The sequence below is a fragment of the Janthinobacterium sp. 67 genome, assembly GCF_002797895.1.
Lineage (GTDB): Bacteria > Pseudomonadota > Gammaproteobacteria > Burkholderiales > Burkholderiaceae_D > Janthinobacterium.
The window spans coordinates 5146930-5204600 of record NZ_PGES01000001.1; the positions used below are offsets into that span (position 1 = coordinate 5146930).

The window sequence follows — 57671 nt, forward strand, 5'->3', positions numbered from 1 at the left end:
GGCGCAGCCTGGGCTTTTTCCTGTTTGATCCGATGACGGTGATCCTGTGGGCTTTCGTGGTGCTCAGCTTGCTGATCTGGGGACGGGGCACGTTTTGCGGCTGGCTGTGTCCGTTCGGCGCCTTGCAGGAATTCACAGGCAAGCTGGGCCAGTGGCTGCGCTTGCCTCAGTGGAAGATCAAGTCGCGCCTCGACGGGCGCTTGAAATGGATCAAGTATGGCTTGCTGGCGGCCATCCTTGCCAGCAGCATGTTGTCCAGCCAGATCACGGACAAGCTGGTCGAGCTGGAACCATTTAAAACGGCCATCACCCTGAACTTTGTGCGGGCCTGGCCGTTTGTTGCATATGCCGTGGGCTTGCTGCTGCTCAGCAGTGTTTCCTATAAATTCTTTTGCCGCTATCTGTGCCCATTCGGTGCGGCGCTGGCGCTGCTGGGGCGGTTGCGCCTGTTGGACTGGATTCCGCGCCGCAATGAATGCGGCACGCCGTGCCAGACTTGCCGCCACCGTTGCGAACATCACGCCATCGCGCCGAGCGGGAAAGTCGATTATGGCGAATGTTTCCAGTGCATGGATTGCGTGGTGATTTACGCCAGCGATGAAAAATGCGCGCCCTTGATGCTGGAAATCAAGCGTGCCCGCACCATTCCCATTGTCCGGGCCACGGCAGAGGAGAGCAGCGATGCAGCGTAGAACGTTTATTTCCGCAGCGATAGGCAGCGTGGCCGGCATGGCGGGCTTGTCTTTGCCGGGCAGCATGGCGCGCGGCACGGCCACGGCCTCCGGCGTGCGCCTTTATCAAGGCGCCGCCCTGGCGTTTGGCACGACGATCGCCGTTACCGTGTTGCACCACGATCAGCGCCAGGCTGAGCTGGCCATCGAAGATGCCTTGCATGCCGCCAGGAATATCGACCGCCTGATGAGCATTTACAGTCCCGCCAGCCAAGTCTTCCAGCTGAACCGTGACGGCCGCCTGGCTCGGCCGGACTCCCATCTGCTGGCCGTGCTGGCGCAGGCGCAAGCCTTGTCGCAATGGAGTGATGGGGCGTTCGATATCACTGTGCAACCCCTGTGGCAGCTGTTTCGCGCGGCGGCGGATCAGCACAGCTTGCCTGCGGAAACATGGCGGCGCGCGGCGCAGGCAAAGGTGGGCTGGCGGCAACTGGTGTGGGACAGGCGCGAAGTGCGTTTCCTGCAAGCGGGCATGGCGCTGACCTTGAATGGCCTGGCGCAAGGTTATGCGGCCGACATGGCGCTGGCGGCCGTGCAGGCACGCGGCATACGGCACGCGCTGCTCGACACGGGTGAATTCGTTGCGCGCGGCCAGCGTTCCGTGCGCCGGCCGTGGACCCTGGGCATCCAGGACCCGCGCGACGCAGAAATCCTGGCGGCTACCTTGAAAGTGGAAGGGCGCAGCGTGGCCACGTCGGGCGATTACGAATGCACGTTCACGCCCGACTTCGTGCATCATCATATCTTCGACCCTGCGAAGGGCGATTCGCCGCGCGAACTGGCCAGTGTGACGGTGCTGGCGCCCACGGGCATGCTGGCCGATGGCTTGTCGACAACCTTCATGGTGACGGGCGCGGCGCGCGCGCATGCGATGGCCGCGCAAATGCAGGGCGTCGACCTGATGACCATCGACAAGCAGGGCCGGCGTCAGATGTCGCCCGGCTTTTCCCGTCTGCTCTAGGCTATTTCAGATGCGGCACTTTGCGATAGATCGTGTTGCGCGATACGCCCAGGGCACGTGCCGTGGCCGAGACGTTGCCGCCGTGGGCATCGAGCGACTTGAGGATGACGCTCTGTTCCATCTCTTCCAGGTTGGCGCCGGCCGCGATCATGCGGTCCGTGCTGGCGCTGGCGGCAGTCGCTTGCGTCATTTCAATATCGTCGAGAAAATCATCGGGCATGTGGCGCAAACAGATTTCGTGCTCGTCGCCTGCCATCACGATGGCCGTGCGCAAGAGATTGGTCAGCTGACGGAAGTTGCCTGGCCATTTATGTTGGTGGAACATGCGCAGGATGTCGGGCGCCACTGTGTAGCGCGTGTCGGGTGCCTCCGTCGCGAGGATTTTTTTCACGACTGTGTCCAGGTCCGTGCGCTCGCGCAGCGGCGGCAGTTTGACCACCAGGCCATTCAGGCGGTAATACAAGTCTTCGCGGAACAGTCCCTTGGCCATGCGTTCGCGCAAGTTGTGATTCGTGGCGCAAATGAGTTCCACATTGACGGTGATCGATTTGCTGCTGCCCAGCGGCGTGACCATGCGTTCCTGCAGCACGCGCAACAGCCGCGCCTGCAAGCCAAAAGGCATGTCGCCGATTTCATCGAGGAACAGGGTGCCGCCATTCGCCTGCAAAATCTTGCCGATCGCTCCCTTCTTGCGTGCGCCCGTAAATGCCCCGTCTTCATAGCCGAACAGTTCGGATTCGATCAGGGTTTCCGGAATCGACGCACAGTTGACGGCGATAAACGGTCCCATGGCCCGTGGAGAATCGTTATGGATGGCTTGCGCCAGCAATTCCTTGCCCGTGCCCGTTTCGCCCATGACGAGGATGGGGATATCGCGTCCCAATACCTTGTTGACTTTTTCGATCACCAGTTCCAGTTGCGGGTCGCCCGTGCGCAGGTAGCGCAGGCCTGACAGGCGGCGCGCCGCGTTGGCCGCATGGCTGGCCGGCGCGGGAACCTGGGCCGGGGCGGCGTTGATGTCGCTATGGTCGGTACTGGCAGTAAAGCCGTGCTGGAAGACGCTATTGGATAAACGCAACTGCGCGCGCCCATATACGCGCACGCCGCTGTGCATGCACAGGTTCAGCAAGCCGGGCGAGGCCGTGCGGTAATGGTCGTACAGGGCCGACACGGGCAAGCCGAACAGGGAGCTGAACGTGTGCGATTGCAGCGCGGCAAATGACAAGCCGAGCTGAAACAATCCATTCTTGTTGGCCGATAAGAACCGCCCACCCGGCGTGAACGAGGCGATGCCTTCCATCAAGGTGCCGATGAATTCGGGACGCGCGTGGAAGTGCACGGTGATGGCGTCTTCGAAGGTGGCGGAAAACAGCTGATTTTCGATCATCAAGGCCGACATGCGGACTAGGGCCATCGTATGCTTGTGGAAACTTCGCTGGTCGCTCGAGACATCGAGCACGCCGATGACATTGCCCCGGTGGTCCGTAATGGGCGCCGCGGAGCACGTGAGGAAATGATTGGCAGCCAGGTAATGCTGGTCCGCATGGACCAAAGTCGGTACTTTTTCCGTGATGGCCGTGCCGATGGCATTCGTGCCGCGGCTTTGTTCCGACCATGCCACACCCGGCTGCAGGGCCACACGGTTGGCTTTCTCCAGGAAATCATCATCGCCCAGCGAATGCACGATGACGCCGTTGGCATCCGTCAAGATCACCATATTGTGGGTGTTGACGATTTGCTGGTACAGGGTTTCCATGGCCGGCAGCGCGTGCGTGTGCAGCAAGCGGTTTTGCTCGATCAGCAAGGACAGGTCGGATTTGCCGGCCGGCGTAAAGTCGGGCGTGGCCGTGGGCGACAGGCCAAAAGCGACTGAGCGCTGATGGGAAGTTTCGATGATGACGGGAACGTTGTCCTGTCCTGCTGGTGTGGTGTTCGCGTCCGCGATGGACGAAAACGGTGCGCTACGGTAAGTAGCTGACGGTTGATACATGATCTCGTTGCCTCCGTTGGGCCCTGTACTGCGGCGCTCTTTTGAATATCGAGAGTGTTCCATAATGTAGCACCTGTCACAGATGGGAGCAAAGCAAAGCGAACCGGGCTATCCCCAGTGTTGCTGCCAGGCCCAGAGTTGCTCTCATCAATGGACAGTGCCTATGTCTGCATAAGCAAGTGCGGTGCCAGGGAGCGTTTCGCAGGGCGGAAAAATAGCCCTTGCAGGGCGCGCGGGGCAGGGCTATAATTCGCCCCCTCGCTGAACGACGCATGCAAATGCAGAGTAAAGCAGGGTGAAAAAAGAAGGTTGACGAAATGCTGAAAACGCTTCATACTCTTCCTTCTTCGCAGCTGACAAACACAACGCTTTGTCGATAGCGCGAAAGCAGTAACCGAATACAGTTCTTTAACAATTAACAGTCGATAAGTGTGGGCATTTGATGTAAGTGCAGCGTTGCGTAAGCAGCGTAAAACTTAAAATATCAAATGTTCACAAGAAATAATGAAATAGGATACTTCTTCGGAAGTAGCCTGTCAGTTTTTTGAGTGAGCGACCCGTCAGCAATGACGGTGCCGGTAAAACGGCAAAGTAACAGAGATTAAACTGAAGAGTTTGATCCTGGCTCAGATTGAACGCTGGCGGCATGCCTTACACATGCAAGTCGAACGGCAGCACGGAGCTTGCTCTGGTGGCGAGTGGCGAACGGGTGAGTAATATATCGGAACGTACCCTGGAGTGGGGGATAACGTAGCGAAAGTTACGCTAATACCGCATACGATCTAAGGATGAAAGTGGGGGATCGCAAGACCTCATGCTCGTGGAGCGGCCGATATCTGATTAGCTAGTTGGTAGGGTAAAAGCCTACCAAGGCATCGATCAGTAGCTGGTCTGAGAGGACGACCAGCCACACTGGAACTGAGACACGGTCCAGACTCCTACGGGAGGCAGCAGTGGGGAATTTTGGACAATGGGCGAAAGCCTGATCCAGCAATGCCGCGTGAGTGAAGAAGGCCTTCGGGTTGTAAAGCTCTTTTGTCAGGGAAGAAACGGTGAGAGCTAATATCTCTTGCTAATGACGGTACCTGAAGAATAAGCACCGGCTAACTACGTGCCAGCAGCCGCGGTAATACGTAGGGTGCAAGCGTTAATCGGAATTACTGGGCGTAAAGCGTGCGCAGGCGGTTTTGTAAGTCTGATGTGAAATCCCCGGGCTCAACCTGGGAATTGCATTGGAGACTGCAAGGCTAGAATCTGGCAGAGGGGGGTAGAATTCCACGTGTAGCAGTGAAATGCGTAGATATGTGGAGGAACACCGATGGCGAAGGCAGCCCCCTGGGTCAAGATTGACGCTCATGCACGAAAGCGTGGGGAGCAAACAGGATTAGATACCCTGGTAGTCCACGCCCTAAACGATGTCTACTAGTTGTCGGGTCTTAATTGACTTGGTAACGCAGCTAACGCGTGAAGTAGACCGCCTGGGGAGTACGGTCGCAAGATTAAAACTCAAAGGAATTGACGGGGACCCGCACAAGCGGTGGATGATGTGGATTAATTCGATGCAACGCGAAAAACCTTACCTACCCTTGACATGGCTGGAATCCCCGAGAGATTGGGGAGTGCTCGAAAGAGAACCAGTACACAGGTGCTGCATGGCTGTCGTCAGCTCGTGTCGTGAGATGTTGGGTTAAGTCCCGCAACGAGCGCAACCCTTGTCATTAGTTGCTACGAAAGGGCACTCTAATGAGACTGCCGGTGACAAACCGGAGGAAGGTGGGGATGACGTCAAGTCCTCATGGCCCTTATGGGTAGGGCTTCACACGTCATACAATGGTACATACAGAGCGCCGCCAACCCGCGAGGGGGAGCTAATCGCAGAAAGTGTATCGTAGTCCGGATTGTAGTCTGCAACTCGACTGCATGAAGTTGGAATCGCTAGTAATCGCGGATCAGCATGTCGCGGTGAATACGTTCCCGGGTCTTGTACACACCGCCCGTCACACCATGGGAGCGGGTTTTACCAGAAGTAGGTAGCTTAACCGCAAGGAGGGCGCTTACCACGGTAGGATTCGTGACTGGGGTGAAGTCGTAACAAGGTAGCCGTATCGGAAGGTGCGGCTGGATCACCTCCTTTCTAGAGTTTGCACGAATCAGGTAACTGGTTCACGCATCAAATGTTCACACTTATCGGCTGTTAATATAAAGAACAGCATTTGGGGCTGTAGCTCAGCTGGTTAGAGCACCGTGTTGATAACGCGGGGGTCGTTGGTTCGAGTCCAACCAGCCCTACCAGAAAAACCTGGGGGTAAGGTGGACGCTAGTCCAAACAGCCCTACCAGTTTCTGTAGTCTGTATTACCCATAGGGGGATTAGCTCAGCTGGGAGAGCACCTGCTTTGCAAGCAGGGGGTCGTCGGTTCGATCCCGTCATCCTCCACCAAAAGTTCAAACGTAAGTTGATCACATCGGTGATTGAATTTAGGTTTGGTCTTTTCGAGACCAAGTGCTGTATGTTCTTTAACAATCTGGAAGAAGTAAAGATTATTTATTGATCAAGTCTATGCGTGCAGCAATGCATGAGGCGACTTGATGGGTAATGATTGTATGTATCAACAAACAAGCAACAACGTTGTACTTTCTTATCCCTGTAGCGCTCTTTGATTATTTAGGTAATCAGAGGCTAACGTTATAGGGACAAGCGAATAAGTGCACATGGTGGATGCCTTGGCGATTACAGGCGATGAAGGACGTAGTAGCTTGCGATAAGCTGCGGGGAGTGAGCAAACACACTTTGATCCGCAGATTTCCGAATGGGGCAACCCACCCTTTTAGGGTATTGCAACCTGAATACATAGGGTTGCAAGGCGAACGCGGCGAACTGAAACATCTAAGTAGCTGCAGGAAAAGAAATCAACCGAGATTCCCAAAGTAGCGGCGAGCGAAATGGGAGGAGCCTGTACGTGATAGTCGGACCGATAACAGAATCCTCTGGAAAGTGGAGCCATAGCGGGTGATAGCCCCGTATGTGAAATCGGACCGGTGGTACTAAGCGTACGACAAGTAGGGCGGGACACGTGACATCCTGTCTGAATATGGGGGGACCATCCTCCAAGGCTAAATACTCGTAATCGACCGATAGTGAACCAGTACCGTGAGGGAAAGGCGAAAAGAACCCCGGAAGGGGAGTGAAATAGATCCTGAAACCGTGTGCATACAAACAGTAGGAGCGGACTTGTTCCGTGACTGCGTACCTTTTGTATAATGGGTCAGCGACTTACATTCAGTGGCAAGGTTAACCAGATAGGGAAGCCGTAGAGAAATCGAGTCCGAATAGGGCGATCAGTCGCTGGGTGTAGACCCGAAACCAAGTGATCTACTCATGGCCAGGATGAAGGTGCGGTAACACGCCCTGGAGGTCCGAACCCACTAATGTTGAAAAATTAGGGGATGAGCTGTGGGTAGGGGTGAAAGGCTAAACAAACTTGGAAATAGCTGGTTCTCTCCGAAAACTATTTAGGTAGTGCCTCAAGTATCACCATCGGGGGTAGAGCACTGTTATGGCTAGGGGGTCATTGCGACTTACCAAACCATTGCAAACTCCGAATACCGATGAGTGCGAGCTTGGGAGACAGACGTCGGGTGCTAACGTCCGGCGTCAAGAGGGAAACAACCCAGACCGCCAGCTAAGGTCCCAAAGATTGGCTAAGTGGAAAACGAAGTGGGAAGGCTAAAACAGTCAGGATGTTGGCTTAGAAGCAGCCATCATTTAAAGAAAGCGTAATAGCTCACTGATCGAGTCGTCCTGCGCGGAAGATGTAACGGGGCTAAGCCAGTCACCGAAGCTGCGGATATCTAGCAATAGATATGGTAGGAGAGCGTTCTGTAAGCCTGCGAAGGTGTCTTGTAAAGGATGCTGGAGGTATCAGAAGTGCGAATGCTGACATGAGTAGCGATAATGGGGGTGAAAAGCCTCCACGCCGTAAGCCCAAGGTTTCCTGTTCAACGTTCATCGGAGCAGGGTGAGTCGGCCCCTAAGGCGAGGCAGAGATGCGTAGCTGATGGGAAGCAGGTTAATATTCCTGCACCGTCGTATGATGCGATGGGGGGACGGATCGCGGAAGGTTGTCTGACTGTTGGAATAGTCAGTTTCTGTCTCATAGAAGGCGCTTAGGCAAATCCGGGCGCGCAATTCAAGGGGATGGGACGAGTGAATTTATTCACGAAGCAATCGGAAGTGGTTCCAAGAAAAGCCTCTAAGCTTCAGTCATACGAGACCGTACCGCAAACCGACACAGGTGGGCGAGATGAGTATTCTAAGGCGCTTGAGAGAACTCGGGAGAAGGAACTCGGCAAATTGGTACCGTAACTTCGGGAAAAGGTACGCCCCGGTAGCTTGATTGGTTTACTCCATGAGGGCGAAAGGGTTGCAATAAACTGGTGGCTGCGACTGTTTAATAAAAACACAGCACTCTGCAAACACGAAAGTGGACGTATAGGGTGTGACGCCTGCCCGGTGCTGGAAGATTAAATGATGGGGTGCAAGCTCTTGATTGAAGTCCCAGTAAACGGCGGCCGTAACTATAACGGTCCTAAGGTAGCGAAATTCCTTGTCGGGTAAGTTCCGACCTGCACGAATGGCGTAACGATGGCCACACTGTCTCCTCCCGAGACTCAGCGAAGTTGAAATGTTTGTGATGATGCAATCTACCCGCGGCTAGACGGAAAGACCCCATGAACCTTTACTGTAGCTTTGCATTGGACTTTGAACCAATCTGTGTAGGATAGGTGGGAGGCTTTGAAGCGGGGACGCTAGTTCTCGTGGAGCCAACCTTGAAATACCACCCTGGTTTGTTTGAGGTTCTAACCTTGGTCCGTTATCCGGATCGGGGACAGTGCATGGTAGGCAGTTTGACTGGGGCGGTCTCCTCCTAAAGTGTAACGGAGGAGTTCGAAGGTACGCTAGATACGGTCGGACATCGTGTTGATAGTGCAATGGCATAAGCGTGCTTAACTGCGAGACTGACAAGTCGAGCAGGTACGAAAGTAGGACATAGTGATCCGGTGGTTCTGTATGGAAGGGCCATCGCTCAACGGATAAAAGGTACTCTGGGGATAACAGGCTGATTCCTCCCAAGAGTTCATATCGACGGGGGAGTTTGGCACCTCGATGTCGGCTCATCACATCCTGGGGCTGTAGCCGGTCCCAAGGGTATGGCTGTTCGCCATTTAAAGTGGTACGTGAGCTGGGTTTAAAACGTCGTGAGACAGTTTGGTCCCTATCTGCCGTGGGCGTTGGAAATTTGAAGGGGGCTGCTCCTAGTACGAGAGGACCGGAGTGGACGAACCTCTGGTGTACCGGTTGTCACGCCAGTGGCATTGCCGGGTAGCTAAGTTCGGAAGAGATAACCGCTGAAAGCATCTAAGCGGGAAACTTGCCTTGAGATGAGATTTCCCAGAGCCTTGAGCTCTTTGAAGGGTCGTTCGAGACCAGGACGTTGATAGGCTGGGTGTGGAAGTGCAGTAATGCATTAAGCTAACCAGTACTAATTGCCCGTACGGCTTGTCCCTATAACCTTAGCAGGTACAGAGGATAAGACGGTACAACGTTGCGTGTGTGTTGATACTACCAGTCATTACCCCGATCTTTGCTTCTTCCCGATTCAGGCTTTGTCGCTCCATCGAGGACAAACGCCAGTACAAGTTATGCCTGATGACCATAGCAAGTTGGTCCCACCCCTTCCCATCCCGAACAGGACCGTGAAACAACTTTGCGCCGATGATAGTGCTGCAACCAGTGTGAAAGTAGGTTATCGTCAGGCTTGTTATTTGGAGAAACAGCCCCCGGCTGTTCCTCCTAGAAAAAAACCCGTCAAGCAATTGGCGGGTTTTTTTTCGTCTGCAGGTTTGTTGACGCCGGTGGTGTTGTCGGATTACGGCCTGCGGCCTAATCCGACCTACGCTCATGTAAAGTCCAGTAGGTCGGATTAGCGTAGCGTAATCCGACAACATTGTTGGCATCGCGGGATCAGCTACCGCGGTAAGTGGAATACGACCATGGCGACACCACCAGCGGCACGTGGTAATTCTCATCCGTATGCGCAATGCCAAATGAAAGCGTTACCAGGTCGATGAAGCGGGGCGAGGGCAGTTCCACGCCTTGGGCGGCGAAATAGTCGCCTGCGTTGAACACCAGTTCATACTGGCCCGCTTTCATGCTGTCGCCTTCCAGCAAAGGCGTGCTGCAGCGGCCGTCGCTATTGGTCATATCCATCTTCAATAACACTTTGCCTTCCGGTGCGACCGAAAACAGGGCTACCTTGACGCCGGCTCCCGGCTTGCCGTGGGCGATATCGAGTACATGCGTGCTGAGTTTTCCCATTTGCTATCCTGTATATAGGGTGAGTGAATGTGCTTATCGTGCAAATCATATACCGGTGACTGCGCCGGGCTATATGATTGGGCATATAGCCAACATTGTCCTCCTATAGGCGCGCCTCCGCATGAACAATTACGAACATTATCCACGCGACTTGATCGGCTATGGCCGCACGCCACCCCACCCGCAATGGCCGGGCAAGGCCCGCATCGCCCTGCAATTCGTCCTCAATTATGAAGAGGGCGCGGAAAACAGCGTGCTGCATGGCGATCCCGCCTCGGAAACGTTTTTATCGGAAATGATCGGTGCGGCCGCTTTTCCCGCGCGCCACCTGAGCATGGAGTCGATTTACGAATACGGCTCGCGTGCCGGCCTATGGCGTTTGCTGCGCATGTTCGAGGAGCGGCGCCTGCCGCTGACGGTGTTTGGCGTATCGATGGCCTTGAAACGCAATCCGGAGGCGGTGGCCGCCTTCCAGCAACTGGGACATGAAATCGCCTGCCACGGCTTGCGCTGGATTTCCTATCAAAACATGGATGAAGCGACGGAACGCGAACACATGCGCGAAGCCGTGCAGATCATCCGCGAATTGACGGGGTCCGCGCCGCAAGGCTGGTACACGGGGCGCGATTCTCCGAATACGCGCAAACTGGTGGTCGAGCATGGCGGTTTCCGCTATGACGCCGATTATTATGGCGACGACTTGCCATTCTGGGAAAAGGTGGCATGCACGGATGCCGCCGGCATGCCGGCCGTGCAGCCGCAATTGATCGTACCCTATACCCTAGACACGAACGACATGCGCTTTGCCGCCATGCAGGGCTTTAATTCGGGCACGCAGTTTTTCGATTATCTGAAGGATGCCTTCGACGTGCTGTATGCAGAAGGTGATCCGGACGGCTTGAATCAACCCAAGATGTTGTCCGTGGGCTTGCATTGTCGCCTGGTCGGGCGCCCAGGACGGGCCGCGGCACTGGCGCGCTTTCTCGACTATGTGCAGGGCCATGAGCAGGTGTGGATCACGCGCCGCATCGATATCGCCGAACACTGGCATGCGACGCATCCATTCCAGGCCTGAGTTCTATTGAAATGGGATGATAAGTAAAATCAGTCTTTGCATATAGTTGTCCCATATGCCGGTGTTAATCTCCTATACTGGGACTATACCGAGGCCAGCATGTCAGAACCGATCCGTTTTTATTACCGTGGTGCCGTACAGGAAGTACGCGACGCCGCCCCTACGCAGACTGTGTTGCAGCACCTGCGCGAGGATTTGCATTGCACGGGCACCAAGGAAGGCTGCGCCGAAGGCGATTGCGGCGCCTGCACGGTGGTCATCGGCAGCCTGCTGGATGGCCAGGTCGAGATGAAGGCCGTCAACGCCTGCATCCAGCTCATCCCCACGCTCGATGGCAAGGCCCTGTTTTCCGTGGAAGACTTGCAACAGCCCGACGGCGCCCTGCACCCGGTGCAGCAGGCGATGGTCGAATGCCACGGTTCCCAGTGCGGTTTTTGCACACCCGGCTTTGTCATGTCCTTGTGGGGCATGTACCTGGAGAAAAACGGCGCGACGCCCACGCGCTGTGAAATCGACGATACCCTGTCCGGCAATCTGTGCCGCTGCACGGGTTACCGGCCCATCATCGATGCGGCCAGACGCATGACTGAATTACCGCACGTCACGTTTGATCGCGATACCCTGGCGCAGCAATTGCAGGCCCTGCAGCGCGGCAGCGTGACTACGTATGAACATGGCGGCCAGCACTTCCATGCGCCGCGCACTATTGACGAACTGGTGGCGCTGCGCGCGGAAAAGCCGCAAGCATGCTTGCTGGCCGGCTCCACCGACATTGGCCTGTGGGTGACCAAGCAACTGCGCGACCTGGGCGACATCATTTATCTCGGCAACGTGGCCGCACTGAAAACCATCGCCGTGGATGATGGCAAGCTGCACATTGGCGCCGGCGCCAGCCTCAACGATGCCTATGCGGCCCTGTGCCAGCATTATCCCGAAGAGCTGTCGGAACTGTGGCAGCGCTTTGCTTCCTTGCCGATCCGTAACGCGGGTACTTTGGGCGGCAATGTGGCCAATGGCTCGCCGATCGGCGATTCGATGCCATGGCTGATTGCGCTGGGCAGCGATATCGTGCTGCACGGTCCTGCCGGCCAGCGCAGCATGCCGCTGGAAGATTTTTATCTTGGATATCAAAAGAAGGATCTGCAGCCAGGCGAGTTCGTCGAAGCCGTGCGCGTGCCATTGCCCCGTGCCGACGTGCATTTCCGCACATATAAGCTAGCCAAGCGTTTCGACCAGGATATCTCTGCCGTGTGCGCCGCGTTCGCCTTCCAGCTCGACGGCGAGCGCATCATCGATGCGCGCATCGCCTTTGGCGGCATGGCGGCCACACCGCAGCGCGCCGCGCAAACGGAAGCGTTTTTGCGCGGACAGGCGTGGACGGAAGAGAACTTGCTCGTCGCCATGCGTCTGCTGGCCGACGATTACGCGCCGCTGTCGGACATGCGCGCGTCGAACACCTACCGCATGACGACGGCGCAAAACCTGTTGCGCCGCTTCTGGCTGGAAACACGCCCCGGTGCGCCGCTGCTGCGCACCGCCGTCAACGCCTACGCTTGCCGCGCCTGAAAGGACCAGCATGAACCATCCTGCCACGCCCGAACTGCAAGCGGCCGCCTGGGGCGCCGTGGGCAAGCCCAGTCCGCATGAGTCGGCGCAATTGCATGTGCTGGGGCAAGCCACGTACACGGACGATATCGCCGAATTGCAAGGCACCTTGCACGCAGCCTTGGGCCTGTCGCAAAAGCCCCACGCGCGCATCACGGCCATGGACCTGTCCGCCGTGCGCGCCGCCACGGGTGTTGTTGCCGTCTACACGGCACACGACATTCCTGGCACCAATGATTGCGGCCCCATCATCCATGACGACCCCATCCTGGCGGCGGAACTGGTGCAATACGTGGGCCAGCCCATCTTCATCGTGGTGGCCGATACGCATGACCATGCGCGCCGCGCCGCCCGCCTGGCGCAGGTGTCTTACGATGAATTACCCGCGATCATGACGCCGCAGGCGGCGAAGGCCGCGCAATCATATGTGCTGCCGCCGATGCGGCTGACACGCGGCAACTACCAGGCCGCGTTCGAGGGCGCGCCGCACGTGGTCAAGGGCCAGCTGTATGTGGGCGGACAGGAACAGTTTTATCTGGAAGGACAGATTTCCTACGCCATCCCGAAGGAAGCGCAGGGCATGCTGGTGCTGTGTTCGACCCAGCATCCGAGCGAGATGCAGCACGTGGTGGCGCATGCGCTGGGCGTGCACTCGCACAACATCACCGTCGAATGCCGGCGCATGGGCGGCGGTTTCGGCGGCAAGGAATCGCAGTCGGCCCTGTGGGCGGCGGCCGCATCGATTGCGGCGGCGAAATTGAAGCGTCCCGTCAAATTGCGCGCCGACCGCGACGACGACATGCTGGTGACGGGCAAGCGCCACTGTTTCTACTATGAGTACGAAGTAGGCTACGACGACGATGGCCGCATCCTTGCCGCCAAGGTCGACATGACCACGCGCGCCGGCTACTCGGCCGACCTGTCCGGCCCCGTCGCCACGCGCGCCGTCTGCCACTTCGACAACACCTATTACCTGTCCGACGTGGACATCCGCGCCGCCTGCGGCAAGACGAATACGCAGTCGAACACGGCTTTCCGGGGCTTTGGCGGGCCGCAGGGCGCCATTGCCATCGAGTACGTGATCGATGAAATTGCCCGCCATTTAAAACGCGATGCGCTCGATATCCGCCTGCTCAATTTCTATGGCCGCAACGATGCGGAAGGACGCAACGTCACGCCGTACGGGCAAAAAATCGTCGACAACGTGATCCACGAACTCGTCGCGGAACTGGAAGCGAGCAGCGATTATCGCGCGCGCCGCCGGGCAATCGATGCGTTCAACGAGGCCAGCCCCATCCTGAAGAAGGGCCTGGCGTTCACGCCGCTGAAATTCGGCATCGCCTTCAACGTCACGCATCTGAACCAGGCTGGTGCGCTAGTCCACGTGTACGTCGATGGCTCCGTGCTGGTCAACCATGGCGGCACGGAAATGGGGCAGGGCATCAATACCAAGGTCATGCAAGTGGTGGCGCATGAGCTTGGCCTGGACCTGGACAAAGTGCGCGCCACGGCCACCGATACGAGCAAGGTGGCGAACACGTCGGCCACGGCGGCGTCCACGGGCGCCGACCTGAACGGCAAGGCGGCGCAGGATGCGGCGCGCCAGATCCGTGAACGGCTGGCCGAGTACGCGGTCAAACTGTACGGCGGTGAGGCCGCTTCCGTGCGCTTCTTCGACAACCATATCCACGTCCATGGTCACGCCGTTGCGTTTGCCGAGCTGGTGCAAAAGGCGTATCTGGCCCGCGTGCAACTGTGGTCGGACGGTTTTTATGCCACGCCCGGGCTGTCGTGGGATGCGAAGACGATGACGGGCCATCCGTTTTCCTATTATGCGTACGGCGCGGCCGTGGCCGAAGTGGTGGTCGATACCCTGACGGGCGAATGGAAGCTGCTGCGCGCGGACGCCTTGTACGATGCGGGCCAATCGCTCAATCCTGCCATCGACCTGGGCCAGGTGGAAGGTGCATTTATCCAGGGCATGGGCTGGCTGACGACGGAGCAGTTGTGGTGGAATGCCGCAGGCAAGCTGATGACGCACGCGCCATCGACCTATAAAATTCCCGGCATTTCAGATTGTCCGGAAGATTTTCGCGTCCAGCTGTTCCAGAACCGTAACGTGGAAGACAGCATCCACCGTTCCAAGGCCGTGGGCGAGCCGCCGCTGCTGTTGCCGTTTTCCGTCTTCTTTGCCATCCGCGACGCCATTTCCAGCGTCGGTCATCACGCCGTGCAACCACCGCTGAATGCGCCTGCCACCAGCGAGGAAATCCTCAAGGCGGTGATGGCCGTGCAAGCGGCGCATGCCGGCGCATAGGGGCAGACGATGAGCGACTGGCTGACAGCAATCGAGAATGACACGCAGGCATCCGTGCTGGTGACGGTTGCGCTGGTGGAAGGTTCCGGACCGCGCGAGGCGGGTGCGAAGATGCGCGTCAGCCTCGATGGCCAAGTCGATACCATCGGTGGCGGCCACCTGGAGTTGCGCGCCGTGGAAATCGCCAAGACCATGCTGGCCACGGGTGATACCCATGCGCGGCTCGAGCGTTTCGCGCTGGGTCCCAGCCTGGGGCAATGCTGTGGCGGCGTCGTCCACCTGGCTTTTGAATACGTCGATGCCAGTTTGCAAGAATTGCTGGCCGCCTTGCGCGAACGCCGCCAGCACGACAGCTGGCGTTTGACGGCGCTCGATGGTGAACCCGCCTCGGCCCTGTTCGACGCCGCCGGTCGCTTGATCGCCGGCACTGGCGAACAGGCGCCTGACACGTTTTTGCGCGAGCGCACAACCCATGTCGCTCAGGATAGCAAAGGGCGGCGCTGGCTGGTCGACCCTTGCCTGGCGCCGCGCGCGCACCTGACCTTGTTCGGCGCCGGCCACGTGGGTGCCGCCATCGTGCGCGCGCTGGCCCACTTGCCCTGCAATATCACGTGGGTCGATGAGCGCGAGGACATGTTTCCTACGCAACTACCTGATAATGTCCGCATCGCCGCCACCGATACGCCCGAGGAATTTGTCGCCATGGCGCCGCCGGGCGGCAGTTTTCTCGTCATGACGCACAGCCATGCGCTCGATCAACGCTTGACGCAAGCCATCATGGAGCGCGAGGATGCTGGCTGGTTCGGCTTGATCGGTTCGCACACGAAACGCAAGCAGTTCGAGCACCGCCTGCGGGTGCGCGGCGTGCCGGATGAGCGCATTGCCGCCATGGTGTGTCCGATCGGCATGCCTGGCATCCGCAACAAGGCGCCGGCCGTGATCGCCGCGTCCGTTGCCTGTCAATTACTGATGGTGTGGGAAGAGGCGGCCGCTGCCGCCCTGGCCGCACCGCTGCGGCTGGTCTCTGCCAGCGCGCCGCTGCGGCGCCCAGCACGCGCCGCCATTCACCCCTTATAGAAAGAAGCCATGCCGATTGTTCCTGCCACATTGCAAGCTTACCGAGCCAGCTTGCTGCACTTCCACGCCGATCCCGCCTTCAGCGAGGAGGCGCATGCCTGGCATGCGGACGGCTTGCTGATCGTGGCCGATGGCAAGGTCGTGGCAGCCGGCGACTACGCTTCATTGCAGGCAACTCTGCCGCCCGGCACGCAGATCGTCGACTACCGCGGCAAGCTGATCGTGCCCGGTTTCATCGATACGCATCTGCACTTCCCGCAGACGGAAATGATCGCCTCGCCCGCACCCGGTTTGCTGCCGTGGCTGGAAACGTACACCTTTCCGACCGAGCGCGCGTTTGAGAATCCCGAGCATGCGCGCAACGTGGCTGAGTTTTTCCTCGATGAACTGCTGCGCTGCGGCACCACCACGGCCATGGTGTATGGCAGCGTGCATCCGCAATCGGTCGATGCCTTCTTTGGCGCCAGCGAGGCGCGCGGCATGCGCATGGTGGCGGGCAAGGTCATGATGGACCGCAATTGTCCCGAGTTCCTGCGCGACACGGCCGAGTCGGGTGCGCGCGACAGCGAGGCGCTGATCCAGCGCTGGCACAAGCACGGCCGCTCGCTGTACGCGATCACGCCCCGTTTCGTGCCCACGTCCACGAATGAACAGATGCACCTGGCGGGCGAGCTGGCCCGCGCCTATCCGGATACGTATTTGCAGACCCACGTATCGGAAAACGAGGATGAGTGCCGCTGGGTGCGCGCACTGCACCCGCAGGCGCGCAGTTACCTCGACGTGTACGACCAGTACGGCATGCTGCGCCCGCGCGCCATGTTCGGCCATTGCATCTGGCTCGACGAGCGCGACCGCGCGCGCATGGCGGAAACATCGTCGGCGGCCGCCATTTGTCCTACGTCCAACCTGTTCCTCGGTAGCGGCCTGTTCGATTTCGAGCGGGCCGATGCGGCGAAAGTGCTGCTGTCGCTGGCCACCGACGTGGGCGGCGGGACCTCGTTCTCAATGTTGCAAACAATGAACGAAGCCTATAAAGTAGCACGCTTGAAAGGCAGCTATCTGCCCGCCTTGCGCATGTTTTACCTGGCGACTCTGGGCGCCGCGCGCGCCATGCAGCTGGAAGGCACCCTGGGCAATTTCACGGCTGGCACGGAAGCGGATTTTATTGTGCTCGACAAGCAATCGACGCCGCTGCTCGAGCGCCGCACGGCCGGCTGTCAAAGCCTTGAGGAATTGCTGTTTGCCTTTGCGCTGCTGGGCGACGACCGCGCCGTGGCCGCCACCTATTCGGGCGGGCAATGCGTGCATGTGCGGGGGCAGGGCTGACCTACCCGTTGTTCAACACGAATTATCCTGAGCGAGAACGCGAATGCACAAGAAACTCACTGGCCTGGCGCTTGGCGCCGCGCTGGCATTGACCGGAACGGCGCAGGCCGCCAAGGCCGTGCCCACCCCGTCTTCCAACGAAGCGGCCACCGCGCGCCATTTTGCCGCCCTGCTTGCAGGTGCGCAGCCGAAGACAGCCGAGCTGAGCCTGTTCTTTTCCATGATGCCCAAGGGCGGCGACTTGCATCACCATTACTCGGGCGCCATTTACGCCGAGCAATTCCTCGACTGGGTCGACAAGGAAAACTATTGCGTCAACAAGACGACTTACCGCATCGAAAGCAACAAGGATGTCGTGGCGGCCGAGCGCGCCAAGCCGGCCGCGCAGCGTGGCTGCCTGTCGTCCACGGAAGTGTTTGCCGATGCGGGCTTGTATGCGGATTTGCTGCAGCGCTGGTCGACCAAGGATTTCTATAACCACGGCGCCATCCAGACGCCGCCGGACCGCACTTTTTTTGACACCTTCGGCTACTTCGGCCCTGTCGCGTCGAGCAATACGGCCGACGGCCTGAAAACCCTGAAGCAGCGCGCCATCGCGGAAAACCTCAGCTATATCGAGACGATTTTCGAATTGTCGCCATTCGTGCAAAACACGCAGTTCGACCAGCAGGTGCTGGCGCCGGGCTTGCAGCCGGCAGCGTTGCAAGCCGTGCTGGCCAACTGGTCGCAGAATCTGGAGCAGGATGCCAGCTTTCAGAAAAGCATCACCGCCTACAATGACAACGTCAACGCCAGCAGCGCCGGCATCGACGATGCGAACTTCACCATGCGCTACCAGGCATATGTGCTGCGCTTCTTGTCGCCATCGCAAGTGTTTTCCTCGATGGTGGCCGCGTTCAAGGCGGCGAGCGTGAATCCGCTGCTGGTGGGCGTGAACATCGTGGGCCAGGAAAGCGTGAATGTGTCCATGCGCGACTACAGCCTGCACATGGAAATGTTCAAGTTCCTCAAGGCCAAATATCCGAACGTCAAGATCGCCCTGCACGCCGGCGAGCTGGCGCTGGGCATGGTGCCGCCGGAAGGCATGGCATTCCATATCGCCGAAGCCGTCGATGTGGCGGGCGCCGACCGTATCGGCCACGGCATGGATATCGCGTACGAGCACAATGCGCTGGCGACCATGCAAAAGATGCGCGAGCGGGGTATCCCCGTGGAAGTGAATCTGACCAGCAACGATTACATACTCGGTATCAAGGGCCAGGCCCATCCGATCACCCTATATCGCAAGTACGGCGTGCCGTTCGTGATCTCGACGGACGATGCGGGCGTGTCACGCAATACCCTGTCGAATGAATACGTGCTGTTTGCCAGCCAGTACAAGACCGACTATGCGGAAATCAAAAAGCTGTCCTATAACAGCCTGCGCTATTCCTTCCTGGCGGAAGCGGACAAACAGCGTTTGCTCAAAGCGCTCGATGCCCGCTTCACACGTTTTGAGGCGCAAATTGCCGCGGCCGACCAGACTGGCAAGCGTAATAAACCGTAAGTTGCGCGACGTTCGCAACCGATATTCTCTGACGGCCGGATATTCCGGCCGTTTTCCATTTCTCCCCTCAAATCCCCGCAATATCGTTTTGTTAATTTTGTGGCGGCCATGCGACACAATTAACGGCAGATACACGACTTTATCCGATTTCGTGGATGAATCAATTTCAAGTACATATTGCTCATTTATAATCTCGCGCCATAAGCCCGGACGCTGTCAGCACGATATCAATCCAGCTAGTTACCCTATGCTATTTATATTTTAAATATATAAATATGTAAAAAAAATCGTATTTGTCATCCATTTTTCGATGATGCATAGTGGGATGAAGGTGATATTAAAAAGTCACAATTCATCTGAGCGATATCGTATGAAGATGGGTATTTGCAGTAAATAAAGGTGAGATGCAGAATGAAACAAACAGTCGCGCGCTTAAATGACGACATTCTTCTGTATTTTGCCGCCGTGTCACAGTCTTGAAATATTTAACAATTACACTCGCGGCTTGCCATGTTGGCCGGGTAAGCATGTGGGATGAATGACACAGGTGCTAGCGCCCTGGGTCGTACGGATCGGACGCAGTTTTTTCCGCCGTTATTGTCTGGATATGAATAGTTGTGATGTGTGGAACGGCGTTTTGTGATGGTCTTGTCAGGGCCGCAGCCAGTCCAGCCGGCGTAACAGTTGCAGCATCGTAAAGAGGAAATGTTGTGTTTGTGTTGCTGTGCGGCGCAGCCGGATGGTGGGCAATCCAGGATTTTCAAAAATAATAGTCTTTTCTGGGGTTAAAGATGATCAATCACAAGCGACTTCGGCTAACGCAAATCGCGTTAAGCCTGTCTATTGCACTGGCAGCGGCACCATCGTTCGCACAGAACACTACGTCTTCCATTGGCGGCCGTATCTCGGCTACTGACGGCAAGCCGGCAGCTGGCGCGCAAGTTAATATCGTTCACGTTGAGTCCGGTTCGGCCAGCAACGTGACCACTGATGCAGAAGGCCGTTATGTTGCACGCGGTCTGCGTGCCGGCGGTCCTTACACCATCACCATTACCAAGAATGGCGTCGTTGAAAAACGCGAAGGCGTGTATATCGCCCTGGCGGAAACGGCCAACGTTGACGCCACGCTGGGCGCCGACATGCAGGTGGTGAAAGTCAGCACCAATGCAGTTCGCAATCAGGTTTTCAACCGCAACAACATGGGCGCCGGCACCAATATCGGCCCGACCGAACTGGCTACCCAGGCATCGATCTCGCGCAGCCTGCAAGACTACGCCCGCGCTGACCCACGCCTGTCGCAAACCGACAAAGAGCGCGGTGAAATTTCCGTTGCCGGTCAAAACTCGCGCTACAACTCGATGACGATTGACGGCGTGGCCGTGAACGACACGTTCGGCCTGGAAGCATCCGGTACCGCGACCGGCAAGCAGCCAATTTCGATCGAAGCGATCCAGTCGGTGCAGGTTAACGTTGCCAACTATGACGTCACCCAAAAAGGCTACACCGGCGCGAACGTCAACGCGGTGACCAAATCGGGCACCAACAAGGTCAAGGGTAGCGTCTACTACGCTTTCCGTAACGACACCATGTCGGGCGACCGTTACAACAGCACCGACGACACTTACTACGCACCGCCAAAATCGAAAGACACCACCAAGGGTATTACCCTGGGCGGCCCGCTGATCGAAGACAAGCTGTTCCTGTTTGCTAACTACGAAAAAACCACCAGCTCGCGCGGCGCGCCAGCATTCGGTCCTGTCGGCAGTGCGCAAACCAATGTGGCAATTACCCAAGGCGCCATCGATAGCGCGATTGCTATTGCCAAGGACAAGTACGGTATCGCTGCCGGTACTTTGGCCGTTCCTGCGGGTTCCGAATTCACGGCGACGGAAAAGTTGCTCAAGCTGGACTGGAACCTGACCGACACCCAGCGCATGATGCTGCGTTACACCAAGACCGAACAGTCCGAGCCGATTTACACCGGTTTTAGCGGCACTGGCCTGTCGCTGAGCTCGTACTGGTATGACCAGAACAAGAGCCTGGAAACCCTGGTTGGTCAATGGACCGCCGAGTGGACCCCGACCTTCTCGACCGAAGTCAAAGTGTCGTCGCGCGACTACGACAGCGTACCGCGCAACAACGCTTATCTGCCGGCAATCGGCCTGCAGTTCAGCGGCGCGCTGCCAGCTGGCGCACCTTCGAGCCTGGCTACCGGCAACCGCTTCCTGAACTTCGGTACCGAACTGAGTCGTCAGCGTAACATTCTTGGCACCAAAACCAAGGATTTCTACGCAGCCGGTACCTGGTCGCTGGGCGACCATGAAGTCAAGTTCGGCACCGACTACAGCAAGAACGAGATCTATAATGCGTTCCTGCAAAACGTCAACGGTAACTACACCTTCGGCTGTATTAACAGCAGCGCCACATTTGCCTATTCGTTCGGCGCCATCAACTGCGGTACTGCCACGGCAGCGCAATTGCAGGCAGCCGTGCTGGAAAACTTCAGCCGTGGCCGTCCTAGCTCGTACACCTATCAGGTGCCACAAGCGGGCCGTACGCTGGACGATGCCGTGGCGATGTTCTCGCTGAAAAACATCGGCCTGTTCCTGCAAGATACCTGGGAAGTCAACAAGCAGCTGACGTTGACCGCCGGCCTGCGCATCGACGGTACCCGCATCGGCGAAAAGCCAATCTTCAATGCGCGTGCAGCACAGGCAACTGTCGCTCGTACCACGCCTAACGGTCGTCAGACCGGCGGTTTCGGTATCGATAACTCGCATACCATCGACGGCGAAAACCTGTATCAGCCACGTTTTGGCTTCAACTACAAGCTGGAATCGGCGCGTCCTACGCAAGTTCGCGGCGGCTTCGGCTTGTTCCAGGGGGCGGCGATGAGCGTCTGGCTGGGCAATCCTTACCAGAATACCGGCATGGCCACCCAGAACATTACCTGCGCCTCGTCGGCTGGCACTTGCCCGACCACCGATGGCTTCTTCAATCCGGATCCAACCAAGCAGCCAACGAGCGTGCCAGCGGTTATCCCGGCGATGAAGGTCGATGCCTTGAGCCAGGATCTGGCGCAACCATCGGTATGGAAAGCCAATCTGGCCATCGAACATGAGCTGCCATGGATGGGTCTGATCGTCAGCGCCGAATACCTGCGTTTCCAGACCAAGAGCGCGATTTACTACGAAGAGCTGAACATGGGTGCGCCAACGGCAACCGGTAGCGATGGCCGTCCAATGTACTATGGTCCTAACGCCTACAATACGGCGTGTTGGAATGCAAATGGCGCCTTGATCGGCGGCGCCAATTGCAGCGCCTTGACCAAGGCTGGCAGCAACGCCGCCTTCGGCCAAGTGCTGATGGCTAAAAATACCGACAAGGGCGAGTCGAACGTGCTGACCCTGTCGGTGCGCAGCCCGACCCGTGATGGCCTGTCGTGGGGTTCGTCGTACACCTACACCGATGGCACCGAAGTATCGCCGCTGACGTCGTCGACCTCCAGCTCGAACTGGGGCGGCCGTGCCGTCTTCAATCCGAACGAAAACGTGGCGTCGAACTCGAACTATCTGGTCAAGGATCGCTTTACCGCCAACGTCAACTGGCAAAAACGTTTCTTCGGCGAATACAAGACCACCTTCGGTCTGTTCTATGAAGGCCGTAGCGGCAAGCCATACAGCTGGACCATCAACAATGACTTGAACGGTGACGGCCTGGCCGGCAACGACTTGATGTACATTCCTAAAGCGCCAGGTTCGGGTGAGGTCGTGTTTGCCGGCGCCACGCCAGCAGCGCGCGCCGCCAACGAGGCAGCGTTCTGGAAAGTGGTCAACGCCAATGGCGATCTGCGCAAAGCCAAGGGTGGCGTGATCGGCCGTAACGAGAGTTTTTCTCCATGGACCAACAGCTTCGATGTGCGCATGAGCCAGGAAGTACCGGGCTTCTTCAAGGGTAACAAAGGCATCATTACCTTCGATATCCTGAACTTCGGTAACCTGCTCAATCGCAAATGGGGCCGCATCAATGAAGTGGGCTTCCAGAGCGCCGGTGGCCAGGTACGCAGCTTCGTTGACTTTGCCGGTATGGAAAACGGCAAGTATGTCTACAACACCCGTCCTGTGGTGGAAAGCCTGGAAACGCGTCAAGTCAAAGGCGAATCGCAATGGGCGCTGCAAGCAACGGTCAAGTACGAGTTCTAATGTCGTCCTTGCCTCGCAGCTTGGCAAACTAAAAAACGGCTGGTGGCGACACCAGCCGTTTTTTTTATACACAAGATGGTTTACTCTTTCCCTTTTTCAATAAATATCATTCCATGGCTCACTTCCTACGCACTCCGGTCGCTGCCGCGGCCCTGATCCTCATCCTGTCTGGCTGCAGCAACTTGGCGCCTGCGCCGAGCGGTCCGGTTGAAGTGAACCTGGTCGCCCTGAACGATTTTCACGGCAACCTCGATCGCAGCAAATTCACTTACACGAGCGTCGCCGACGCCGAGCGCAAGACGGTGCAGGCCGGCGGCATCGATACCTTGTCCGGCGCCCTGACGGCGTGGCGCCGCGAAGATGCGCAACTGATTTTTGTGGGCAATGGCGACCTGGTCGGCGCCAGCCCCGCCATGTCGGCGCTGTGGGCGGATGAACCGAGCATCGTGGCCATGAACATGCTGGGCATGAGGGCCAGTTCCGTCGGCAACCATGAATTTGACCAGGGCAAGGCGGAATTGCTGCGCCAGCAGCGCGGCGGCTGCGAGTCGTCGCGCGCCGACAAGGCGTGCAAGTTCACGCCGGACTTCAAGGGCGCCAGCTACACCTATATGGCGGCGAATGTGATCGACACGCAAACGGGCAAGTCCCTGCTGCCCGCCTACCGCATCGAAGAGGCGCATGGCGTCAAGGTGGGCCTGATCGGCGCCGTGCTGAAAGATACGCCGTCCGTGGTGACGGCCGCCGGCATTGCGGGCCTGCAGTTCGGCGACGAGGCGGACGCCATCAACGCCACCTTGCCGCAGCTGCGCGCGCAGGGCGTGGGCGTGTTCGTCGTGCTGCTGCACCAGGGCGGCGAGACGAAGGAAGCCGTCGACCAGCCCGATTGCAGCCACTTGAAGGGCGAAGTGGTCGACGTGGTGAAACGCCTCGATCCGGCGATTCAGCTGGTCGTCAGCGGCCATTCGCACCAGGGCTATCTGTGCCGTGTCGATGGCCGCCTGGTGACGCAGGCGCAGATGGGCGGACATATGCTCACGCGCATCAAGCTCAAGGTCGATCCCGTCAAGAATGCGCTGATCGATGCCAGCGCGCAAAACGTCGTCATGTTGCCGGGCATGTATGAGCCGGACCCGGCCGTGGCAGCCTACCTGGAATCGGTCAAGCAGCGCAGCGCGGCGGAACTGTCGCGTCCCGTGGCCGCCATCGCCGTGCCGAACGTGGGCCGCAGCACCAAGGGCAGCGGCGCTTCCCCGCTGGGCGACCTGGTGGCCGACAGCACCCTGTTCGGCGCGCGTGCTGCCGGTGCGCAAATCGGCCTGATGAACAATGGCGGCATCCGCAAGGACCTGGAAGCGGGCGCCGATCTGATGACGAACGTGGGCCAGAATCAGGCCGTGGTGCCATTCGGCAATACCTTGATCGTCGTCAGCCTGTCCGGTGCGCAAATCCGCGCCTTGCTCGAACAGCAATGGCCGGGCGCCGAAGCGGAAGAGGGCAACTTGCTGCAAGTATCCGAAGGTTTCAGCTACCGCTGGGACAGCACGCGGCCGCAAGGCCAGCGCGTGCTGCCGGGCAGCATCATGCTCAATGGCATTCCTCTTGAAGACAATCAACAATACCGAGTCGCCGCCAACAGTTTCCTTGCTGGCGGCGGTGACCGCTTCACCGTGCTGGCGGCCGGCACGCGCCGCCTGGACACGGGCGTGCGCGACATCGACGCCTTCAGCGACTACCTGATCGCCCGCGCCCGCGCCGGCAAGCCCGCTGGCAGCGCCACGGCGGCCGGCCGCATCGTGCGCGTCAAATAATTTACAAGGAATAACCATGCGTCGCTTATTTGTTTCCGTTCTTCTCTCCACCCTGTTCGCGGGCACGGCCCACGCCGATTTCGCCATTCCCGGCTTCGAGCTGGTGCACACCTCGCCCGTGGAAACCACGTTGACGAATCCCGACTTGCGCGAGCCCGTCGCCGTATGGACCGAGCTGTTCGATGGGGCAAAAAAAGAAATCGTCATCGCCCAGTTTTATGCCGTCAGCAAGCCGGGTACGGCTTTTGAAAAAGTGCTGGCCAGCCTGACGGCGGCCGGCCAGCGCGGCGTAAAGATCCGTTTCCTGCTGGACCAGAAAGGCGTGGGCCTGTCGGAAGCGGCGACCATCGCGCAGATCAAGGCCATTCCGAACCTGGACTTGCGCCTCATCGATTTCAACAAGGTGACGGGCAACGGTATCGTGCATGCGAAATACCTGGCCGTCGATGGCCAGGTGGCGTACATTGGCAGCCAGAATTTCGACTGGCGCTCATTCGAGCACATCCATGAAACGGGCTTGAAGATCACGGAACCGGCCATGGTGAACCAGGTGCAAGCCATCTTCGAACAGGATTGGCAGGCTCAGGCCTTGACGTCGCAAGGCAGCCGCGCCACGGTGCTCAACAGCAAGGTAGTGCCCGCCAACTATGCGCAAAATGCCTTCCTGCTGGCCAGCCCGAACGCCTACAACCCGGCCGGCGTGGGCGACTCGGAAACGGGCTTGCCCGCCTTGCTGGCGCAAGCGCAAAGCGAGGTGCGCATCCAGCTGCTCGATTACGCGCCGTTGTCCTATGGCCCGAACCGCACGCGGCCGTATTACGCCGTGATCGACAACGCCGTGCGCGCGGCCGCCCAGCGCGGCGTGAAGATCAAGCTGATGGTGTCCGCCTGGAATACGGAAGCGCCCGCCATCGCCTACCTGAAGAGTCTGGCCCTGGTGCCGAACGTGGAAATCCGCATCGTGACGATTCCTGCGGCGTCGACCGGTTTCATTCCGTTCGCGCGCGTGATCCACAGCAAGACCATGACCATCGACGGCAAGCTGGCCTGGGTCGGCACGAGCAACTGGGCCGGCGGCTATTTCGACTTGTCGCGCAACCTGGAAGTGGTGCTGCGCAACGAACAGATGGCACAGCGTATTGCCGCGCTGCATGAGCAGACGTGGAGCTCGGCGTATGCGCAGCCCATCGATATCAACAAGCAGTATCCGAAGCCGGCCAAGGCCGCGCCGCAAGGCAAGGAGTAAGGGTGAACATGCAAAAACTGTTGGGCGTGCTGGCGCTGGGCGCCGCTTTTGCCTCCGGCAATGTGCTGGCCTGGGGCAACGATGGCCACCGGGCCGTAGGTGCCATCGCGGATCAATTGCTCAAGGGCAGCGCGGCGCAGGCAAAGGTGACGGCCTTGCTGCTGCCGGGCGAAAGCCTGGAAAAGATCGCCAACTGGCCCGATTGCGTGAAGGGCACGTATTGCGGTCCGCAATCGCCGGAAATGCTGAGCTATGTGGCGGCGAACCCGAAGCATGGCGAATACCACTACACGAATGTGCCGTTCCAGAATGAGCATTACCACGATCATGGCGTGGGCACGGCCGACGACGATATCGTGCAAACCTTGAAGCAGGCGATCCTCGTGTTGCAGGGCAAGGCTGATGCGGGCAGCAATCCGCACGGCTTCAGCCAGCGCGAAGCGCTGATCCTGATCACGCACCTGGTGGGCGATATCCACCAGCCGCTGCACGTGGGCAATGCTTTCGTTGGCAAGGATGGCCAGTTTTTCGCGCCCGCCACGCAGGCGCAGATCGATGACGTCGCCATCTTCAATGCACGCGGCGGCAACGATTTGCTGCTCGACGATGCGAAGATGACGGCGCTGTCCGATGCCGTGATCCCCGCGCCGCTGCCGGCCGAGGATGGTGCGGCCAAGCCGGCAAGCAGCTATCCGAAGTCGCCCACCAAGCCCCTGCATTCGTACTGGGATACGACCGTGGTCGATTACGCCATGCGCCGCCTGAGCACGCGCACGCCGCAGCAGTTCGCGCGCACCGTGATCGCCAGCGCGCCACAAGTGAGCAGCAATAGCGGCGATCCCGCCACCTGGCCGTATCAATGGGCCGATGCCGCGCTGGCGGCGTCAAAGATTGCTTTCGCGGATGTGGTGGCCGGCCCGGCCACGCAGCAGACCAGCCGCAAGGGCGAGGTCTACAACGTGTGGAATTTGAACGTGCCCGACAATTATCCCGTGCCCAGCTCGGCGCTGGCGAAGCGGCAACTGACCGAGGCGGGTTATCACCTGGCAGCCGTGCTGCAGGCGATCTGGCCGCAATAAAGACGTCATTCGAAAGCGGCCTGCGGGCCGCTTTTTTCATGCCAGGGTGACGGCAATTCCGATTTCGCGGTAGGGCGCGACCAGGGTGTCATCCACGTCGCGATGCACGATGATATCGTTGACCTGGCTCAAGGGCACGATTTGAAACGGCGAAGCCGTATTGAACTTTTCCGGCGACGCTAGCACGACGGTGCGGGCCGACGCGTCGCTCAGGGCGCGCTTCACGCACGCTTCTTCATAATCCCCCGTGGTGATGCCCGCTTGCGGATGCAGGCTGGACACGCCCATGAAATACAGGTCGGCGCGGATGCGGCCGATCGCTTCCACGGTGGCCGCGCCGAGGCCGACAATCGAGTGCTTGTACAAACGCCCGCCCAGCATCAGCACTTCGATGCCAGGATGATTCACCAGTTCGACGGCAACCGACGGGCTGTGCGTGACGATGGTGGCGCGCAAGTCGCGCGGCAGCTGGCGCGCCAGTTGCACGGCGGTCGTGCCGCCGTCGAGGAACACCACTTGCCCCGTTTGTATCATGGCGCCCGCCGCGCGGCCGATGGCAGGCTTGGCTTCCGGCGAAATCTGTTCGCGGGCCGCAAACGGCGCCAGCGCGGGCGAACTTGGCAACAAGGGCAGGGCGCCGCCGTGCACGCGCTCCAATAAGCCTTCTTTCGCCAGTTCGCGCAGGTCGCGCCGTATCGTGTCTTCCGACAAGCCCAGGCTATCGCTGACTGCCTTGGCGACGAGCTGTCCTTCGCGCTGGAGCAAGTCCAGCAGGTATTGTTTGCGTTGATGTGTAAGCATGATTTTTCTTGTATTTTCTTGATATTGCACGAGTTTGCATGATAAAGTCGATCCGTGCAAGCACAAGGAGACACTATGCGCGAAGAAAATAGCAAGCAGCAACGGGTCCGCATCCAGGGCGTGCAAACCCTGTCGCACGACTGGTATCTGCTGCAAAAAACGACGTTCGACTATCTGCGCCGCGATGGCCAGTGGCAGACGCAGACGCGGGAAACCTATGACCGTGGCGATGGGGCCACCATCCTGCTCTACAACAAAGTCAAACGCACGGTGATCCTGATCCGCCAGTTCCGCTTTCCCACCTACCGCGAAGGCCACGATGGTTTCCTGATCGAATCAGCGGCCGGATTGCTGGAAGAGGCCAGCGCGGAGCAGCGCATCCGCGCCGAGGTGGAAGAGGAAACCGGTTACCGGGTGGGGCAGGTGCAGAAGATATTCCAGGCTTTCATGAGTCCCGGCTCCGTGACGGAGCGTTTGCATTTCTTTGTCGCCGAATACGACCCGGCCAGCCGTATCGGTGATGGCGGCGGCCTGGCGCACGAAGGCGAGGATATCGAAGTGCTGGAACTGCCCCTGGCGCAGGCGCTACAAATGGTGGCGGACGGGCGCATCTGCGACGGCAAGACCATCATGCTGCTGCAGCATGCGCAGCTGCAACTGATGCCGGTGAAGCGGGGCATGCAGATCCTCGTTGCCGGCCCCTACCGTTCGGGCACGGGCGACGATCCCGCCCTGATGGCGGCGAATGTGGCAGCCATGGAAGCCGTCTGCCTGCCCTTGTATGCCAAGGGCCACATGCCCGTGCTCGGTGAATGGCTGGCCTTGCCCATGCTGGCGCTGGCCGGTTCCACCCAAGTGGGTGACGCCGTGTATGAGCAGCTGTTCCACGCGCATGCGACGCGTTTATTGGGCCATTGCGATGCCGTGCTGCGCCTCGGCGGCGCATCCGAGGGCGCCGACCAGATGGTGGCGGTGGCGCGTGGCTTGGGCCTGGCTGTGTTTTTCTCGCTGGACGAGATTGCACAGGCATAAAAAAAGCGAAGCCCGCAGGCTTCGCTTTTAGTTGGCGCAGGCTGAAACTTAGCGCGATTTGACGAAGGGGATACCAATTGCTTTTGGCGCGATGGATTTCGCCATCAAGCCCGCCAGCACGATCACCGTGACGACGTACGGCACCATCTGGATCAGCGAGCCGGGGATACGGCCCACGACCGGCAAGTCCACGCCTTCGATCTGGATCTGGATGGCGGCGAAGAAGCCGAACATCAGGCAGCCGAGGAAGGTGTAGACGGGACGCCAGTTACCGAACACCATGGCCGTCAAGGCCAGGTAGCCGGCGCCGGCCGACATGTCGCGCAGGAAGAAGCCGCTTTGCACGATGGCCAGGTAGGCGCCAGAGAACGAGCACAAAATGCCGGCCACCAGCATGGCCAGGTAGCGCGTCGCTTCCACGCTCACGCCGGCCGAGTCGGCCGCATGGGGGTTTTCGCCGCAGGCGCGCAGGCGCAGGCCGAAACGCGTGTCGTACAGCAGCCAGTGCACGAGCGGAATCAGCAGGAAGGCCACGTAGACGAGGATGGAATGGCCACCGATCAGGTGGGCATACACCCAGCCGATGAAGGGGATGTGCTCCACGTATTGCGTGCCCGGCAAGACGACGTCGAACAGACGCGCCGAACCGAGGTCGGGCGTGCGGCCGCCTTGCTGGAAGAAGAACTGCGCCAGCACGAACGTCAGTCCGCTCATGGCGATGTTGATCGCCATGCCGGCCACCAGCTGATTGCCCTTTTGCGTGATGCTGACGTAGGCCTGCAGCAGGGCCAGGGCGACGCACACCAGCATGCCGGCAGCCATGCCGTAATACGGGTTTTGCGTCGTGTAGGCCACGGCGGCGGAAGCGAACGCGCTGGCCAGGATCTTGCCTTCCAGGCCGATGTCGATCATGCCGCTGCGTTCGGCGAACAGGCCGGCCATGGCGGCAAAGATCAGGACGGGCGCGTTGCGCACGGTCGATACCAGGATGCTGGCGAATTGAAAGTCGTCGAGTGTCATGGTGTTAGCCTTTGGTGCGCTTGAGCAGGGCGGAAATGGCCGGTGCGTAGAAGTTTTCCATGGCGCCGCAGAACAGGATGATCAAGCCCTGGATGAAAATGAAGGTTTCCGTCGGGATATTCGGTTTTTCCAGCGACAGGTCGAAACCGCCTTGTATCAGCGCGCCGAACAGCACGGCCGACAGGAAGATGCCGACCGGATGCTGGCGGCCCATCAGGGCGATGGCGATGCCGATGAAACCGGCGCCGCCAACGAAATTGAGCGACAGATAATGCGTCGAACCCATGATGGAATTGACGGAACCGAGGCCCGCCAGTGCGCCCGAGATCAGCATGACGATGATGATCATCTTGCTGATCGACACGCCCGCATAGTGGGCCGCGTGCTTGTTCAAGCCCGTGGCGCGCAGCTTGAAGCCCCACGACGAGCGCCAGACCATCACGCCGTAGATGACCAGCGCGGCGATCGCCAAAATAAAACTGATGTTCAGCGGCGTGTCGCCCAAGGACTGGAACCAGGTACTTAAGCGCGGCATTTCGCCGCTTTCCGCAAACACGCGGCTGGCCGTGTTCTGTTCGCCCGGCGGAATCAGATACTTCACGATGATGAAGTTCATCAGGCTGGCGGCGATGAAGTTGAACATGATGGTGGTCACCACGATGTGGCTGCCGCGCTTGGCTTGCAGGTAGCCGGGCAAAAAGCCCCACAGCGCGCCGAACAGGGCCGCACCGATCATGGCCGCCGGTATCAATAACCAGGCGGGCAGGGTCTGGTCGAAGGCCAGCATGGCCACCGTCAAGCCCAGGCCGCCGATATACATCTGGCCTTCGGAACCTATATTGAACAGCCCGGCCTGCATCGCCACGGACACGGACAGGCCCGTGAAAATGAAGGTGCTGGCGTAGAACAGGGTGTAGCTCAAGCCTTCCGGATTGAGGATGGCGCTGTGGACGAGGATGGACAGCGATTCGGCCGGGTCTTCGCCCAGCATATAGATCACCAGGGCGGCGACCAGCAAGGCCGACAGCAGGTTTAACATGGGCATGACAAAGGCTGTCGCCCAGCGTGGCAAGTCGTTATTCATGATTTATGCATTCCCCCCATCAACAGACCGATGCGGGTGGTATCGAATTCTTCAATTTTCAGTTCGCCGGTGATGCGTCCGCCGCACATGACGAGGATGCGGTCGGCCAGCGCCCGCACTTCTTCCAGTTCGACGGACACCAGCAGGATCGCCACGCCCGCGTCGCGCAGGGCCAGCAATTGCGTGTGGATGCTTTCGATGGTGCCGATGTCGACGCCGCGCGTGGGCTGGCCCACCAGCATCAGTTTCGGCTTGGCCAGCACTTCACGCGCGATCACCACTTTTTGCTGGTTACCGCCCGACAGCAAGCCGATGCGCAGGTCCGGATTGGCCGGACGCACGTCGAACGTCTTCAGCAGTTCCGCGCAGCGCGCGCCGATGGCCTTGAAGTTGAACAGGCCCCAGCGGTTTTTCAGGTGGTCCTGGTAACCGAGGATGGTGTTTTGCATGACGGAGAAATTCTTTACCACGCCGTCGCGCAAGCGGTCTTCCGGAATGTGGGCGATGCCCAGGTCGCGGAAGGCCAGCGGCAAGCCGTCGGCATCGTGGCGCTTGGCAAACGGCAAGTCCTTGTCGAGAAAACGCAGCTTGCCCGACGTCGGCAAGCGCATGCCGGACAGAATTTCCAGCAGCTCGCTCTGGCCATTGCCCGACACGCCCGCGATGGCGACGATTTCGCCGGCGCGCAAGTTGAAACCTATGTCGGCCAGCAATTTGACTTGCTGATCGTCGGCCAATTGCAAGCCGTCCACTTCCAGCACCGTGGCGCCCGGATTGTACGGTGCACGGGGCAAGTGGCTCTGGATGGGGCGGCCGACCATCATGTTGGCCAGTTCCTCTTTCGAGGTGCCGGCGGTCGCCACGGCGCCCACCACCGTGCCGCCGCGCATGACGGTGACGTTGTCGGTGATTTCCAGGATCTCTTGCAGCTTGTGCGTGATAAGGATGATGGTCTTGCCCTGCTCCTTGAACAGGCGCAGGATTTCAAACAGCGAGGCCGTTTCCTGGGCCGTCAGCACGGCCGTCGGCTCATCGAGGATCAGGATATTGGCGCTGCGGTAAATCTGCTTGAGGATTTCCACGCGCTGCTGCGCGCCCACGGACAAGTCTTCGATCTTCGCCAGCGGGTCGACGTCGAGGCGGTAGCGCGCGCAAATCTCGCGCAATTTCGCTTCCGCTTCCGTGCGGTGGCTGGCCAGGCGAAAACCGCCTTCCGTGCCCAGCATGATATTGTCCAGAACGGTGAAGTTCTCGACCAGCATGAAGTGCTGGTGCACCATGCCGATGCCGAGGTTGATCGCCTCCTGGCTGTTGCGGATAGGCTGTACTTTTCCGTCGAGCAGGATTTCTCCGCCGTCGGCACGGTAGTACCCGTACAGGATGCTCATCAAGGTCGATTTGCCGGCGCCATTTTCCCCCACCAGGCCATGGATACTGCCCTTGGCGATGGAGAAACTGACGTCGGCGTTCGCCTTCACATGTCCAAAATGCTTGGAAATGCTGCGAAATTCTACTGCTGGCTGCATAGGTTCATAACTGGATAGTTTCATGGAAACGCGCCGCGCGGAGACTGGCCCCGGCGGCGCGCTAAAAGATACGGAGAAAAATTAAACCGGGCAGCTGCTGCCGACGCGGTAATCGATCACTTTGATCTTGCCATCGATAATGTCCTTACGCGCACCCAACACGCGCTTTTCGATTTCCGGCGTAATCAGCTTGCGGTTGTTCTCATCGAGAGCCCAATCCACGCCGCCTTCTTTCAAGCCTTTATAGCTGACGCCGCCCTTCCAGGTGCCGTTCTTGACTTGCATGAAGCTGTCATAGACCGTGTTGTCGACGCGCTTGACCATCGAGGTCAGGATGCTGCCTGGATACAAATGGTTCTGGTTCGAATCGACGCCAATGGCCAACTTGCCTTTTTCCTTGGCCATCTGCAGGGTACCCATGCCGCTGCCGCCAGCGACGGCGAAGACGACATCGACGCCGCGCTCGAATTGCGAGCGGGCCAGTTCGCCGCCCTTGGCCGGGTCATTCCAGGCGCCGGACGTGGTGCCGACCATGTTTTGCGTGATTTCCGTTTTCGGATTGACGGCCTTCGCGCCTTGCGCGTAGCCGCAGGCGAAGTTGCGGATCAGGGGAATATCGATGCCGCCGATGAAGCCGACCTTCTTGCTCTTGCTGGCCATGGCCGCCGCCACGCCCACCAGGTAGGAGCCTTCTTCTTCCTTGAAGACGACGGAATTGACGTTGCTGCCGGCGGCCTGGCCGTCGATCAGCACGAATTTCACGTTCGGGAATTCCTTGGCGACCTTTTGCACGGCTTGCGTTTGCGCAAAGCCGATGGCGGCGATCATGTCGAGTTTCTTGCGGGCCAGGCCGCGCATGACTTGCTCGGCTTGCGTATCGCTCGATGCCTGCACTTCGATGAAGGAAATGCCCGTGTCTTTTTTGAAGCGCGATGCGCCTTCGAAAGCGGATTGGTTGAACGACTTGTCGAACTTGCCGCCCGCGTCATACACGACACCCAGTTTTGGGGTAGCCGCGGACGCTTGAGCAGTCAACAATACGGCTGCGATCGTCAAACTAAATTGTGTAAGTTTCATGAATTGGCTCCTGGAAGATCGATATTGTATATTTTTTATAGGTGAAACATATAATTTGGGGCCGATTTAGCCTGTTTTTGATGCACGAGCTGATACTTCCTTATCAACATTGCACTGTATCGCACAAGATCATTGCTAGCCTCGTGTGCTTTTATGTTGTCAGTGTGATGCTCATGCAACAGTCGTGCCCCGTCTCTTTTATAGGTACAACATCGAATGCGGTTGCCGGAGCGGGCTGGGATGCGCCGTCAGTGGACGGGCAGGGCAAGCACGGAACCGGCGCCACGATGGGCGTCCGAATCACTATGCATCATGCCAGATATGTATGACAAATACGTTTTTGTTTAGCTATTTATATGATAGCCATATAAATTGGAATGCAAACCCAAAACGAAGGGCTGGGGTCGGACGGGGGCGCCGAGTCCCTGAGGGGCCGACCCCGGTCTTGCTGCTTTTCGGGTTAGCGTTGCTTGGTAATGCTTGAGGCTTGGCCTCAATTAGATGGGGGATTGATGATATTGAGGAAAGCCCGCACGACGGGAGCGTCGTCCAGCGTCGTGTAGCTGATGTACAGATTGGCCGAGGGCGGATTCGTCTTGATCGGCAGAAACACGACGCCGGGCCAGCCGATGCGGCTTGTCGTTTCCGGCACCAGGGTCACGCCCAGGCCCGCGCCCACCATGGCCAGCAGGGTTTGCGGCTCGCTCGCTTCCTGGAAGATCACGGGCTCGAAACCGGCGTTGATGCAGCATTGCACCAGATAGCGGGGAAACGCGGATTTGTCGAGGTTCAGGGTCAGCATCGGCTCATGGGCGATGTCGATCAGCTCGATGGCCGTGTTTTTCGCCAGCGGGTGGTGTTCATTGACGGCCACGCAGACGTTTTCGCGGAAGCACAGTTCCTGGCGCAGATTATCGTGACGCAGGTCGTCGTCGTTGAGCTTGGGTTCGCGCCAGAAGCCCACGTCGATCTGCTTGGCGCGCAAGGCTTCGTATTGCACCGTGGGACCGAATTCGTGGATGGTCCAGGTGACGCGGGGAAATTTGGTCTGGAATTCTTCCAGCAGGCTGGGGATGGGGCCCCACATGGCCGAGCCGACGATGCCTACGCGCAAGCGGCCCACTTCGCCGCGGTCGATCTGGCGGATGGTGTCGATGGTCATGCGCATCTTGGCCAGCAGGTCGGCCGCCTCGTTCATCAGCGCCTTGCCCGCCACGGTCAGCTCGAAGGTGCGCGTGGTGCGCGCAAACAGGCGTACGCCCAGTTCGCTTTCCAGTTTCATGATCTGCTGGCTCAGGGGCGGCTGCGAGATATGCAGGCGCTCCGCGGCGCGGCTGAAGCTTTTCTCCTCGGCGACGGCAAGAAAATACTTTAACTGTTTCAGATCGATGGACATGCTTTCCTTGCATTACCTGACGCTAAACGGGAACGGCGCGCAGCCCCGAAAGGCCGCGCGCTTCTTTGCAGCAGTCCTATTATCGTGCCACGACCGCCTGCATGGCAATGGCCAGTGCCGTGCCGACTTGCGCATTGTGCTTGACGAGGGCGATATTCGTCGCCAGGCTGCGGCCATCCGTCAGTTGCTTGATGCGCGACAGCAGGAATGGCGTGACCTGCTTGCCCTTCACGCCGCCCGCGTCCGCTTCCTGCAGCGCTTGCGCGGTGATGGCATCGATCTCTTCCTTCGGCATGGCTTGCGCGGCCGGCACGGGGTTGCTGACGACCACGCCGCCTTTCAAGCCCAGCTGCCATTTGGTGCCGATGAAGGCGGCTTGCTCGGCGGCCGTATCGAGGCGGAAATCGGCCTTGAAGCCGCTTTCGCGCGTGAAGAAGGCGGGGAAACCTTCCTGGCCCACGCTGATGACGGGCACGCCGTGGGTTTCCAGGTATTCCAGGGTCAGGCCGATGTCGAGGATGGATTTGACGCCCGCGCAGACGACGGCGACTGAAGTTTGCGCCAGCTCCTGCAAGTCGGCGGAAATGTCGAAGCTCGTTTCCGCGCCGCGGTGCACGCCGCCGATGCCGCCCGTGACGAACACGGAAATACCGGCCAGTTCCGCGCAGATCATGGTGGCGGCCACGGTGGTGGCGCCCAGCTTGCCTTGCGACAGTACGAACGGCAAGTCGCGGCGGCTGACCTTCATGGCGTCGGGCGAGGTGCCCAGCAATTCCAGTTGTTCGGGCGACAGGCCCACGCAGATCTTGCCGCCGATGATGGCGATGGTGGCCGGTACGGCGCCGCCGTCACGGATGATCTGTTCCACTTCGCGCGCCATTTCCACGTTTTGCGGATATGGCATGCCGTGCGAAATGATGGTCGATTCCAGCGCCACGATGGCCTTGCCGGCCGCGCGCGCGTCGAGCACTTCTTGCGAGAACAAGAGGAAATTCTGTAATTGGGTCATGTCAGTCCTGTTGAAAGAGGGTAGGGGGAGGCGGCGCCAGGTCGGCGTCGTCGATATCGTCGAGTGCGCCGGCGGAAATCTGTGGGGAAACGGTGGCGGCCGATTCCAGGGTCATGGCGGCCAGCTTCAGGCCGCGCCGGCAAGCCAGTTTCAGATCGCTGCTGTCGTGGTACAGCGACCAGCAGACGGCGGCGGAAAATGCGTCGCCGGCGCCCGTCACGTCGACGGCGTCCACTTCGCGCGCGGCCAGGTGGACGATGGGCGCATCCAGGCTGTCGCCATCCGTGAAATACACGCCTTCGCCGCCGCAGGTGACGACCACCTGGCGCGCGCCCTGGCGCTGCACTTCGCGGCAGGCGGCGCGCAGGTCCGCTGCCGTGGGCAAGGCCCGCGCCACGCGCGTTTCCAGCTCGCCCCGGTTCAGGATCAGCAAATGCAAGCCCGTCAGGTCTTGCGGCAAATGCGCCATCTTCGGCTGCGAGACGGCGACGATGACGAGCGGCGTCGCATGGGCCCCATCCTGGCGCGCATCGTCCAGCAGGGCCTGCACGCTGTCGTGGCCGAGGTTCAGGTCGCAGACGGTGAGGGCGGCGGCGGCGCGCTGCGGCTGGCGGCTGTGCAGAAAGGCGGGAGTCAGCTGTTCGTACAGTTGCATGTTGGCCATCGCCAGCAGCATTTCGCCATGTTCGTCGAGCACGGCCGTGTAGGTGCCGCTGCTGGTGTTGCTCAGATGCAGGCTGCCGCGCATGTCGATGCCCGCGTCTTCCGCGTGCGTCTGCAGGGCGTGGCCGGCCGCATCGTCGCCCAGCGCCGTCAGCAGCGCCACGGGGATCGACAATCGGGCCAGGTTTTCCGCGATGTTGCGGCCCACGCCGCCAAACACTTCTTCCGAACGCACGGGATTCGAGGTGCCCATCTGCAAGGTGGCCAGGGTGCGCATCTTGCGGTCGAGGTTGGCGGCGCCTATGCACAGCACGGGACGGCTGTCGGGCAGCACGTAGGCGCGTCCCAGCAGGCGGCGCTCGCGTATGAGCCCGGCGATGTGGCCGGCGACGGCCGAGCGCGACAAGCCCAGCTCGCTTGCCAGGTCTTGCTGCGAGATGAAGGGGTTGTTGCGGATCAGCGTGTACAGCTGGTCTTTTTTATTGGTATCGGTCACAGGGTTTTCGCTGGGGTTTAAACATTTGTCTGTGACTGTAAACATTTGTCTTTGCAGTGTCAAGCCCGTGTCAAGTGTGCATGAAAAACCGACGTATGGAGCTTGTATGCATGCATTTTCCGGGGATGGCGGGCCTGGGCTTGCCTCGACTATAATGTCGGCCATTTATATTTGAATTGTATAAATGGGCAAGAAAAATGGTATTTGCCATACATATTCCGTTTGATGCATAGTGGCGGCAAATAGAAGCAATACGCATTTCGATATACCAGTAACACCATACATACCCGATACCTGGGCCGCAGCATCTTGCACTGCCGCGCAGGCAGCAACCCATCATCAATAGTCAATCAGAGGATAACCATGTCGAACAACACCCCTTTCCACGCCGCCGAAATCATCCGTGCCCGCGCTCCTGAAAATTTCAAGCCGCGCGTGGCGATGATCCTCGGTTCCGGCCTGGGCGTGTTGGCCGAGCAGATGACGGACGCCGTCAGCATCAGCTTTGACGAATTGCCGGGCTTCCCGATCAGCACCGTGCACGGCCATGCCGGCGAACTGGTGATCGGCACCCTGTCGGGTGTCGCCGTCGTCTGCATGAAGGGCCGTGGCCACTTCTACGAAGGCTATGGCATGGGCGTGATGACGAGCGCCATCCGCACCCTGAAACTGCTGGGCTGCGAAATGCTGTTCGTCACCAACGCCGCCGGTTCCCTGCGCCCTGAAGTGGACGCCGGCAGCCTGGTGGCCATCAGCGACCACATCAACCTGCTGCCAGGCACGCCGATGGTCGGCCCGAACGACGACCGCTTCGGCCCGCGCTTCTTCAGCATGGCCAACGCCTACGATGCGGACCTGCGCAATCTGGTCAAGGAAACGGCTGCTTCGAACGGCATCACCCTGCACGAAGGCGTGTTCGTCGCCTACCCTGGCCCGAACTTCGAGACGGCCGCTGAAATCCGCATGATGGCCCGCCTGGGCGCCGACACGGTCGGCATGTCCGTGGTGCCGGAAGTGGTGTCGGCCCGTCATTGCGACCTGAAAGTGGTGGGCGTATCGGTGATTACCAACCTGGCCGAAGGCATGTCGCCATTCGCCCTGTCGCACGAGCAAACCCTGAAGTACGCGGCCATCGGCGCGAAAGACCTGGTCAAGCTGATCCTGGCGTTCCTGGCCACCGTGGCCACCAAACCGCAAGCCTAAGCACTTTTTTACGCAGTAGCGGCGCGCCGGCCACCGGCGCTGCCGCGCGGCAGGCCGGGGAAATCCGGCCTACACTGTCCGCATCATCTTTGCATCACTCCATAAAGCGAGCCTTATCATGTCACGCGCATTTATCCTCCTGCTTGATTCCTTCGGCCTTGGCGCGACGCCAGACGCCGCCAAGTATGGCGACGCAGGTGCCAATACCTTTGGCCACATTGCCAGCACTGTCGCCAAAAGCGGCAAGACCTTGAAACTCCCGAACATGGAACGCCTGGGACTGGGCGCCGCGGCGCACCTGGCCAGCGGCGAATGGGCCACGGGCTTCGACCAGCGCGACGGTTTCACCGGCGCCTACGGCGCGGCGCGCGAGCGTTCCACCGGCAAGGACACGCAGAGCGGCCACTGGGAAATCGCCGGCGTGCCCGTCGAATTCGACTGGGGATATTTTCCCCGCACCACGCCGTCGTTCCCCGCCGACCTGACCGACAAGCTCAAGGCCATGTCCGGCGTGCCGGGCTTCCTCGGCGACTGCCACGCCTCGGGCACGGACATCATCAACAAGCATGGCGACGAGCACGTCGCCACCGGCAAGCTGATTATCTATACGTCGGGCGACTCGGTGATGCAGATCGCCGCGCACGAAGAATCGTTCGGCCTCGAGCGCCTGTACGAAGTGTGCGAGATGGCCTTCAAGCTGGTCGAGCCGTACAACATCGGCCGCGTCATCGCCCGTCCGTTCACGGGCAGCAACGGCAACTACACGCGCACGTCCAACCGCCACGACTACGCCGTCGCGCCACCCGCGCCGACCCTGCTCGACCACGTCAAGAATGCGGGCGGCGAAGTCGTCGGCCTGGGCAAGATCAGCGACATTTTCGCTACCCAGGGCATCTCGCGCGTCGTCAAGGGCGTCGACAACATGGCCCTGTTCGAAGCGCTGTTGAAGACGGCCGATGAAGTGCAGGACAAGTCGCTCACCTTCGTGAACTTCGTCGATTTCGACCAGGCGTTCGGCCACCGCCGCAACGTCGAAGGCTATGCCGACGCGCTGCGCGAAATGGATGCGCGCCTGCCGGAATTCATGACCAAGCTCAAGGAAGGCGACCTGGTCGTGATCACCGCCGACCATGGCTGCGACCCGACCTGGCACGGCTCCGACCACACCCGCGAACACATTCCGATGATCTTCTTCGGTCCCGGCGTCGCCCCGCGCGCACTGGGTATTTCCGAGACCTTCTCCGATATTGGCCAAACCCTCGCCAAGCACCTTGGCGTACCACCACTTGCTAATGGAACCAGCTTGTTATGACACTCATGCACCCCGAATTCAAGCGTAACGAGGCCGTTGGCCTCGACCTGGGCTGGATCAACCAGATCCGCGTCAACCGCGCCGCGACGGACCGCCGCGCGGCCAGCCTGGCGAATCGTCGTACGGTGAAAAAGGAATACCAGGCCGCCTGGCTGGTGAAAGCCATCCAGATGATCGACCTGACCACCCTGGGCGGCGACGATACGCCGGGCAGAGTCGAACGCCTGTGCATGAAGGCCATGCGCCCGTTGCGCGCCGACCTGATGGCAGCGTTGGGCCTGACCGACTTAAGCACCGGCGCCGTGTGCGTGTACCACGAGATGATTCAGCCGGCCGTGAAAGTCATCCAGGGCCGTTTGCCCATCGCCGCCGTGTCGACGGGCTTCCCGGCCGGCCTGACGAGCATGGAAACGAAGCTGCGCGAGATCGAACTGTCGGTCGCCGCAGGTGCTTCCGAGATCGATATCGTCATCACGCGCCAGCACGTCCTGAACGGCAACTGGCAAGTGCTGTATGACGAAATGCTCGCTTACCGCAAGGCGTGCGGCGAAGCGCACGTGAAGGCGATTCTCGCCACGGGCGACTTGCTGACCATGGAAAACGTGGCCAAGGCGTCGTGGGTCTGCATGATGGCAGGCGCCGATTTTATCAAGACCTCCACCGGTAAAGAGGGCGTGAACGCCACCATTCCCGTGGCCCTGACGATGGTGCGCACGATCCGCGAATACCACGAGCAGACGGGCTTCAAGGTGGGCTTCAAGCCGGCCGGCGGCGTCAGCTCGGCCAAGAGCGCGCTGCAATACCTGACCCTGATGAAGGAAGAACTGGGCAACGAATGGCTGCAGCCGCACCTGTTCCGCATCGGCGCTTCCAGCCTGCTGACCGACATCGAGCGCCAGCTCGAGCACTACGTCACCGGCAGCTACTCGGCCAATCATCGTCACGCACAACCTTAAAGCACATTCGTCATGACTACAATTAACGAGATTCTCAATACTATGGACTACGGCCCTGCTCCCGAAAGTCAAAAAGAAGCGCAGGCGTGGCTCGATGGCCACCAGCGCACATTCGGTTTGTTCATCGACAATGCCTGGAGCGCGCCGGCGGAACTGTTCGCCTCGACCAATCCTGCCGACGGCACGCAGCTGGCCGAACTGACGCAAGCGAGCGACGCCGACGTGGAACGCGCCGTGGAAGCGGCGCGCCGCGCGCTGCCCGTCTGGCAAGGCATGGGCGGCCACGGCCGCGCGAAAGTCATGTACGCACTGGCCCGTTTGCTGCAAAAGCACTCGCGCCTGTTCGCCGTGCTGGAAACCCTGGACAACGGCAAGACCATCCGCGAGACGCGCGATATCGACCTGCCGCTGGCCGCGCGCCATTTCTACCATCACGCCGGCTGGGCGCAGTTGCAGTCGGAAGAATTCGCCGACTACCGCGCCGTGGGCGTGGTAGGCCAGATCGTGCCGTGGAATTTCCCCCTGCTGATGCTGTCGTGGAAAATCGCCCCGGCCCTGGCGGCCGGTAACACGGTGGTCTTCAAGCCGGCAGAATTCACGTCGCTGACCGCCATGCTGTTCGCCGAACTGTGCGTGCAGGCAGGCGTGCCGGCCGGCGTCGTCAACATCGTCACCGGCGACGGACGCGTGGGCTCGGCCATCGTCAACCATCCTGGCGTCGACAAGATCGCCTTTACGGGTTCGACGGAAGTGGGCCGTTTGATCCGCGAGGCGACGGCCGGCAGCGGCAAGAAGCTCTCCTTGGAATTGGGCGGCAAGTCGCCGTTCATCGTCTTTGAAGACGCGGACCTCGATGGCGCCGTGGAAGGCCTGGTCGATTCGATCTGGTTCAACCAGGGACAAGTCTGCTGCGCCGGATCGCGCCTGCTGGTGCAGGAATCGGTCCAGGAGCGCTTCCTGAACAAGGTACGCGCCCGCATGGAAAACCTGCGTCTGGGCTCGCCGCTGGACAAATCGATGGACGTGGGCGCGCTGGTCGATCCGGTACAGCGCCAGCGCATCGCCGCGCTCGTCGATTCGGCCCGTGCCGAAGGCTGCGACGTGTGGCAACCGGCGTGCGAATTGCCGGCCGACGGTTCGTGGTTCCCGCCGACCCTGATCACGGGCGCGTCGACGTCGGCCGCCGTGGCGCAGGCAGAAATCTTCGGCCCCGTGCTGGTGGCCATGAGCTTCCGCACGCCGCCAGAAGCGGTGCAACTGGCGAACAACACGGTGTACGGCCTGGCCGCCAGCGTGTGGACCGAGTCGATCAGCCTGGCGCTGGACATTGCGCCCGCCATCAAGGCTGGCGTGGTATGGATCAACAGCGCCAACCAGTTCGATGCGGCCTGCGGCTTCGGCGGCTACCGCGAATCGGGATTTGGCCGTGAAGGCGGCCGCGAAGGCATGCTGGAATACATGACGGCCCTGGCCGAAGATGCGCGTCCGGCCCTGCCGGTGGTGGAAGCGAAAGCCAAGGCCAATGTGAAGCCGGCGCCAGCCGATCCGTTCGCCATCGACCGCACGGCCAAGATGTACATCGGCGGCAAGCAGGCGCGCCCTGACAGCGCCTACAGCGCGCCAGTGTTTGGTGCAAATGGCGCCCTGCTGGCCGAAGTGGGCGTGGGCAGCCGCAAGGACATCCGCAACGCCGTCGAAGCGGCCCACAAAGCGTCCGGCTGGACCAGCGCCACGGCGCACAACCGCGCGCAAGTGCTGTTCTACATCGCCGAAAACCTGGCAGCGCGCGCCGACGAATTCGCCGCCCGCATCGCCGCCATGACGGGCAGTAAAAATCCCGAGAAGGAAGTGCAGGCATCGATCGAACGCCTGTTCTACTACGCCGCCTGGGCCGACAAGTACGACGGCCTGGCGCACCAGCCGCCAACCAAGGGCATCACCGTGGCGCTGAACGAAGCGGTCGGCGTGATCGGCATCGTCTGCCCGAACGAAGCGCCGTTGCTGGGCTTTATTTCGCTCGTGGCCCCTGCCATCGCGCTGGGCAACCGCGTGGTGGTGGTGCCGTCGGAAGCGCACCCGCTCTCCGCGCTGGACCTGTACCAGGTCTTCGACACGTCCGACTTGCCGGGCGGCGTCGTCAACATCATCAGCGGCAATGCCGATGAACTGGCGCGCACCCTGGCCACGCACGCCGACATCGACGCCGTCTGGCGCCATGACGGATCCGCTGACGGTTGCGCGGAAGTCGAGCGCCTGTCGGCCGGCACCCTGAAGCGCACCTGGGTCGGCGGCGCCAAGGGCCGCGACTGGTACAGCGCCGCCCAAAGCGGCGGTCGCGCCGTGCTGGCGCATGCGTCGCAAGTGAAAAACGTGTGGATTCCTTACGGCGTCTAAGTTTGTAAAGCAGGATAGTGGGGCCGGTTCTTCCGCGCAGCGATGCGCCGGGGCGCCGGCCCCAAATTGCTTTCGCCAGCAAGCTGCGTAGGTCGGATTAGCCCGCAGGGCGTAATCCGACAAGGCCGCTGGATCGACATCAGCATTTGAATAGGACATCGGGAGCTATCATGTTTCTAACTCAGGAAATCATTCGCAAGAAGCGCGACAAGGGCGTATTGAGCGCCGAGGAAATCCAGTTTTTCGTGCGTGGCATCACTGACGGCAGCGTCAGCGAAGGCCAGATCGCGGCGCTGGGCATGGCCGTCTATTTCAACGACATGAACATGGACGAGCGCGTGGCGTTCACGCTGGCCATGCGCGATTCCGGCCACGTGCTGGACTGGCGCTCGCTGAACCTGCCGGGCCCCATCGTCGACAAGCATTCGACGGGCGGCGTGGGCGACGTGGTCTCCCTGCTGCTGGGCCCCATGGTCGCCGCGTGCGGCGGCTACGTGCCGATGATCTCGGGCCGCGGCCTGGGCCACACGGGCGGCACCCTCGACAAGTTCGACGCCATTCCAGGTTACTGCACCGTGCCGGACAATGAACTGTTCCGCAAGGTGGTGCAGGATATCGGCGTGGCCATCATCGGCCAGACGGCGCAGCTGGCGCCGGCCGACAAGCGTTTCTACAGCATCCGCGACGTCACCGCCACGGTGGAATCGGTGGCCATGATCACCGGCTCCATCCTGTCGAAGAAACTGTCGGCGGGGCTGGACGCGCTGGTGATGGACGTGAAAGTGGGTACGGGCGCCTTCATGCCGACCTACGACAAGTCGGTGGAACTGGCCGAGAGCATCGTCGCCGTCGGCAATGGCGCGGGCATGCAGACGTCGGCCATTCTGACGGACATGAACGAATCGCTGGCGCCGTACGCGGGCAATGCGCTGGAAGTGCGCGGCGCCATGGATTACCTGACGGGCCGTTCGCGTCCCGCGCGCCTGCATGAAGTGACCCTGGCGCTGTGCGCCGAGATGCTGGTGCTGGGCGGCCTGGCCGCGACCGAAGAGGAGGCGCGCGTGAAATTGATGGCGGCCCTCGATTCGGGCGAGGCGGCCGAGCGCTTTGCGCGCATGGTGTCGGCACTGGGCGGCCCGGCCGACCTCGTCGACAATCCGGACAAGCACCTGGAGCAGGCGCCGTTCATCGTGCCGGCGCCAGCGTTGTCGGCCGGCTTTGCCAACGTGCGCGATTGCCGCGCCATCGGCCTGGCCGTCGTGGCCCTGGGCGGTGGCCGCCGCCGTCCGACCGACAGCATCGATTTCGCCGTCGGCCTGACGGACCTCGTGGGCCTGGGCGAGCAAGTGGCCGTGGGCCAGCCGCTGGCCATGGTGCACGCGCGCACGGAAGCGGCGGCGCAGCAAGCCGTCAGGGAAATCCAGGAAGCGTATGCCATCAGCGCCGTGGCGTTGACGGCCAATCCCGTGATTTATCGTACGATACGACCTTAAATTAAACCCAGAGGCAAAGTCTGGGGTCGTACCCTCAGGGTACGACCCCGGCATCTCGCTGCTGGGGTTGAAAAGAAAAATCAAATGAACAACCAAGAACTGATCGCCGAAGCCAATGCCGGCCGTGAACTGGCCTACGCGCCATACTCGCGCTTTAAAGTGGGCGCGGCGCTGCTGTGCAAGGATGGCCGCGTCTTCCGCGGCTGTAACGTGGAAAACGCCGCCTATGGCCTGTGCAACTGCGCCGAGCGCACGGCGTTTTTCAGTGCCATCGCGCATGGCTGCAAGCCGGGCGACTTCGCCAGGCTGGCCGTCACGGGCGATACGGCCGAACCGATCTCGCCGTGCGGCGCCTGCCGCCAGGTGATCTTCGAGATGGGCGGCGCCGATTTGCCGGTGATCCTGACGAACCTGAAAAACGATGTCATGGAAGTGACGGCGGGCTGGCTGCTGCCGCACGGCTTCGGCAATTCCGACCTGGACATGAAGTAACAGGATCCGCTTGAACAAGACGATAGACATCCAGGCCGCCGTGGCGATTGCGGCGGCCGAAGCCATGGCGGCCAAGACGCAAGGTACATTTGGCGTGGGCGGCGTGCTGCTCGATGGCGCCGGCAACGTGCTGCAATCGATGCACAACAACGTCGTGCGCCAGGGTCTGGTGTTCGACCCCACGGCGCATGGCGAGCGCCAGCTGGTGGACTGGTATTTCGCCGAGCGGGCCAAGGGCGTGCCCTTGCCGCCGCCGGGGGAACTGACCATCGTCACCTCGCTCGACCCCTGCTGCATGTGCACGGGGGCGATATTGGCCGCCGGTTTCAACGTGGTGGTGGCCGCGCCCGACGTCAAGGCGGGCATCAATTATGATGGCAGCGCCACGTTCAAGGCCTTGCCGGCGCCGCTGCGGGCGCAGGCCGGCCGCAGCTTTTACTACCCGGCCGTGCGCGGCGCCACCGAATATGCGCGCCTGCCTTCCGGCGCCGCACCCAAATCTTTTTTCATCGGCAAGAGCATCCACGAGGCGACGCAGGCTCTGTGTTCGCTCGTGTTCGAGGCCACATCGGCGCAGGTGATGCAGCTGCTGAACGCGGGCGACGACGTCCCCCTGCGCGATCCGGCCGCCTTGCCGTCCGAACATGCCGTGGTGCGCGCCCTGCGCCGCCGCTATCCCGACGCCCTGACTTACCGCTGCGAGCCGCACGCGCCCGATGCGGGCCTGGCGCCCTTCCTGCAGGCGGCCATGGAGCAGGATATGCGCGATGGCGGCCAGGGCGACGCTGCCGCCTTGCTCGACTCCTTCGGCAACCTGCTGCTGTGCATGCCGGGCAAGGTGAGCCAGTCCGCCATCCGCACCCCGTTCATGGAGTGCACGCGCCAGTACGCGCAATTGCGCTTCGAGTTGATGGCGAGCGCCGATCCTGCGCTGCAGGAAGAATTCAAGAGTTACCTGGGCCACCCCAAGCACGGCACCTTCGTGCTGGCCATCGGCCCGGATGACGGCGCCGCCAGTTTCATGACCCTGGGCGCCTACGGCTCCACCATGGAAGGGGCGCTGCCGGAGAATAATCCCGCACAGCTCCAGTACGTGCGCCCGGCCATGGAGGAAGACGCGCTGCTGGCGCTGTGCGAGTCGATGCCGCCGCTGTACCGCAAGCTGATACGCATCCGCCCGCGTCAGGTGGCGAGCCAGGACTTGATCAGCGCCTTGGCCTAGGCGTCATCATCCGGCAGGTTTTTCAGCAAGAAGTCGCGCACGTTTTCACCGGCCACGCGGCGGATCTGCGCTTCCGACAGGCCCGCGTCGAGCAGCGCCTGCGTCAAGCGTGGCAAGCCGGCCGCATCGATGGCCGTGGTGACGGCGCCGTCGAAGTCCGAGCCATAGGCCACGTGTTCGGCGCCGATCAGCTTTACCGTGTACTGGATGGCGCGCGCGATGGACGCCACGTCCTTGCCGCAGACGGCCGTATTCCAGAAGCCGATGCCCACCAGGCCACCCTGGGCGGCGATGCGTTTCAGTTGTGCGTCGCTCAGGTTGCGGCCGTTGGCGCACGTGCCGCGCACGCCCGTGTGCGACACCATCACGGGGCGTTTCGCCATCGTCAACACGTCGTCGATGGTGGCCGGCGAGGCGTGCGCCAGGTCGACGATCATCTTGCGCTGCTCCATGGCGCGCAGCCATTGCTTGCCCAGCGGCGTCAGGCCGCCTTTCTTCAAGCCATGCTGGGAGCCGGAGATTTCCGTGTCGAAGAAATGCGTGGGCGCGGCCATGCGGTAGCCGGCCTGGTACAGGGTATCGAGGTTGTCCAGTTTTCCTTCCAGCGCATGCGCGCCTTCCAGGGTCAGCCAGCCGGCCAGCAAGGCGGGGTCTTTTTCGCGCGCGGCGATGAAGCTGCGCAGCTGGGCGCGGCTGCCGATGACCCGCACCTTGCCATCGCTTTTGGCCGCTTGCTGGCGCAGCTCGTCGGCCTGGTAAGTGGCGCGCGCCAGCAGGCTGTTCCAGGTGGCGGGCGGCAAGCCTTGCGCCACCACCAGCGCCGTGATGTTGTCCGTGTCGCTGCCATTGCGCTCGATATTCATCTTGCGCGGCGTCTTGGTGACGACGGAAAACGCTTGCAACGCCACGTTGGCCCGCCGCAGGCGGGGGAAGTCGACATGCCCGCGCTGGCTGTCGCGGTTCAGATTGCGTTGCCACAGCAGGCTGTCGGCGTGCAGGTCGGCGATCCACAGGCTCTCGTGCAGGGCCGTAGTGGCTGCCGATGGCGCCTTGCCGGACGGGGGATGGACGCGGTTGAGATGTTCGTCGACGAGGACGGGAGCGGACAGGAAACCGCCGATCAGCGCAAGGCTGGCGGCGGTGAGGCTACTGATAATCATTGTTCTCCGTTTTACCATGGATCGTAGGTGCCCAGACTCCAGATATGGCCTTCCGGGTCGCGGCAGGTAAAGCCCCGTCCGCCGTAATCTTCATCCTTGATGTCGAGCACGATCTCTGCGCCCGCTTCGCGCGCGCTGCGGTAGACGGCGTCGGCATCGTTGACGACCAGGTAGCAGCTTTGCGTATTGGCGCCGCCGATGTCGCCAGGCAGTTTCATCAGGCGGCCATAGTCGCTGTCGATGGCTGGCGCCACCATGACCATGCCATTGCCAAAGCTCAGTTGCGCATGGGCGACGCCACCGTTGCCATCAGGCACGATCAATTGTTTTTCAAAACCGAGCGCCTTGCATAGCCATTCGATGGCGGCGGGCGCGTCGCGGTAACGCAGGCAAGGAATGGTTGTGTTTGCTGTCGCTTTTGCTGTCGTGATCATCAGAAAACTCCTATGGCTGTGGGGGAGTAGCTTCGATCATGGATACCGTCTGGCGTTCCATATCCCTGCCATCCATGGGGATAGGCTTGATGCCCGTCAGTGCTACGCCCATCCATAGTGCCATAGAACAATCAATGCACTCTTGCCACGACGCAAATTTTTATTGCGGCGACTGCTGCGAGCCCGGTACTTTTTCGTCTGCGCCGGCATCGTCGCCGTTGCTTGCCCATTTCAGCAGCATGACGAGGGCAAACAGCATGATGGCCAGCGGCAAGATGGTGATCACGAACGCCATGCCCAGGCAGCATGCCAGCAGCATGGGCCAGGACATGGCGCGCAAGGCGGCCATGCCCTGGCGCGTGTAAGCGCACAGCTCGTTCCAGAAAGCGCTGAAGGAAGTGCTGCCCGGTGCCGAATTGATGTCTTTCATGCCGTTCTCCTGTCGTGTTGGTGCCGCTGCCGTATGCATGCTGGCGATGAAGCCACTATAGGCAAAACGGTGCTGCCAGGTATCGCGTATGCGACGAATGGCAGGAATGGCGGAGCGAACGGCGACAAAACGGGACAAGCGGTTAGTCGAATACCTTGAGTTTCAGCTGGAAACTGAGGGCGCCATACAGGCGGTCCTTGTAGGACGGCACGATGGCGATATTCACGCCCACGCGCTGGTATTCATAGCTGATGGTGGGGACCAGGGCCGGGAACCAGCCGCCATCGCGCATCTTCGGATAGCCGCTGAAGCCGCCAACGACGGCGCCCACGCGCAGCGGACCCACCTTGATGGGCTGGTAGTACACGCCCAGGTAGTTCGAGTAGGCGCGGTCGCTATTGTAGAAGCGGCCAGCCGTGACCGACGCGACCGTGGAAAAGCGGTATTCGGCGCCCAGGCCCGGATTGCTGTCGTTCAAATTCTTGTCGCGCTGAAAGTGATACGAATAGAAGCCCGCGTTGAGCCAGGTTTCGCTGAGGGGCTGGTTGTCGATCATGTTAAACACATCGGCGTGCGCGCCGCAGGCATATGCCAGCATCAGTGCGCCTAGGGACAATCGTTTCATGCGTGCTTCATCCTTATGATTTCATACTCGGTGGGCTGGCCTCGTCTGGCGCTGCCGCGATCGTATCACCAAGTTGGCTGTGCTTCTATGCAATATTGAAAGGGCGGAACAGACGGCTGTTTGCCCGTCTGTTGGCAGCGTCATCCCCATGGCTTGCGCGTTCTCCGGGCAGCGACAGGGGAGTGATTCTCATTTTGCAACTAAGTTTGCATTAATGTTACAAAAGTTGTTGGTTTGAGACATGTCAAAGTCGATGGATATGATATTCTGGCGTCAAGTTAATTTTCTTTTTTGAAATAAAATGTCAATCATGCCTAAATCATCATTCGTACTCGTTCTGTCGACCGTGTTTGCCGCCAGCGCCGCGCAAGCCGGTGTTGTCGATTTGGGCATCGGTGGCGCCAATTTGTATTCCCTGAGCAACTTCAGCGCGTCCGGCAGCGATGTCGAAGGCGGCGTGCTGGTGGCCGGTAACCTGACGGCGTCGAACTATTCTGTCAATGACAAGAACAAGGACGCCTATGTCACGCACGGCAATACCGGCTATGCGCTGGTCGTTGGCGGCAATCTGAACTACAGCTCCGGTTCTATCAAGAACGGCAATTACTTTGTCGGCGGCAGCACGACGACGAGCAGCGTGGGCCTGAACACGGCGACCAGGACGACGACGTCGCCCGTATCGTTTGCCTCCACCTCGGCCCAGCTGAAAAATACCTCGACCTCGCTGGCGAACGTGGCGTCCACGGGCAGCAGTTCCGTAGCTTATGGCGGCATGACGCTCACGGGTGGCACGGGCGGCGTGCAAGTGTTCGACCTGACTTCCGCAGCTCTGGGCGGGGTGAACAACTTCAAGTTCAGCAACCTGCACACGAACGACACCCTGATCCTCAATATCAGCGGCACGAACGTGAACCTGTCCGGCGGCTACGGCGATTTCAGCAAATATAATGTGCTGTACAACTTCTATGAAGCGCAGACGATCACCTTGAACGGCGTGGGCCTGTACGGCAGCATCCTGGCGCCGCTGGCGACCATGGCCGGTGGCAATGGCCAGATCAACGGCGACGTGGTGGTGGGTAACTGGGCTTCGAACATCCAGGTCAACGCCAGCCATTCTTTCAACGCCACCAACGTGGCCGGTTATGTCTCGGCCGTGCCGGAACCGGAAACCTATGCGATGCTGCTGGCAGGCCTGGGTCTGGTCGGCTTCATGGCGCGCCGCCGCAAGAGCAAGACGGCAGCGTAAGCGTTCGCGCCGTTCAGGAAACCGCCTTTCAAGGCGGTTTTTTTTCGCCTGCCGGCGGCATGGAGACGGCCGCCAATACCATGTGCGCGATCAGGGTTTCCGCATCCTCGTAATCCTTGCGCGTGAGCTGCCTGCGCTCCAGCACCAGTGCCATCTGCGCCGAAAAATCCGCATACGATTGCGTCATGGCCCAGATGGCGAACATCAGGTGCGTGGCATTGACGGGCGCGATCCTGCCGGCCGCGATCCACGCTTCGAAGACGGCGATATCCTTGCGCAGCAGGGGCACGACTCTTTCTCGTATCTGCGCGCCGTACAGGGGCGCGCCATTGATCACTTCCAGCGCATACACGCGCGAAGCCCACGGCTGTTCGCGCGAAAAACGCAGCTTGGCGCCGATGTAGGCGCGCAGCACGTCGCGCGGCTCGTCGTGTGCATTGGCCAGCATGTCCATGCGTGCCAGCCAGTCGTCGAGCACGTCGTCGAGCACGCGCTGGTACAGCAGCTGCTTGGACGGGAAGTAATACATCAGGTTCTGCTTCGACAGGCCGGCCCGCTCGGCGATGGTGGCGATCGATGCGCCTTCGTAGCCGCTTTCCGCGAACGCGCGCACGGCTTGCTCGAGGATGTCCGCTTCCAGGCGGTCGCGGTTTTGCAGGCGCCGGCCGCCGGCATTTTTCACGGGAAGGGCTGGGGATTTGTCGCTGGCCATGGCGGGTTCTTTAGCGTGGACGGATCGATTGCAGGAATGCCTGCAGCACGGGGGTATCGGTGTAGGCCACGTTGAAGCGGAACCACACCGTCTCGGGCGCGCGCAGCATGAAAAATTCGTTCGGCGACAGCAGGATGCCCGCCTTCAAGGCCATGTCGGCGATGATCTTGCCATTCCATTCCGGCGTCTGGATAGTGGGCCAGCCGGCGCTGACGAACATGCCGCCGCGCGGACGCGCCACGGGCGCCATGCCCGCTTGCGCCAGGCAGTCGATGCTGCGCTCGCGGGCCGCATCGAGCTGCGCCACCAGCCGTTCCACCATGCGCTTGTAGGGCCGCGCGGACACGGCGTGGTAGACGGCGCGCTCGTTGATTTCCGACGTCGTCAGTCCCGCCAGCATTTTTACGCGCACCAGTTCGGCCACCAGCGACGGCGAGGCGCAGATCGAGCCCACGCGCAGCACGGGCGACAGGGTCTTGGAAAAACTGCCCACGCGGATCACGCGGCGCAAGCCATCCATGGCCGCCAGCGATGCTTCGCCGCGCGCCGCCAGTTCGCGGTAGATATCGTCTTCCACCAGCCAGAAATCGAATTGCTCGGCCAGTGCCAGCAGGCGGTGCGTTTGCGCCTGGCTGAGCGACGTGCCGAGTGGATTTTGCAGCACCGTGTTGACGAACATCAGCTTGGGCTGCGTGCGCGCGGCCTCGCTGGCCAGCGCATCGAGGTCGAGGCCCGCCTCGCCGCGTGCAATGCCCACGGGGATGCAGCCGTGGTGGCGGATCAGCGACTGCAGATTGCTGTAGCCGGGATCTTCCACCAGCACCGTGTCGCCCGGCTTGGTCAGGCTGCGCAGGATCAGATCGAAGGCGTGGGTGGCGCCATGCGTCAGCAAGACCTGGTCCGGCTCCACCTGGAACAGCTCTTCCGACAGGCTGGTGGCCAGGTGTTGGCGCAACGAAGGAAATCCGAGCGGGTGGCCATAGCCGCGCAAGCGGCTGGCGGGTATGCGCATGGCCTGGCGCACGGCGTCGAGCACGGTCGCCTCGCCATACATCTCGGGCGGCAGCCAGCCCGCACCCACGGGCAGGGCCTCGGACACGCCAGAATACAGGTCCGGCGTGAGGGCGTCGATGGCGGTGGGACTCGCATGTACGGTGCTCTGTGGCGTAGCGGCGATATCGTGGCGCGCGACAAAATAGCCGGAACCGCGGCGCGACGACAGCAGGCCCAGATTGACCAGGCGGTCGTACGATTCGACGACGGTAAACGTCGACACCCCATTGCAGCGGGCGAACTGGCGCACGGACGGCATGCGCGTGCCGATGCGCAGGGCGCGGCTGCCCACCATGACGCTGATGGCGATGACGATCTGCTCGACCAGGCCGCCCTTCTTCTGGCGGTCGATGTCCAGCACGGGCCAGCCGGTAGATTGCTCGGGGGCATCGTCTGTGCTGTCGCTGTGCTTCACGGTGGCTCCTTATGCTGCCTTGCACAAAAAAAACTGTAGTGGTTTTTCGACCTGTACGGTTGGGATACTTTGCCGTTTGTGTATCTGTGCCATTGGGGATGGCCTGTCTATTATTACATCAGCTTTTTGCCAACTGGTAAATTATTTTACGCTTCGTCAAAAACGATCCTGGCGCCGCGCCAGCCCATCCCAAGGAGAAGGTCATGAACGAAACAAGGCCGGAATCGATGTCGGCATTCTGGATGCCGTTTACGAATAACCGCGATTTCAAGGCCAACCCGCGCTTGCTCGTGTCGGCTGAAGGCATGTACTACAAGGACGTCGACGGCAACGCCATCCTCGATGGCACGGCCGGCCTGTGGTGCGTGCCCTGCGGCCATGCGCAGCCAAAAATCGTCGGCGCCATCCGCGAGATGGTGGGCCAGCTTGACTTCGCGCCCACGTTCCAGATGGGCCATCCGGCCGCCTTCGACCTGGCGGAAAAACTGATGGATTACACGGGGCATAAATTTGGCCACGTGTTTTATACGAACTCCGGTTCCGAAGCCGTCGACACGGCGTTGAAGATAGCGCTGGCTTATCACCGGGCGCGCGGCGAGGGCGCACGCACCCGATTGATCGGCCGCGAACGCGGTTATCACGGCGTGGGCTTCGGCGGCATTTCCGTGGGCGGCATCGGCGGCAACCGCAAGACCTTCGGCCCCTTGCTGCCCGGCGTGGACCACTTGCCGCACACGCATAACCTGGACAAGAATGCTTACACGGTGGGCGAGCCCGAATACGGCACCCACCTGGCCGATGAACTGGAACGCATCGTCGCCCTGCACGACGCCTCGACGATCGCCGCCGTCATCGTGGAACCGGTGGCCGGTTCCACGGGCGTGCTGATCCCGCCGAAAGGCTATCTGAAACGCTTGCGCGAACTGTGCACCAAGCATGGCATCCTCCTGATCTTCGATGAAGTCATCACGGGCTTCGGCCGCATGACGACGCCGTTCGCCGCCGATTATTTCGACGTCGAGCCTGACCTGATGACGACGGCCAAAGGCCTGACCAACGGCATGGTGCCGATGGGCGCCGTGTTCAGCAAAAAACATATCCACGACGCCTTCATGGACGCGCCAGCCGGCATCGAGCTATTCCACGGTTACACGTATTCCGGCCACCCGCTGGCCTGCGCCGCCTCGCTGGCGACCCTGCAAGTGTTCGAGGAACAGGACATCCTTGGTCACGCGAAAAACATGCAGGCGTATTGGAGCGACGCCGTGCACTCCCTGAAAGGCTTGCCGCACGTGATCGACTTGCGCAGCATCGGCCTGATCGCCGGCATCGAGCTCGACCCCATCGCCGGCAAGCCCGGCACGCGCGCCTTCAACGCCTTCAAGCAGGCCTTCGCCGACGGCGTGCTGATACGCACGACGGGCGACATCATCGCCCTGTCGCCGCCGCTGGTGCTGGAAAAACAGCATGTCGACGAGTTGTTTGGCAAGCTGGCCAAGGTACTTAAAAATCTCGATTGAACGGCAAACCCAAAACAACATCCGGGGTCAGACCCGCCGGGGTTATGCGTCCCAATGGGGCGCATAACAATCTCGAAGAGACTGACCCGGCGCTTGATTCGGGTTTAACAAAAGAAAGTGCATCATGACTGATCTCGACACCATCACCCACTACATCAACGGCGCCAAAGTCGACACCCAGAGTGGCCGCTACGGCGACGTCTACAACCCCGCCCTCGGCGAACCCGTGGCCAGGGTGGCGCTGGGCACCGTGGAAGACGTCGACGCGGCCGTGCAGGCGGCCGCCGCCGCCTTCCCCTCGTGGTCCGCCACGCCGCCCTTGACGCGTGCCCGTGTCCTGTTCCGCTACCTGCAACTGTGCCAGCAGCATACGGACGAATTTGCCGCCATGCTCACGCGCGAGCATGGCAAGACCTTTGCCGATGCGCAGGGCGAGGTGGCGCGCGGCATCGAGATGGTGGAATTTGCCGTCGGCATCCCGCAGTTGCTGAAAGGCGAATTCACGGACCAGATTTCGCGCGGCATCGACGCCTGGTCCATGCGCCAGGCGCTCGGCGTGGTGGCCGGCATCACGCCATTCAATTTCCCCGTGATGGTGCCGATGTGGATGTTCCCCGTCGCCATCGCCTGCGGCAATACCTTTGTCCTGAAACCGTCCGAGCGCGATCCATCGGCCTCTTTGTTGCACGCGAAACTGCTGAAGGAAGCGGGCTTGCCCGACGGCGTCTTCAACGTGGTACAGGGCGACAAGGTCACTGTCGACGCCCTGCTCGACCATCCTGTCGTGCAGGCGGTCAGCTTTGTCGGCTCGACGCCGATCGCCGAATACATCTATGCGCGCGGCAGCGCCAGCGGCAAGCGCGTACAAGCCTTGGGCGGCGCAAAAAATCACATGGTGGTCATGCCCGACGCGGACATGGACATGACGGTCGATGCGCTGATCGGTGCGGCCTACGGTTCGGCGGGCGAACGCTGCATGGCCATCTCCGTCGTGGTGGCCGTGGGCGACGCGGGCGACAAATTGATCGATGCACTGGCAACGCGCACGGCCGCACTGAAAGTGCGCGACGGCATGGAGGATGGTGCGGAAATGGGACCGGTCGTGTCCTTGGCCGCCAAGCAGCGCATCGAAAAACTCATCGCCTCGGGCGTGGAGCAGGGCGCGACCCTGGTGGTCGATGGCCGCAACCACGTGGTGCCGGGCCGCGAGAACGGCTTCTTTGTCGGCGGTACCTTGTTCGACCACGTCACGCGCGACATGAACATCTACAAGGAAGAAATTTTCGGCCCCGTGCTGTGCGTGCTGCGCTGTCCAGACGTGGTGCACGCGGTGGAACTGATCAACGCCAACGAGTATGGCAACGGCGTGGCCATCTACACGCGCGACGGCGGCGTGGCGCGCGAATTCGTGCGCCAGATCCAGGTCGGCATGGTGGGCGTCAATATCCCCTTGCCCGTGCCGATGGCCTTCAACAGCTTCGGCGGCTGGAAGCGCAGCATGTTTGGCGACCACCACGCCTATGGCCCCGAAGGCGTGCGTTTCTACACGCGCCACAAGGCCGTGATGCAGCGCTGGCCGAACACGGCAAGCGCTGGTGTGGAATTTGCTTTTCCCCAGATGAAGTAAGGGTTTCAAATCACAAGCCGGCCGCACATAACAAGAGGAATACGCGATGATCGAGTCTTTGAACTATTTGCCCCATCCCGCCCTGCCCAACGAAGAACTGGCGGGCCATTTCACGGACCTGGCGCCGCCGCTCACGGCGCGCCAGGCCGCCATCGAAAGCGCCCGCTGCCTGTATTGCTACGACGCGCCGTGCAGCCGTATCTGCCCGTCCGAAATCGACGTGGCCAGCTTCATCCGCAACATCCACGACAAGAACATCAACGGCGCCGCCGCCGGCATCCTGAAACAGAACATCCTGGGCGGCAGCTGCGCCAGGGTCTGTCCGACGGAAATCCTGTGCGAAGACGTCTGCGTGCGCAATCACGACGCGGAAGGCCAGCCCGTCAAGATCGGCCTCTTGCAGCGCTACGCCGTCGATCACATGCATTTTGCACAGCACCCGTTCCAGCGGGCGGCCGCCACGGGCAAGACGATAGCCATCGTCGGCGCGGGGCCGGCCGGTTTGTCGTGCGCGCACCGCCTGGCCATGCTGGGCCACGATGTGGTGATCTTTGAAAAGGAAGACAAGGCGGGTGGTTTGAATGAATACGGCATCGCCAAGTACAAGCTGACGGACGACTTCGCCCAAAAGGAAATCGACTTCCTGCTCGATATCGGCGGCATCGAGATCCGATGTCGCCACGCGCTGGGCGAGAACGTGCAGCTGCGCGACTTGCACGCGCAGTACGACGCCGTCTTCCTGGGACTGGGCCTGGGCGCCAGCCGCAAGCTGGGCTTGACGGGCGAAGATGCGCCGGGCTTGCTGGCCGCCGTCGATTATATTAGCGCGCTGCGCCAGGCGGACGACCTGGCCGCGCTGCCCGTGCCGAAACGCGCGATTGTGATCGGCGCCGGCAATACGGCCATCGACATGGCCGTGCAGATTCAGCGCTTGGGCGCCGAGGAAGTCACCCTCGTCTACCGGCGCGGTTTCGACGCCATGACGGCCACCCACCATGAACAGGAAATCGCCAAGGCGAACCAGGTGCGCATGCTGACGTGGGCCCAGCCGCAGCAAGTGCTGCTCGACGCTGGCGGCAAGGTGGCCGGCATGCGTTTCGAAAAAACGGCCATGCAGGGCACGCGTCTGGCGGGCACGGGGGAAACGTTCGACGTGGCGGCCGATGCCATCTTCAAGGCCATCGGCCAGAGCCTCGACACGCAAGTGCTGATTGACCCGATGGCGTCGCTGCTGAAACGCGAAGGCGACAAGATCGCCGTAGATGGGGGCTTTCGCACGGTGCTGCCGGGGATCTATGCGGGCGGCGATTGCGTGGCGCCGGGGCAGGACTTGACGGTGCAAGCCGTCCAGCATGGCAAGCTGGCCGCACTGGCCATCCATTCCGATTTGTTCAATAAAGTGGAGGCTGCATAATGGCTGATCTCAGCATCGAATTTTGCGGCATCAAGGCGCCGAATCCCTTCTGGCTGGCGTCCGCACCGCCGACCGACAAGGCCTACAACGTGGTGCGCGCCTTCGAGGCGGGGTGGGGCGGCGTCGTGTGGAAAACCCTGGGTGAAGACCCGGCCGCCGTCAACGTTTCGTCGCGTTATTCCGCGCTGTACGGCAAGAACCGTGAAGTGGTGGGCTTCAACAATATTGAGTTGATCACCGACCGCTCTTTGGCAATCAACCTGCGCGAAATCACGCAGGTGAAAAAGGACTGGCCCGACCGCGCCATGATCGTCTCGCTGATGCTGCCCTGCGAAGAACACTACTGGGCCGATATCCTGCCCAAGGTCGAGGCGACGGGGGCGGACGGCATCGAACTCAATTTCGGTTGCCCGCACGGCATGCCGGAGCGGGGCATGGGCGCGGCCGTGGGCCAGGTGCCCGAGTACGTGCAGATGGTCACCGCCTGGTGCAAGAAGCACAGCAAGTTGCCTGTC

At 60.6% G+C, this 57671-nt stretch carries 40 protein-coding genes, 2 tRNA genes, 3 rRNA genes and 1 pseudogene (2 of these 46 only partly in view); 30 read left to right on the forward strand and 16 right to left on the reverse strand.

Annotated elements, in window-relative coordinates; translation table 11 throughout:
- Both CLU90_RS23160 and CLU90_RS23165 read left to right on the forward strand, forming a co-directional pair.
- Positions 1–692, forward strand: the final stretch of a protein-coding gene (locus CLU90_RS23160; RefSeq protein ID WP_232731305.1) for a 4Fe-4S binding protein. Its footprint begins 1411 nt before the window's first position; only the last 692 of its 2103 coding nucleotides appear in the window; its start codon lies off the left edge, out of view; the stop codon is at positions 690–692.
- The gene (locus CLU90_RS23165) at positions 682–1692 is read left to right on the forward strand and encodes an FAD:protein FMN transferase (protein ID WP_100429013.1); all 1011 of its coding nucleotides are present in this window, start codon (positions 682–684) and stop codon (positions 1690–1692) included. Before CLU90_RS23160 ends, CLU90_RS23165 begins: the two co-directional genes overlap by 11 nt.
- 1 nt (position 1693) lies before the next feature.
- Here the strand turns inward: CLU90_RS23165 and CLU90_RS23170 are convergent, their stop codons facing one another.
- A complete protein-coding gene (locus CLU90_RS23170; RefSeq protein WP_232731306.1) occupies positions 1694–3682 on the reverse strand; it encodes a sigma-54-dependent Fis family transcriptional regulator in 1989 nt (662 codons plus the stop codon).
- A gap of 603 nt (positions 3683–4285) precedes the next feature.
- Between CLU90_RS23170 and CLU90_RS23175 the strand changes: the two genes are divergently transcribed.
- From CLU90_RS23175 to rrf, 5 genes are all read left to right on the forward strand, one after another.
- Positions 4286–5816: ribosomal RNA gene (locus tag CLU90_RS23175) — 16S ribosomal RNA — on the forward strand.
- Between the two features lie 81 nt (positions 5817–5897).
- Positions 5898–5974 (forward strand) — tRNA-Ile (locus CLU90_RS23180).
- Positions 5975–6045: 71 nt separating this feature from the next.
- A tRNA-Ala gene (locus CLU90_RS23185) sits at positions 6046–6121 on the forward strand.
- 252 nt (positions 6122–6373) lie between these two features.
- Positions 6374–9249: ribosomal RNA gene (locus CLU90_RS23190) — 23S ribosomal RNA — on the forward strand.
- A gap of 138 nt (positions 9250–9387) precedes the next feature.
- Positions 9388–9500 (forward strand): 5S ribosomal RNA (rrf, locus tag CLU90_RS23195).
- Together the 16S, 23S and 5S rRNA genes with 2 tRNA genes alongside form the textbook arrangement of a ribosomal RNA operon.
- 206 nt (positions 9501–9706) lie before the next feature.
- Here the strand turns inward: rrf and uraH are convergent.
- Positions 9707–10060, reverse strand: coding sequence for a hydroxyisourate hydrolase (gene uraH, locus CLU90_RS23200; protein ID WP_086140153.1), 354 nt, complete (start codon positions 10058–10060; stop codon positions 9707–9709).
- Positions 10061–10181: 121 nt separating this feature from the next.
- Between uraH and puuE the strand changes: the two genes are divergently transcribed.
- The 10 genes from puuE (at position 10182) to CLU90_RS23250 (ending at position 27344) form a co-directional block, all read left to right on the forward strand.
- Positions 10182–11135, forward strand: coding sequence for an allantoinase PuuE (gene puuE / locus CLU90_RS23205; RefSeq protein WP_092715793.1), 954 nt, complete (start codon positions 10182–10184; stop codon positions 11133–11135).
- Positions 11136–11234: 99 nt separating this feature from the next.
- Positions 11235–12701 (forward strand): xanthine dehydrogenase small subunit, encoded by a 1467-nt coding sequence (gene xdhA / locus CLU90_RS23210; RefSeq protein ID WP_092715795.1) that lies wholly within the window; start codon positions 11235–11237, stop codon positions 12699–12701.
- A gap of 10 nt (positions 12702–12711) precedes the next feature.
- The gene (gene xdhB / locus CLU90_RS23215) at positions 12712–15057 is read left to right on the forward strand and encodes a xanthine dehydrogenase molybdopterin binding subunit (RefSeq protein WP_100429014.1); all 2346 of its coding nucleotides are present in this window, start codon (positions 12712–12714) and stop codon (positions 15055–15057) included.
- A gap of 9 nt (positions 15058–15066) precedes the next feature.
- A complete protein-coding gene (gene xdhC / locus CLU90_RS23220) occupies positions 15067–16134 on the forward strand; it encodes a xanthine dehydrogenase accessory protein XdhC (RefSeq protein ID WP_092715799.1) in 1068 nt (355 codons plus the stop codon).
- 9 nt (positions 16135–16143) lie between these two features.
- Positions 16144–17460 carry a guanine deaminase gene (guaD, locus tag CLU90_RS23225; protein WP_092715801.1) on the forward strand — a complete coding sequence of 439 codons (1317 nt, stop codon included), beginning with the start codon at positions 16144–16146 and terminating at the stop codon, positions 17458–17460.
- A gap of 43 nt (positions 17461–17503) precedes the next feature.
- On the forward strand, positions 17504–19006 hold the full coding sequence (locus tag CLU90_RS23230; protein WP_092715803.1) for an adenosine deaminase family protein: 1503 nt from the start codon (positions 17504–17506) through the stop codon (positions 19004–19006).
- A 791-nt stretch (positions 19007–19797) separates the two neighbouring features.
- Positions 19798–23208, forward strand: a complete 3411-nt coding sequence (locus tag CLU90_RS23235; RefSeq protein ID WP_100429015.1) for a TonB-dependent receptor — start codon at positions 19798–19800, stop codon at positions 23206–23208.
- Positions 23209–23321: 113 nt separating this feature from the next.
- Entirely contained in the window at positions 23322–25019 is a 1698-nt protein-coding gene (locus tag CLU90_RS23240) for a bifunctional metallophosphatase/5'-nucleotidase (protein ID WP_232731307.1), read from the forward strand.
- A gap of 16 nt (positions 25020–25035) precedes the next feature.
- Positions 25036–26265 (forward strand): phospholipase D-like domain-containing protein, encoded by a 1230-nt coding sequence (locus CLU90_RS23245; protein ID WP_092715805.1) that lies wholly within the window; start codon positions 25036–25038, stop codon positions 26263–26265.
- A gap of 8 nt (positions 26266–26273) precedes the next feature.
- Positions 26274–27344, forward strand: coding sequence for a S1/P1 nuclease (locus tag CLU90_RS23250; protein ID WP_092716187.1), 1071 nt, complete (start codon positions 26274–26276; stop codon positions 27342–27344).
- 36 nt (positions 27345–27380) lie between these two features.
- Here the strand turns inward: CLU90_RS23250 and CLU90_RS23255 are convergent, their stop codons facing one another.
- Positions 27381–28145 (reverse strand): DeoR/GlpR family DNA-binding transcription regulator, encoded by a 765-nt coding sequence (locus CLU90_RS23255; protein WP_092715807.1) that lies wholly within the window; start codon positions 28143–28145, stop codon positions 27381–27383.
- A 75-nt stretch (positions 28146–28220) separates the two neighbouring features.
- Between CLU90_RS23255 and CLU90_RS29960 the strand changes: the two are divergent.
- A pseudogene (locus tag CLU90_RS29960) lies at positions 28221–28805 on the forward strand (NUDIX domain-containing protein); the annotation flags it as partial.
- A 420-nt stretch (positions 28806–29225) separates the two neighbouring features.
- Here the strand turns inward: CLU90_RS29960 and CLU90_RS23265 are convergent.
- The 7 genes from CLU90_RS23265 to CLU90_RS23295 form a co-directional block, all read right to left on the reverse strand.
- Complete coding sequence (locus CLU90_RS23265; RefSeq protein ID WP_100429017.1) at positions 29226–30197, reverse strand: ABC transporter permease; 972 nt, start codon at positions 30195–30197, stop codon at positions 29226–29228.
- A 4-nt stretch (positions 30198–30201) separates the two neighbouring features.
- A complete protein-coding gene (locus CLU90_RS23270) occupies positions 30202–31281 on the reverse strand; it encodes an ABC transporter permease (protein ID WP_100429018.1) in 1080 nt (359 codons plus the stop codon).
- The gene (locus tag CLU90_RS23275; protein ID WP_034754520.1) at positions 31278–32807 is read right to left on the reverse strand and encodes an ABC transporter ATP-binding protein; all 1530 of its coding nucleotides are present in this window, start codon (positions 32805–32807) and stop codon (positions 31278–31280) included. The genes CLU90_RS23270 and CLU90_RS23275 overlap by 4 nt, the downstream gene beginning before the upstream one ends.
- A gap of 81 nt (positions 32808–32888) precedes the next feature.
- Positions 32889–33884 carry a BMP family lipoprotein gene (locus CLU90_RS23280; protein WP_092715811.1) on the reverse strand — a complete coding sequence of 332 codons (996 nt, stop codon included), beginning with the start codon at positions 33882–33884 and terminating at the stop codon, positions 32889–32891.
- 493 nt (positions 33885–34377) lie between these two features.
- A complete protein-coding gene (locus CLU90_RS23285; RefSeq protein ID WP_092715813.1) occupies positions 34378–35280 on the reverse strand; it encodes a LysR family transcriptional regulator in 903 nt (300 codons plus the stop codon).
- 79 nt (positions 35281–35359) lie between these two features.
- Positions 35360–36289, reverse strand: coding sequence for a pseudouridine-5'-phosphate glycosidase (locus CLU90_RS23290; protein WP_092715816.1), 930 nt, complete (start codon positions 36287–36289; stop codon positions 35360–35362).
- Position 36290: 1 nt separating this feature from the next.
- Positions 36291–37448 (reverse strand): carbohydrate kinase, encoded by a 1158-nt coding sequence (locus tag CLU90_RS23295; RefSeq protein WP_100429019.1) that lies wholly within the window; start codon positions 37446–37448, stop codon positions 36291–36293.
- 363 nt (positions 37449–37811) lie between these two features.
- Here CLU90_RS23295 and xapA point away from each other — a divergent pair, with 363 nt between their 5' ends.
- From xapA to CLU90_RS23330, 7 genes are all read left to right on the forward strand, one after another.
- A complete protein-coding gene (gene xapA, locus CLU90_RS23300) occupies positions 37812–38651 on the forward strand; it encodes a xanthosine phosphorylase (RefSeq protein WP_046685483.1) in 840 nt (279 codons plus the stop codon).
- Positions 38652–38769: 118 nt separating this feature from the next.
- Complete coding sequence (locus CLU90_RS23305; RefSeq protein WP_100429020.1) at positions 38770–39963, forward strand: phosphopentomutase; 1194 nt, start codon at positions 38770–38772, stop codon at positions 39961–39963.
- A complete protein-coding gene (gene deoC / locus CLU90_RS23310) occupies positions 39960–40919 on the forward strand; it encodes a deoxyribose-phosphate aldolase (protein ID WP_092715822.1) in 960 nt (319 codons plus the stop codon). Before CLU90_RS23305 ends, deoC begins: the two co-directional genes overlap by 4 nt.
- A 12-nt stretch (positions 40920–40931) precedes the next feature.
- Entirely contained in the window at positions 40932–43313 is a 2382-nt protein-coding gene (locus CLU90_RS23315; RefSeq protein ID WP_442906707.1) for an aldehyde dehydrogenase family protein, read from the forward strand.
- A gap of 170 nt (positions 43314–43483) precedes the next feature.
- Complete coding sequence (gene deoA, locus CLU90_RS23320) at positions 43484–44806, forward strand: thymidine phosphorylase (RefSeq protein WP_092715826.1); 1323 nt, start codon at positions 43484–43486, stop codon at positions 44804–44806.
- Positions 44807–44890: 84 nt separating this feature from the next.
- Positions 44891–45298: a cytidine deaminase gene (locus CLU90_RS23325; protein ID WP_034785574.1), complete on the forward strand. Its 408-nt coding sequence runs from the start codon at positions 44891–44893 to the stop codon at positions 45296–45298.
- A gap of 4 nt (positions 45299–45302) precedes the next feature.
- Positions 45303–46520, forward strand: coding sequence for a nucleoside deaminase (locus CLU90_RS23330; protein WP_175539369.1), 1218 nt, complete (start codon positions 45303–45305; stop codon positions 46518–46520).
- Here the strand turns inward: CLU90_RS23330 and CLU90_RS23335 are convergent.
- The 4 genes from CLU90_RS23335 to CLU90_RS23350 all read right to left on the reverse strand — a co-directional run bounded on the left by CLU90_RS23335 (position 46517) and on the right by CLU90_RS23350 (position 49169).
- The gene (locus CLU90_RS23335) at positions 46517–47680 is read right to left on the reverse strand and encodes a dipeptidase (RefSeq protein WP_092715830.1); all 1164 of its coding nucleotides are present in this window, start codon (positions 47678–47680) and stop codon (positions 46517–46519) included. The two genes, CLU90_RS23330 and CLU90_RS23335, sit on opposite strands and share 4 nt — an antisense overlap.
- Positions 47681–47691: 11 nt before the next feature.
- Positions 47692–48114: a VOC family protein gene (locus CLU90_RS23340; protein WP_092715832.1), complete on the reverse strand. Its 423-nt coding sequence runs from the start codon at positions 48112–48114 to the stop codon at positions 47692–47694.
- 160 nt (positions 48115–48274) lie between these two features.
- Positions 48275–48544 carry a hypothetical protein gene (locus CLU90_RS23345; RefSeq protein ID WP_092715834.1) on the reverse strand — a complete coding sequence of 90 codons (270 nt, stop codon included), beginning with the start codon at positions 48542–48544 and terminating at the stop codon, positions 48275–48277.
- Positions 48545–48686: 142 nt separating this feature from the next.
- Positions 48687–49169, reverse strand: a complete 483-nt coding sequence (locus CLU90_RS23350; RefSeq protein ID WP_092715836.1) for a hypothetical protein — start codon at positions 49167–49169, stop codon at positions 48687–48689.
- A gap of 310 nt (positions 49170–49479) precedes the next feature.
- On the opposite strand from CLU90_RS23350, the gene CLU90_RS23355 reads away from it, so the two are divergent.
- Positions 49480–50415 carry a choice-of-anchor A family protein gene (locus CLU90_RS23355; RefSeq protein WP_198511253.1) on the forward strand — a complete coding sequence of 312 codons (936 nt, stop codon included), beginning with the start codon at positions 49480–49482 and terminating at the stop codon, positions 50413–50415.
- Positions 50416–50443: 28 nt separating this feature from the next.
- On the opposite strand, the gene CLU90_RS23360 is transcribed toward CLU90_RS23355, so the two are convergent.
- Both CLU90_RS23360 and CLU90_RS23365 read right to left on the reverse strand, forming a co-directional pair.
- Entirely contained in the window at positions 50444–51127 is a 684-nt protein-coding gene (locus CLU90_RS23360) for a TetR/AcrR family transcriptional regulator (RefSeq protein WP_092715840.1), read from the reverse strand.
- A 10-nt stretch (positions 51128–51137) separates the two neighbouring features.
- Entirely contained in the window at positions 51138–52595 is a 1458-nt protein-coding gene (locus CLU90_RS23365; protein WP_092715842.1) for an aminotransferase-like domain-containing protein, read from the reverse strand.
- A gap of 203 nt (positions 52596–52798) precedes the next feature.
- Between CLU90_RS23365 and CLU90_RS23370 the strand changes: the two genes are divergently transcribed.
- The 4 genes from CLU90_RS23370 to preA form a co-directional block, all read left to right on the forward strand.
- Complete coding sequence (locus tag CLU90_RS23370) at positions 52799–54115, forward strand: aspartate aminotransferase family protein (RefSeq protein WP_100429022.1); 1317 nt, start codon at positions 52799–52801, stop codon at positions 54113–54115.
- A gap of 124 nt (positions 54116–54239) precedes the next feature.
- Positions 54240–55742, forward strand: a complete 1503-nt coding sequence (locus CLU90_RS23375) for a CoA-acylating methylmalonate-semialdehyde dehydrogenase (protein WP_100429023.1) — start codon at positions 54240–54242, stop codon at positions 55740–55742.
- A 46-nt stretch (positions 55743–55788) separates the two neighbouring features.
- Positions 55789–57156, forward strand: coding sequence for an NAD(P)-dependent oxidoreductase (locus CLU90_RS23380; RefSeq protein ID WP_100429024.1), 1368 nt, complete (start codon positions 55789–55791; stop codon positions 57154–57156).
- On the forward strand, positions 57156–57671 hold the 5' portion of the coding sequence (gene preA, locus CLU90_RS23385; RefSeq protein WP_198511254.1) for an NAD-dependent dihydropyrimidine dehydrogenase subunit PreA. Its footprint extends 765 nt past the window's final position; only the first 516 of its 1281 coding nucleotides appear in the window; its start codon is at positions 57156–57158; its stop codon lies off the right edge, out of view. Before CLU90_RS23380 ends, preA begins: the two co-directional genes overlap by 1 nt.

Bases quoted from the DNA above. Each gene is read 5' to 3' on its own strand.
- CLU90_RS23335 (WP_092715830.1), bottom strand. From the start codon at position 47,680: ATGATTATCAGTAGCCTCACCGCCGCCAGCCTTGCGCTGATCGGCGGT.
- xdhC (WP_092715799.1), top strand. From the start codon at position 15,067: ATGAGCGACTGGCTGACAGCAATCGAGAATGACACGCAGGCATCCGTG.
- CLU90_RS23325 (WP_034785574.1), top strand. From the start codon at position 44,891: ATGAACAACCAAGAACTGATCGCCGAAGCCAATGCCGGCCGTGAACTG.
- CLU90_RS23165 (WP_100429013.1), top strand. From the start codon at position 682: ATGCAGCGTAGAACGTTTATTTCCGCAGCGATAGGCAGCGTGGCCGGC.
- CLU90_RS23280 (WP_092715811.1), bottom strand. From the start codon at position 33,884: ATGAAACTTACACAATTTAGTTTGACGATCGCAGCCGTATTGTTGACT.
- CLU90_RS23340 (WP_092715832.1), bottom strand. From the start codon at position 48,114: ATGATCACGACAGCAAAAGCGACAGCAAACACAACCATTCCTTGCCTG.
- guaD (WP_092715801.1), top strand. From the start codon at position 16,144: ATGCCGATTGTTCCTGCCACATTGCAAGCTTACCGAGCCAGCTTGCTG.
- CLU90_RS23245 (WP_092715805.1), top strand. From the start codon at position 25,036: ATGCGTCGCTTATTTGTTTCCGTTCTTCTCTCCACCCTGTTCGCGGGC.
- CLU90_RS23380 (WP_100429024.1), top strand. From the start codon at position 55,789: ATGATCGAGTCTTTGAACTATTTGCCCCATCCCGCCCTGCCCAACGAA.
- xdhB (WP_100429014.1), top strand. From the start codon at position 12,712: ATGAACCATCCTGCCACGCCCGAACTGCAAGCGGCCGCCTGGGGCGCC.
- CLU90_RS23305 (WP_100429020.1), top strand. From the start codon at position 38,770: ATGTCACGCGCATTTATCCTCCTGCTTGATTCCTTCGGCCTTGGCGCG.
- CLU90_RS23370 (WP_100429022.1), top strand. From the start codon at position 52,799: ATGAACGAAACAAGGCCGGAATCGATGTCGGCATTCTGGATGCCGTTT.
- CLU90_RS23355 (WP_198511253.1), top strand. From the start codon at position 49,480: ATGCCTAAATCATCATTCGTACTCGTTCTGTCGACCGTGTTTGCCGCC.
- CLU90_RS23375 (WP_100429023.1), top strand. From the start codon at position 54,240: ATGACTGATCTCGACACCATCACCCACTACATCAACGGCGCCAAAGTC.
- CLU90_RS23235 (WP_100429015.1), top strand. From the start codon at position 19,798: ATGATCAATCACAAGCGACTTCGGCTAACGCAAATCGCGTTAAGCCTG.
- uraH (WP_086140153.1), bottom strand. From the start codon at position 10,060: ATGGGAAAACTCAGCACGCATGTACTCGATATCGCCCACGGCAAGCCG.
- xdhA (WP_092715795.1), top strand. From the start codon at position 11,235: ATGTCAGAACCGATCCGTTTTTATTACCGTGGTGCCGTACAGGAAGTA.
- CLU90_RS23345 (WP_092715834.1), bottom strand. From the start codon at position 48,544: ATGAAAGACATCAATTCGGCACCGGGCAGCACTTCCTTCAGCGCTTTC.
- CLU90_RS23360 (WP_092715840.1), bottom strand. From the start codon at position 51,127: ATGGCCAGCGACAAATCCCCAGCCCTTCCCGTGAAAAATGCCGGCGGC.
- CLU90_RS23230 (WP_092715803.1), top strand. From the start codon at position 17,504: ATGCACAAGAAACTCACTGGCCTGGCGCTTGGCGCCGCGCTGGCATTG.
- CLU90_RS23250 (WP_092716187.1), top strand. From the start codon at position 26,274: ATGCAAAAACTGTTGGGCGTGCTGGCGCTGGGCGCCGCTTTTGCCTCC.
- deoA (WP_092715826.1), top strand. From the start codon at position 43,484: ATGTTTCTAACTCAGGAAATCATTCGCAAGAAGCGCGACAAGGGCGTA.
- CLU90_RS23290 (WP_092715816.1), bottom strand. From the start codon at position 36,289: ATGACCCAATTACAGAATTTCCTCTTGTTCTCGCAAGAAGTGCTCGAC.
- CLU90_RS23170 (WP_232731306.1), bottom strand. From the start codon at position 3,682: ATGTATCAACCGTCAGCTACTTACCGTAGCGCACCGTTTTCGTCCATC.
- deoC (WP_092715822.1), top strand. From the start codon at position 39,960: ATGACACTCATGCACCCCGAATTCAAGCGTAACGAGGCCGTTGGCCTC.
- CLU90_RS23265 (WP_100429017.1), bottom strand. From the start codon at position 30,197: ATGACACTCGACGACTTTCAATTCGCCAGCATCCTGGTATCGACCGTG.
- CLU90_RS23270 (WP_100429018.1), bottom strand. From the start codon at position 31,281: ATGAATAACGACTTGCCACGCTGGGCGACAGCCTTTGTCATGCCCATG.
- CLU90_RS23315 (WP_442906707.1), top strand. From the start codon at position 40,932: ATGACTACAATTAACGAGATTCTCAATACTATGGACTACGGCCCTGCT.
- xapA (WP_046685483.1), top strand. From the start codon at position 37,812: ATGTCGAACAACACCCCTTTCCACGCCGCCGAAATCATCCGTGCCCGC.
- CLU90_RS23285 (WP_092715813.1), bottom strand. From the start codon at position 35,280: ATGTCCATCGATCTGAAACAGTTAAAGTATTTTCTTGCCGTCGCCGAG.
- CLU90_RS23255 (WP_092715807.1), bottom strand. From the start codon at position 28,145: ATGCTTACACATCAACGCAAACAATACCTGCTGGACTTGCTCCAGCGC.
- CLU90_RS23350 (WP_092715836.1), bottom strand. From the start codon at position 49,169: ATGAAACGATTGTCCCTAGGCGCACTGATGCTGGCATATGCCTGCGGC.
- CLU90_RS23240 (WP_232731307.1), top strand. From the start codon at position 23,322: ATGGCTCACTTCCTACGCACTCCGGTCGCTGCCGCGGCCCTGATCCTC.
- puuE (WP_092715793.1), top strand. From the start codon at position 10,182: ATGAACAATTACGAACATTATCCACGCGACTTGATCGGCTATGGCCGC.
- CLU90_RS23275 (WP_034754520.1), bottom strand. From the start codon at position 32,807: ATGCAGCCAGCAGTAGAATTTCGCAGCATTTCCAAGCATTTTGGACAT.